General features: G+C 50.8%; 36 protein-coding genes. 32 read left to right on the top strand and 4 right to left on the bottom strand.

Annotated features, from left to right (window positions below; translation table 11 throughout):
• The 10 genes from DWV57_RS06840 to DWV57_RS06800 all read left to right on the top strand — a co-directional run.
• A partial coding sequence (locus tag DWV57_RS06840) for a DUF4368 domain-containing protein (protein ID WP_120020351.1) occupies positions 1–976 on the top strand: 976 nt, incomplete at its 5' end.
• Complete coding sequence (locus DWV57_RS06835) at positions 963–2,753, top strand: type IA DNA topoisomerase (RefSeq protein WP_165853674.1); 1,791 nt, start codon at positions 963–965, stop codon at positions 2,751–2,753. The genes DWV57_RS06840 and DWV57_RS06835, both read left to right, overlap by 14 nt.
• Before the next feature lie 876 nt (positions 2,754–3,629).
• Positions 3,630–3,971 carry a TnpV protein gene (locus DWV57_RS14770; RefSeq protein ID WP_243112316.1) on the top strand — a complete coding sequence of 114 codons (342 nt, stop codon included), beginning with the start codon at positions 3,630–3,632 and terminating at the stop codon, positions 3,969–3,971.
• Entirely contained in the window at positions 3,899–11,863 is a 7,965-nt protein-coding gene (locus DWV57_RS14765; RefSeq protein WP_347562378.1) for a DEAD/DEAH box helicase family protein, read from the top strand. The genes DWV57_RS14770 and DWV57_RS14765 overlap by 73 nt, the downstream gene beginning before the upstream one ends.
• Positions 11,864–11,927: 64 nt before the next feature.
• Positions 11,928–12,389: an XF1762 family protein gene (locus DWV57_RS06825; protein WP_120020344.1), complete on the top strand. Its 462-nt coding sequence runs from the start codon at positions 11,928–11,930 to the stop codon at positions 12,387–12,389.
• Entirely contained in the window at positions 12,379–16,410 is a 4,032-nt protein-coding gene (locus tag DWV57_RS06820) for a DUF3849 domain-containing protein (protein ID WP_120020343.1), read from the top strand. The genes DWV57_RS06825 and DWV57_RS06820 overlap by 11 nt, the downstream gene beginning before the upstream one ends.
• Positions 16,407–16,646: a transposon-transfer assisting family protein gene (locus tag DWV57_RS06815; protein WP_120020342.1), complete on the top strand. Its 240-nt coding sequence runs from the start codon at positions 16,407–16,409 to the stop codon at positions 16,644–16,646. Before DWV57_RS06820 ends, DWV57_RS06815 begins: the two co-directional genes overlap by 4 nt.
• Position 16,647: 1 nt before the next feature.
• The gene (locus tag DWV57_RS06810) at positions 16,648–17,451 is read left to right on the top strand and encodes a YodL domain-containing protein (protein ID WP_165853673.1); all 804 of its coding nucleotides are present in this window, start codon (positions 16,648–16,650) and stop codon (positions 17,449–17,451) included.
• 158 nt (positions 17,452–17,609) lie between these two features.
• A complete protein-coding gene (locus tag DWV57_RS06805; RefSeq protein WP_207666242.1) occupies positions 17,610–18,248 on the top strand; it encodes a DUF6088 family protein in 639 nt (212 codons plus the stop codon).
• Positions 18,229–19,143, top strand: a complete 915-nt coding sequence (locus tag DWV57_RS06800; protein WP_120020339.1) for a nucleotidyl transferase AbiEii/AbiGii toxin family protein — start codon at positions 18,229–18,231, stop codon at positions 19,141–19,143. Before DWV57_RS06805 ends, DWV57_RS06800 begins: the two co-directional genes overlap by 20 nt.
• A gap of 67 nt (positions 19,144–19,210) precedes the next feature.
• On the opposite strand, the gene DWV57_RS06795 is transcribed toward DWV57_RS06800, so the two are convergent.
• Complete coding sequence (locus tag DWV57_RS06795; protein WP_120020338.1) at positions 19,211–20,818, bottom strand: relaxase/mobilization nuclease domain-containing protein; 1,608 nt, start codon at positions 20,816–20,818, stop codon at positions 19,211–19,213.
• Positions 20,790–21,182: a plasmid mobilization relaxosome protein MobC gene (gene mobC, locus DWV57_RS06790; RefSeq protein WP_165853672.1), complete on the bottom strand. Its 393-nt coding sequence runs from the start codon at positions 21,180–21,182 to the stop codon at positions 20,790–20,792. Before mobC ends, DWV57_RS06795 begins: the two co-directional genes overlap by 29 nt.
• Positions 21,183–21,571: 389 nt before the next feature.
• On the opposite strand from mobC, the gene DWV57_RS14505 reads away from it, so the two are divergent.
• From DWV57_RS14505 to DWV57_RS06765, 6 genes are all read left to right on the top strand, one after another.
• Positions 21,572–21,733, top strand: a complete 162-nt coding sequence (locus DWV57_RS14505) for a hypothetical protein (protein ID WP_158565156.1) — start codon at positions 21,572–21,574, stop codon at positions 21,731–21,733.
• Positions 21,734–21,878: 145 nt separating this feature from the next.
• Positions 21,879–23,540, top strand: coding sequence for a recombinase family protein (locus tag DWV57_RS06785; RefSeq protein WP_120020336.1), 1,662 nt, complete (start codon positions 21,879–21,881; stop codon positions 23,538–23,540).
• Positions 23,537–25,069, top strand: coding sequence for a recombinase family protein (locus DWV57_RS06780; RefSeq protein WP_120020335.1), 1,533 nt, complete (start codon positions 23,537–23,539; stop codon positions 25,067–25,069). The genes DWV57_RS06785 and DWV57_RS06780 overlap by 4 nt, the downstream gene beginning before the upstream one ends.
• Entirely contained in the window at positions 25,053–26,738 is a 1,686-nt protein-coding gene (locus DWV57_RS06775) for a recombinase family protein (RefSeq protein WP_120020334.1), read from the top strand. Before DWV57_RS06780 ends, DWV57_RS06775 begins: the two co-directional genes overlap by 17 nt.
• A complete protein-coding gene (locus DWV57_RS06770) occupies positions 26,735–28,339 on the top strand; it encodes a recombinase family protein (protein WP_120020333.1) in 1,605 nt (534 codons plus the stop codon). The genes DWV57_RS06775 and DWV57_RS06770 overlap by 4 nt, the downstream gene beginning before the upstream one ends.
• A gap of 86 nt (positions 28,340–28,425) precedes the next feature.
• Complete coding sequence (locus DWV57_RS06765) at positions 28,426–28,737, top strand: hypothetical protein (protein ID WP_120020332.1); 312 nt, start codon at positions 28,426–28,428, stop codon at positions 28,735–28,737.
• Between the two features lie 194 nt (positions 28,738–28,931).
• On the opposite strand, the gene DWV57_RS06760 is transcribed toward DWV57_RS06765, so the two are convergent.
• Positions 28,932–29,108, bottom strand: a complete 177-nt coding sequence (locus DWV57_RS06760) for a helix-turn-helix domain-containing protein (protein WP_243001282.1) — start codon at positions 29,106–29,108, stop codon at positions 28,932–28,934.
• Between the two features lie 243 nt (positions 29,109–29,351).
• On the opposite strand from DWV57_RS06760, the gene DWV57_RS06755 reads away from it, so the two are divergent.
• The 16 genes from DWV57_RS06755 (at position 29,352) to DWV57_RS06670 (ending at position 47,891) form a co-directional block, all read left to right on the top strand.
• Positions 29,352–31,016, top strand: a complete 1,665-nt coding sequence (locus tag DWV57_RS06755) for a recombinase family protein (protein WP_165853671.1) — start codon at positions 29,352–29,354, stop codon at positions 31,014–31,016.
• Between the two features lie 648 nt (positions 31,017–31,664).
• A complete protein-coding gene (locus DWV57_RS06745; RefSeq protein ID WP_133303637.1) occupies positions 31,665–32,126 on the top strand; it encodes a hypothetical protein in 462 nt (153 codons plus the stop codon).
• Positions 32,127–32,300: 174 nt separating this feature from the next.
• Positions 32,301–33,098, top strand: a complete 798-nt coding sequence (locus tag DWV57_RS06740; RefSeq protein WP_120020329.1) for a hypothetical protein — start codon at positions 32,301–32,303, stop codon at positions 33,096–33,098.
• A gap of 128 nt (positions 33,099–33,226) precedes the next feature.
• Complete coding sequence (locus tag DWV57_RS06735) at positions 33,227–33,652, top strand: helix-turn-helix transcriptional regulator (protein ID WP_120020328.1); 426 nt, start codon at positions 33,227–33,229, stop codon at positions 33,650–33,652.
• A 123-nt stretch (positions 33,653–33,775) separates the two neighbouring features.
• A complete protein-coding gene (locus DWV57_RS06730) occupies positions 33,776–34,474 on the top strand; it encodes a DNA recombinase (protein ID WP_118526179.1) in 699 nt (232 codons plus the stop codon).
• 5 nt (positions 34,475–34,479) lie between these two features.
• Positions 34,480–36,330 (top strand): recombinase family protein, encoded by a 1,851-nt coding sequence (locus DWV57_RS06725; protein WP_118526177.1) that lies wholly within the window; start codon positions 34,480–34,482, stop codon positions 36,328–36,330.
• On the top strand, positions 36,327–37,019 hold the full coding sequence (locus DWV57_RS06720) for an integrase (RefSeq protein WP_118526175.1): 693 nt from the start codon (positions 36,327–36,329) through the stop codon (positions 37,017–37,019). Before DWV57_RS06725 ends, DWV57_RS06720 begins: the two co-directional genes overlap by 4 nt.
• The gene (locus tag DWV57_RS06715) at positions 37,016–37,375 is read left to right on the top strand and encodes a hypothetical protein (RefSeq protein ID WP_118526173.1); all 360 of its coding nucleotides are present in this window, start codon (positions 37,016–37,018) and stop codon (positions 37,373–37,375) included. Before DWV57_RS06720 ends, DWV57_RS06715 begins: the two co-directional genes overlap by 4 nt.
• A 10-nt stretch (positions 37,376–37,385) precedes the next feature.
• Complete coding sequence (locus tag DWV57_RS06710) at positions 37,386–38,333, top strand: hypothetical protein (RefSeq protein WP_120020327.1); 948 nt, start codon at positions 37,386–37,388, stop codon at positions 38,331–38,333.
• Positions 38,330–39,169 (top strand): DUF6551 family protein, encoded by an 840-nt coding sequence (locus tag DWV57_RS06705; RefSeq protein ID WP_120020326.1) that lies wholly within the window; start codon positions 38,330–38,332, stop codon positions 39,167–39,169. The genes DWV57_RS06710 and DWV57_RS06705 overlap by 4 nt, the downstream gene beginning before the upstream one ends.
• Positions 39,170–39,808: 639 nt before the next feature.
• Positions 39,809–40,075, top strand: coding sequence for a Coenzyme F420 hydrogenase/dehydrogenase, beta subunit C-terminal domain (locus tag DWV57_RS06695; protein WP_165853670.1), 267 nt, complete (start codon positions 39,809–39,811; stop codon positions 40,073–40,075).
• Between the two features lie 372 nt (positions 40,076–40,447).
• Entirely contained in the window at positions 40,448–41,656 is a 1,209-nt protein-coding gene (locus DWV57_RS06690; protein ID WP_120020325.1) for a phosphoglycerate kinase, read from the top strand.
• A 107-nt stretch (positions 41,657–41,763) separates the two neighbouring features.
• Positions 41,764–42,534, top strand: coding sequence for a triose-phosphate isomerase (tpiA, locus tag DWV57_RS06685; protein ID WP_005945612.1), 771 nt, complete (start codon positions 41,764–41,766; stop codon positions 42,532–42,534).
• Positions 42,535–42,631: 97 nt separating this feature from the next.
• Positions 42,632–44,158: a 2,3-bisphosphoglycerate-independent phosphoglycerate mutase gene (gene gpmI, locus DWV57_RS06680; RefSeq protein ID WP_120020324.1), complete on the top strand. Its 1,527-nt coding sequence runs from the start codon at positions 42,632–42,634 to the stop codon at positions 44,156–44,158.
• A gap of 231 nt (positions 44,159–44,389) precedes the next feature.
• On the top strand, positions 44,390–46,990 hold the full coding sequence (locus DWV57_RS06675; protein ID WP_120020323.1) for a TetM/TetW/TetO/TetS family tetracycline resistance ribosomal protection protein: 2,601 nt from the start codon (positions 44,390–44,392) through the stop codon (positions 46,988–46,990).
• A gap of 1 nt (position 46,991) precedes the next feature.
• On the top strand, positions 46,992–47,891 hold the full coding sequence (locus DWV57_RS06670; protein WP_120020322.1) for an NAD(P)H-hydrate dehydratase: 900 nt from the start codon (positions 46,992–46,994) through the stop codon (positions 47,889–47,891).
• 54 nt (positions 47,892–47,945) lie between these two features.
• Here DWV57_RS06670 and yiaK read toward each other — a convergent pair whose 3' ends face one another.
• Entirely contained in the window at positions 47,946–48,947 is a 1,002-nt protein-coding gene (gene yiaK, locus DWV57_RS06665) for a 3-dehydro-L-gulonate 2-dehydrogenase (RefSeq protein WP_120020321.1), read from the bottom strand.
• Positions 48,948–48,949 lie beyond the last annotated feature (2 nt).

Below are 48,949 nucleotides of genomic sequence, written 5' to 3'. Positions count from 1 at the left end.
CTACAAGAAAGAGATGTTTGGCCGCTTTATTGATGATGAAAAGATGTTTGATTGGGACAGTGCCTATATCAGTCAGGTTCTGCACAGCCCAGTCTACGCCGGACACATCATCTACGAAGCCAAGCCCACCGTGTCCATGAAATCCAAAAAGCGCCGTTATATTCCGTTTGAAGAACGCGCTATCGTTCCGAATACACATGAAGCAATCATCCCACAAGACCGCTGGGAAAACGTGCAGCGAATCCTTTACAGCCGTTCCGGTTGTTTTATGTGTGATAAGACCGACTACGACAATATCTTCAAGGGCATCGTCCGCTGTGCAGACTGCGGCAGAACGATGTTAGTCAAGGTCGAGCACAGGCGCAAACGTAACAGTGTTCTGGATCAGACCTTTTATTGTTGCAGCACTTATCGGAAATATGGTGCGAAAGCCTGTGACTCTCATAATTTGGAAGCCCGTGTTCTGCATGAAGCTGTCTTTGCGGACATTCAGGCACACGCAAAGGCCGCTGTGAGCAATCGGGAAGCCCTTGTAAAGAAGATTGCAAATCAGATGCATCTCCGGGTGTCCTCTGACCGGGCGCAGCACAAACGGGATTTGAAGCAGTGTAAAGCACGAATCGCAGAAATCGAAGACCTGTATGCAAAACTTTATGAGGACGTATCAAAGGGACTTCTCCCGGAGAAACGTTTTCAAATGCTTGCGGATCGCTACGACAAAGAACAGGCTGAACTGACCGACAAGATTGAGCAGTACGAGCGGGAAGGCCGTGCTGAACACGATCAGCTGGACAAGATTCAGGATTTTATTGATGAAGTCAGCAAGTACGCTGGCATCACCGAACTGAACTATAAGATTCTGCATCAGCTGATTGACAAGATTCTGGTATCCAAAGCGGAAAAGGTCGATGGCGAATACGTCCAGAAAATCCAGATTTTCTATCGCTTTATCGGCCCATTGGATGCCATCGAGTAACAATGTCAGAAAAGTCACCTCCGAGAACTATCCTACAGACGCAGGGCGCGAGGGTGAAGCGATTTTCCGCCGTGTGTATGCTCTTGCCGGAAGCAAACTCCCCATCAAGCGGCTGTGGATCAGCAGCATGGAGGATGCTGCCATCCAGCAGGGCTTTGAAAACCTGAAAGATGGTGCGGCCTACGACAACCTGTTTGCGGCGTCCGAGTGCAGAGCAAAAGCGGACTGGCTGATCGGCATGAACGGAACCCGTGCCTTTACGAAAAAGTACGGCAGAAAACAGACCATTGGCCGTGTGCAGACCCCGACGCTGGCGATGCTGGCCGAACGGCAGACCAAAATCCAGAACTTTGTAAAAGAACCTTATTATAAAGTGGAACTGTCCGGTGGGGACATGGTCGCAGTATCAGAACAGATGGCGCAGGAGCAGGATGCAGATGCTATGCAGGCTGCTTGCGATGGGCAGTGCGCCGTGGTTGGCAGCATCGAGCGAAAGAGGGTGGAAAAGAAGCCACCGAAGCTGTATGACCTGACGACCTTGCAGCGAGAAGCAAACCGCTATTACGGCCTGACCGCCAGCCAGACCTTGCAGGCATTGCAGGAACTGTATGAAGAAAAGCTGGTGACATACCCCAGAACAGACAGCCAGTTTGTGACCGAGGATATGCGCAAGACGGTGGAATCTCTGGTACTGGCCTTAGATGGCGCGGCGGCAGACGTAAGCTGCGTTATCAACAACAGCAAGGTCACAGACCATCATGCGATCCTGCCGACCATGCAGAGCGTAAAATGCAGCAAGGAAAAACTGTCCGAAACCAAACAGAGGATTCTTTCACTCATTATCTGGAAACTGCTGCTGGCCGTGCAGCCGCCGTTCATCTATGAGGATGTGCTGGTGACGGTATGCTGTCAGGGACAGAATTTTACAGCAAAGTATAAGGAAATTTTGCAGCCCGGATATACGGCAAAGCCTGTTCCGTTCGTAGAGCCGGAAAAGGACAAGGATGGGTCACTTCCGAAAAAGATGGAGCAGGGAATGGTTCTTCCTGTGGTACGGGCAGAGAAAAAGCAGGGCTTTACTTCACCGCCGAAAGTCTACACCGAAGATACCCTGCTGTCGGCCATGGAAACAGCAGGCAACAAGGAATTTGAAAAGGACACTGAGAAGAAAGGTCTGGGAACCCCTGCAACGCGCGCTGCGATTTTGGAAAAGCTGGTATCCTCCGGCTATGTGCAGCGTAAAGGCAAGCAGATGATTCCCACGGAGGACGGTGTGGCCGCGATCCGCAATATCCCGGACTACCTGAAATCTGCCAGCATGACAGCCGAATGGGAAAATGACCTGCTGCGGATGGAGCGCGGTGAGATCAAGCCCCATGATTTTATGCAGGGAATCCATGGACTGATCGACAAGATGCTGGCTGACCTCCGGCAGATTCCTACCGTCGCGGCAGCTCCCCATCATAATAAGGTAAGCGTAGGAAGCTGCCCGGTCTGCGGAAACCCTGTACATGAGAGTAAGCTCAGCTTTTGTTGTGCAGACCGCAGCTGCAAATTTGCCCTCTGGAAAGAAAGCAGATACTTGGCCAATATGAGAAAAACGCTGGACAAGAAGATGGCGGTAGACCTTTTGAAGAAAGGCCGCACCCATGTAAAAGACTTTTATTCCGTGAAAAAAGATAAAACGTTCGCTGCCGATCTTGTGATGCGCGTCGAAGATGGCCGCGCACAGTACAGTCTGGAATTTCCCAAAACACCGATGAAAGAGAAAACATAAAGGAGGTTTGACCCTTGCCACAGATTAACGATATTCGAGAATTGGCGCAGCAGAACGCCCGGTATGTCAGTAACTCGCCACAGGACTGGATGAGTTATCTGGATGTGGCGGCGCGGCTGTACCGCTATTCGTTCACCGATACGCTCCTGATCCACGCGCAGCGGCCCGATGCAACCGCCTGCGCAGAACTGGAACTCTGGAATCAGAAAATGAGCCGATGGGTCAACCGTGGTGCAAAAGGCATCGCGCTTCTGGATGATACCGGACCGCGTACCAAACTGCGGCATGTGTTCGATATTGCTGACACCCATCTAGTGCGAGGCGGAAAGACACCGCTCTTATGGAATCTGGACAGCCACGAGCATGAGCAGACGATCTTAGACCATCTGGCAGATACCTATGGCTTATCCCAGACAGACAGCATGAATGCTGCCCTGCTGGAGCTGGCACAGCAGTTGACCGCTGATAATCTGGATGAAGCGATGGACGGTTTGGCCTATGAGGTGGCAGGCACTTTTTTGGAAGAACTGGACGAAGATAACATCCGTGTCCGCTTCCGGGAACTGATGACCAACAGTATTTTCTATACGCTTTCCCGCCGCTGCGGGCAGGAGCCTATGGATGTGCTGGACGATGATGACTTTATCCGTATCGTGGATTTCAACAAGCTGCCGGTGCTGTCGTTCCTTGGTAACGCGGTTTCCGAACAGTGCGAAGCGGTTCTTTTTGATATTGGCCGTGAGATGCGGAAAATTTACAAAAAAGAAATCACGCAGCAGCTTGAAAAATCCGTTGACAGCTTGTATAATACCAATACGGACTTTAACACATTAAAGCACGAAACCAAAGAAAACACGACCAAAGGAGGACAAGAAAATGGAGTTGACGTATTACCGCAAGGGAGATTATCTGTTCCCGAATCTGGCCGTGAAGGACGAGCCGCAGACCATCGGGAAGTACGGGATGCTGCGCAGGACGTACCTGAAAGAGAACCGCAAGAACTGGTATCAGAGTATGCTGATGAGCGGCAGGCTGAACCAGCATCTGGCGCAGATCGAGGAAGCAGCGGAGAGCCGGGTAGAAACCCTGCTGGACAGTCTGAACGAGAAGTTCCCGGCACCGAGCAAGGAGAAGGACCCGCTGGCATGGGCGGCACATCAGAACAACCTGACGGCGATGGCAGAAGAAATCGTCTTGAAGGAATTGGTATACAATTAACCGAACCGACAACAGAACAGGATTTGAGCGAAGCAGAGGAAGAAATTGCCTCTGCTTTTTCTTTTCCTGATTTGCCGACCGTGGAACAGCAGATCCGCGCCATTGAAGCACCGATCCAGGCGCGGTATGCGGATGAAATTGCACTTGATTCCGAAGTGGTCGATGAAATCCTGCGCACGGGCAGCAACCGCAGCAAAGGTCAGCTTCGTCTGATCTACAATTTTATGGTCGAGAAAACCCCGGAAGAATACACGGAGTTCGTGAAAAACGAATATGGTACGGGCGGCAAAGGCTTTGAAATTGGCGGTGCGAAGTATGCAGTCTGGTTCGATGATTTAGGGCTGCGCATTGCGGCAGGTGGCACGGCAAAGGGCGGTACGATTGCCAATGCGTCTTTATCCTGGGAGGATGTAAGTAATCGTATCCATGAACTGCTCCGGCAGGGCGAGTATGCGCCGCAGGCGGTTCTGGATGCTGCAAGGCAGAATGCTTTGCAGGAACACGCGCAGACATTGGCTTATATGGAGCGCGACTTAGCCGATGGCGTTGCCGAAGCAGTGTTTCAGGATACAGAAATCTTCCGGGGCGGTTTCCCGGAACTGACAGACAGGCTGGCAGACTTGCTGGACGATACGGATTTTCTGACCGATCTCAATGAGAGATTGTCCGCGCTTGGGGAGGCCTATGCCGAAGATAAAGACCTGATGCGGATGCACTTTTATAAGCCGGATAAAGTGGCGGCGCTGTTCCAGCAGTTTGCAAAACCTTATCAAAACTACTCGGCGCGGGATGGCTTTCACTGGAATGAGTACAAACGATTCATCACGGAAGATGAAATCAATGGATATTTCACGCGGGGAAGCAATTACTCGGATAGTCGGCTGGCAATCTATTCGTTCTTTTTGAATCATGAGGACAAAAAAGAACGGGCTGACTTCCTGAAAGAGCATTACGGGATCGGCGGCAGCAGCCATGCACTCTGCGGGGCAGACGATTCTCACGAAGATCACGATGGCAGGGGCATTTCTTTGGAGCGTGGCTCATACGGGAACCCGGATGCAAGCGTTCATCTGAACTGGAATCAGGCCGCAGGCCGCATCGACCAGCTTATCCGTGACAGTGAGTATTTGAAGCCGGCAGACTACTCCCGGATGCCTGCTTATGAGCGCGAGCGGATGGCAATGCGGGTGATGGGATTCTATCACCATCTGCCGAACGAAGTGGAACGGCCTTATCCGCAAGACCTTTACCATGAAGATGGTCGAAAGGCTCTCGTCGAAAAGCTGGCAGACCCTGAACAAGCAACGGAACTTCTGGAGCAGATGGACACTGCACTGCTGTCTGTGCCAATGGATTCCGAAGAATATGAGCGCAAGGCAGAATCCCTCTCTATCCTGCACCAGTATGTCGAGGGAACGTACACGATTTTCCCGGAAAAAAAGAGGGCTGTTGAGATTGCGGTTCCTGAACAGGGGCAAATTTCCATGTTTGACTTCATGGAGCAGGAGCCGCAATCGAAAGAGCAGTCAACCGCCGCAGCGGTTGAAAAAACCCGCAAGGAACTGTACAGCAGGGAAAACGGCAGTTTCCTGTATCTTGAAAACGACCATCTGTACCGCGTTGAGCGTTCTAATGCCTACGACGTTTATCTGAAAGACATGGAAAATTCGGCGGTGGCTGGCCGTGTTATTTCGGTGCAGTCTTATGATGAAACACTGGCGAAGAATCCGCTGAACGATTTTCTGAAACTGGATGCCGACCACACCCAGAAAGACAGCCGCAGTATCTATAAAGAATGTCTGTACACGCTACTGGAAAAGGTAGAGCGCAGCGAAATCTATCCGTTGCTGCGTGACCGCGATACCACCGAGGAAGAAGCGGAAAATCTGATCCGTGAGAAAATTGAGGATTTGTTTGCTTCCAGTGAGGTGAAAAATGCCGCTTATTCTGAGGCATTTGACACATGGGCGCACTTCGGAGAGTGGATTCAGGAAGATATTTTCCAGCGCACCTATCAGGACGTTATTACGGACAGACGGGATGCTGTTGCACTGTATCAGGATAGCATGGATGCTCCGCAGTGGGTACGCGGCATTATGGTTCCGTATGCAGCGGAAGAAAAGACCGTTGAGCCGACCTTGCAGCCCCTGCCACTGGATGCCGCCAACGAGTATAACGCGCTGAAAGAGCGTTACCCGGATGCGCTGGTCGGTTATGAGCAGTACGGCAGCTTTGAGTTCTACGGCGAGGATGCAAAGCGCGTTTCGGAACTGCTTGGCAGCAAACTGTTGGAAAAGAAAACTGCACTCGGCAAAGTTGAGGTATCTGGTTTTCCGCGTGAACAGTGGGTTTCACAGGCAATGAAGCTCTGGAAGCAAGGGGAGAACGTCTATCTGTCCGGCCAGCAGGAAGATGGAACCCATGCCCAAACGAAATACTTCCGCAGAGAGGAATATCTGCCTGTTAATACCACCATCGAACTGGACGATAGAGAGTTCCGTGTGGATTCGGTGGACTTTGGAAATGGAACGGTCAGTTTGCAGGACATGACCCTTGCAAAAGAAGCCCGGTATCCGATTTTCCGAACGGAACAGCTGGAGTACATTCGGCATCTGTACGAACAGGCAGATGTACCGATGGAAGAAGCGGTTGAAATCACAGTCTTTACGGCTCTGCACAATGCGGGTGTGGCCTACGAGGATTTCTCCCCGGAGCAGATGGATGTGATCTATTCGGTGGCAGAAGCAGGCGGCGAGTTGGAAGAACTGCTGAATCCTGACTTCCCGCCAGAACAGATGCAGCTGATCGCAGATGTGCAGAACCGCACGGATGCCATCAGCCGTGCAGCAGCAGAGGAAGCCCTTGAACCGCTGACCCAGCAGCCTATGACCCCGGCAGAGGTCAACCATGCACGGCGGCAGCACAATCTTCCGCTGGACAGTGGAGCAGAAACAGAACAGCCTGCACAGCCCAAACAGAAACCTATGAACTTCCGCATTACGGACGATGATCTCGGCGCAGGAGGGCCGAAAACAAAGTATAAAGCCAATGTGGAAGCCATTCGGGTGCTGCAGACACTGGATGTAGAGCAGCGGCAGGCTACCGCAGAAGAGCAGGAGATACTTTCCCGGTATGTGGGCTGGGGCGGCATTCCGCAGGCGTTCGATGAAAGCAATGCGGAGTGGTCGAAAGAGTATGCCGAACTACAGTCCCTGATCACGGCAGATGAGTATAAGGAAGCCCGCGCCAGTACTCTGAATGCGTTTTACACTTCTCCTACGGTCATCAAGGCAATGTATGAAGCCCTGGGCAATATGGGATTGTCCAAAGGCAATGTGCTGGAACCGTCCTGTGGTGTCGGCAATTTCATGGGTCTGGTGCCGGACAGCATGGAGAAGATTCGGATGTACGGCGTGGAGCTGGATAGCATTTCGGGCCGCATTGCACAGCAGTTGTACCAGAAAAACAAGATTGCAGTGCAGGGCTTTGAAACGATGCAGTTCCCGGACAGCTTTTTTGACTGTGTTGTGGGCAACGTACCTTTCGGCAATTACAAAGTACCGGACAAGCGGTATGATCGCCACAATTTCCTCATCCACGATTATTTTATCGCCAAGAGCCTTGACCTTGTGCGTCCGGGAGGCATGGTGGCGGTGGTAACGTCCAGCGGTACGATGGATAAGAAGGATTCCTCTGTCCGTGAGTATCTTGCCAACCGTGCTGATCTGGTCGGTGCGATTCGTCTGCCGAACAATGCGTTCCAGCGCAATGCCAACACGGGCGTGGTTGCTGACATTCTGTTCCTGCAGAAGCGTGACCGTGCAGCGGTGGAGCGGGCTGACTGGGTGGATCTCGGTGAAACGTCGGAGGGATATTCCATCAACCAGTATTTTGCGAAGCGTCCTGAGATGGTGCTGGGGGAGATCACCACCGAAAGCACTCAGTATGGCAAGCAGGAAACCACGGTCAAGCCCATCGAAGGCGCAGACCTTGCCCAGCAGTTGAAAGAAGCAGTCGGAAATATCCATGCCACCATCACGGAGCCGGAAATCTCCGACGATGAACTGGATGTGCAAGAAGAACCCATTCCGGCAGACCCAAGTGTGAAGAATTTCAGCTTCACGAACGTGGACGGGCAGATTTACTACCGCGAAAACTCCTTTATGAATAAGGTGGAACTGCCTGCCGTAACTGCAGAGCGAGTGCTGGGCATGATCGCTCTGCGGGAAACCACCCGGAAGCTGTTGGATTGTCAGCTGCATGATGGTTCGGATGCGGAAGTACAGCTTTTACAGAATGAACTGAAACAGCAATACACCGCATTTAAAGCGCAGTATGGCCTTATCAACAGCACTGCCAATAAGCGGGCGTTCCGACAGGACAGCAGCTATTGTCTGCTGGCATCACTGGAAATTCTGGATGAGGAGAAGAATCTCAAACGGCTTGCCGATATTTTTACCAAACGTACCATCCGTAAGCCGGAGCCTGTTACCTCAGTGGACACGCCAAGCGAAGCTCTGGCACTTTCCATTGGTGAAAAAGCAAAGGTGGATATACCGTTTATGGTGCAGCTCTGCGGTAAACCGGAACAGGAGATCACGGATGAACTGGCAGGTGCGATTTTCCGAAATCCTGTGACACAGCAGTGGGAAACCTCGGATGAATACCTGTCCGGCAATGTTCGTGAAAAACTAGCCACGGCAGAAACCTTTGCGGCGAACCATGCAGAGTACCAGATCAATGTGGATTACCTAAAAAGGGTACAGCCCAAAGACCTGGATGCTTCGGAAATCGAAGTGCGGCTGGGTGCAAACTGGGTAAAACCGGAATACATCACGCAGTTTATGAAAGAAGTGTTCAAGACCCCGAACTACTATGCCGGGATTGACATTAAGGCAACTTATTCCGAAATTTCAGGTGCATGGAACATTTCGGGTAAGTCGCTGGATCGCGGCAATCCACTTGTTACCAATACTTACGGAACGATGCGGGTCAATGCCTATAAGCTGCTGGAAGATGCGCTGAACCTTCGTGATACCAAAATCTACGATACGATTCACGATGCGGATGGCGACCATCGTGTGCTAAACAAACAGGAAACCATGCTTGCGCAGCAGGCACAGGAATCCATTCGGGAAGCGTTTAAGCAGTGGATTTTCAAGGATTTAGACCGCCGTGAGGATTTGTGTGCGACCTACAATCGGATTTTCAATGCGATTCGTCCCCGTGAGTACGATGGCAGTCACATTCGTTTTGAGGGCATGACCCCGGAAATCTCTCTGATGCCGCACCAGAAAAATGCGGTAGCGCACATTCTGTACGGCAACAATACGCTGCTGGCGCATTGCGTGGGCGCAGGCAAGACCTTCCAGATGATTGCTGCCGGCATGGAGAGCCGCAGGCTGGGCCTGTCGCAGAAGAATCTCTATGTGGTACCGAATCACCTCACGGAGCAGTGGGGCGCAGATTTCCTGCGGCTCTATCCCAATGCCAATGTGCTGGTGGCAACGAAAAAGGATTTTGAACCCAGCAATCGAAAGCAGTTCTGCTCCCGCATTGCAACCGGCGATTACGATGCCATCGTGATCGGTCATTCGCAGTTTGAGCGTGTGCCGCTCTCCCCGGAACGGCAGAAAGCCATTGTAGAGCGTCAGATCGACGACATTACGCTGGCTCTGGCCGATGCTCGGAGTGAGGACAGCCGCAGTTTTACGGTCAAGCAGATGGAAAAAACAAAGAAAACGCTGGAAGCAAAGCTGCAAAAGCTGAACGACCAGACGAGAAAGGATGATGTGGTTACATTTGAGGAACTGGGTGTTGACCGTCTATTTGTGGACGAGTCGCATTTCTATAAAAATATGTTCCTCTACACAAAAATGCGAAATATCGCAGGTATCGCCCAGACCGATGCACAGAAGTCCAGCGATATGTTTGCAAAGTGTCAGTATCTGGACGAACTGACAGGCGGCAAGGGCGTGACCTTTGCAACCGGAACCCCGGTCAGCAACTCGATGGTGGAGCTGTACACCATTATGCGGTATCTCCAGTATGACACCCTGCAGAAGATGGGACTGAGTCACTTTGATGATTGGGCGGCATCCTTTGGTGAAACCGTCACGGCAATCGAACTTTCGCCGGAAGGAACCGGCTACCGTGCGAAAACACGTTTTGCCCGGTTCTTCAATCTGCCGGAGCTGATTTCTCTGTTCAAGGAATCGGCAGACGTGCAGACGGCGGATATGCTGAACCTGCCTGTGCCGCAAGCGGAATACATCAACGAAGTGCTGAAACCGAGCGAAACACAGGAAGAAATGGTGAGTTCCTTTGCAGACCGTGCCGAGGCTGTACGCAACGGCAGCGTGAATCCGAAGTTCGATAACATGCTCAAGATCACCAACGATGGCAGAAAACTGGCACTCGACCAGCGGCTTATGAACGAGATGCTACCGGATGAGCCGGAGAGTAAGGTGAATCGCTGTGTGGACAATGCGTTCAAGGTCTGGGAAGAATCTGCGCCGGACAAGGGAACACAGTTGATCTTCTGTGACTTATCGACACCAAAAGCCGATGGCACATTCAATGTTTATGATGATGTGCGGGAGAAGCTGGTGGCGAGAGGTGTTCCCCGTGAAGAAGTGGCATTCATTCACGAGTACAACACGGAAACCAAAAAGGCAGAGCTTTTTGCAAAGGTGCGTGCCGGACAGGTGCGTATCCTGATGGGGTCTACACCAAAACTTGGCGCAGGAACCAATATTCAGGATCGGCTGATTGCCCTGCATCATCTGGATTGCCCGTGGAAGCCGTCTGACCTGGAACAGCAGGAGGGACGTATTCTCCGGCAGGGAAACCGAAATAAGCAGGTGAAAATCTATCGTTACGTCACGGAAAATACGTTTGATTCGTACATGTGGCAGATTCTGGAAAATAAGCAGAAGTTTATTTCCCAGATCATGACTTCCAAATCCCCTGTTCGTGCCTGCGATGATGTAGATGACACTGCACTGTCCTATGCAGAGATCAAGGCACTGGCAACCGGCAATCCCTACATCAAGGAAAAGATGGACTTGGATATTCAAGTCAGTAAGCTGAAACTGCTGAAAGCCAACCACACCAGTCAGATTTATAACTTGGAATCGGATATTGCGCGTCGCTATCCACGAGAAATTACTGCGGCAAAGGGTCAGATCGAAGCACTGAAAACGGATATGGAAGCGGCAAAACCGCTTCTGGCGCAGGATAAAGACCACTTCTCTATGGAAATCAGCGGCAAGGTGTACACCGAACGCAAGGAAGCGGGCGCGGCCATCATCGAGGCTTGTAAGGCTTTGAAGGCGGCTGGTACCGAGGGCAGAATCGGCAGCTACGGTGCGTTTGAACTGCATTCCCGGTTTGACAACTTCGATAAGGTGTTCCGATTGTCCATCAAGGGCGCATGGAACTACTCAATGGAAGTCGGCAAAGACCCGCAGGGCAACATTCTGCGCGTTACCAATGCGCTGACAGGTATCGAAAGGTCTTTGCCACAGGTGGAGCGCAGACTAGAAACCTTGGAACAGCAGTTGACGCAGGCAAAGGAAGAAGCCAAACGTCCTTTCGCGCAGGAAGCAGAATTGGCCGAAAAATCTGCGCGCCTTGCGGAGCTGAACGCTCTGCTCAACATGGATGAAAAGGGCAGTGAGGATGCGCTGGGAGTGGATGAGGATGCAGCCGAAACCGAGGTTGCAGATAAGCCACGTCAGCCTGTGAACTACGCAGGCCGCGTTGCAGAGCGCACTGCGGACAATGTGCGGAAACCCTCTGTGCTGGCACAGCTTCATGCAAAACAGGTAGAACGCAGCGTAGAACCGCAGAAATCCCAGAAGCGGAAAAGTCACGATATGGAACTGTAAATAGGATAACCCCGTTAGATCTCTGCAAGGAATCTAACGGGGCATTTTTGAAAAAGGAGGGCATTTGCTGACATTAACACCGATCAATCTGAAAACGGCAAACGCATTTGTGCAGCAGTATCACCGCCACCATAAGCCGACACGAGGGCATAAGTTCTCCATCGGCGTATCGGACGATGGCGCGTTAGTGGGCGTTGCTATCTGCGGCAGACCTGTGGCACGGCGTCTGGACGATGGCTACACGCTGGAAGTTAATCGCCTGTGTACGGATGGAACGCCGAACGCTTGCAGTATTTTGTATGCGGCGGTATACCGTGCAGCACGGGCCATGGGCTACAACAAAGTTGTTACCTACATTCTGGACACGGAGAATGGCAGCTCCCTGAAAGCTGCCGGCTACACCTGTGAGGGCAGAGCCGGAGGCTTGGAATGGAACGGCGCAAAAGCACCAAAACAGGCTGACCAATATCCGCGCCAGATGAAAACACGATGGGTCAAGAAAAAGGAGGGCTTGCATGGCAGTTGACCGCAAACAGCAGATGAAAGAAATCACGGAACGGTTGGAGCAGGGTGTAAAAGACATTTTTACATCGGAAATGTACACGACATACCTGCGCACGATGGCAAAATTCCATAATTACAGTTTCAACAATACGCTACTGATCGCTATGCAGCGTCCTGATGCCACACTGGTGGCAGGGTTCAACGCATGGAAGAATAAGTTCAACCGTTATGTCAAAAAAGGCGAAAAAGGCATTCAGATCATTGCCCCGGCTCCCATTAAGGAAGTGGAGGAGCGCGAGAAAATCGACAAGGATACGGGTCTGACTGTGCTGAACGAAAACGGTGAACCGGAAATGGAACGTGTGGAGTATGTGGTTCCGCGCTTCCGAGTGACGACGGTTTTTGATGTTTCACAGACCGATGGGGAACCGATTCCGTCGCTGGAAGTGAACGAACTGACGGCCAGCGTCAAAGACTATGCGCTACTTACGGCGGCAATCGAGCAGGTATCGCCTGTGCCGATGCGGTTTGATGAAATCGAAGGGGATGCCAAAGGCTATTACAGTGATGCAGACAAAGAAATCTGCATTCAGGTCGGCATGGGCGAGAGCCAGACCATAAAGACGATGATCCACGAAGTCGCTCATGCGATGCTGCATAACAGCGATTTGATGAAGCAGCGCGGCGAAGAAAAAGACAGGCTTACAAAGGAAACCGAAGCCGAAAGCATCGCATTTACGGTCTGCTCGGCTCTGGGCATTGATACATCTGATTATTCATTTCCATATGTGGCAAGCTGGGCCAGCGGCAAAGAGATGAAGGAACTGAAAGATTCGATGGATACGATTCGATTGACAGCAGCCGATTTTTTGGAAAAGCTGGAAGCGGCAGTCGCAGAAAGGAGCGCAGAGCGCATGACCGCGATGCAGTATGCGGAAAAGTTGATTGCCAATAAGGAGCAGGAAAAAACGATTTTCGATGATGAGCAGCGAAACCTCATCGTGAATTTTGCTTTCAAGCTGGATGACCGGGCAGCAACGGAAGAACTGGTGAACGGTCTGGCGGCTGCACTGGCCGAGGATGACAAAGAAGAAGCCAACCGCCTGATGTACGAGGCACAGGAGAAAATCGAAAATCTCCCGGATAGAATGATTGGTCTTTCGGAGATGCACGACTATGGTTATCGGAAGGATGATATGCTGCCGCTGATGAAAGAAGGCGCACGGGAGTGGCATCGGCTGGGTGAGAGGATTTATCCACTGTTCCGTGATGGCACGGCAGGTGATTATGTAAGCCAAGAGGAAATCGAGCAGCACGATGGCATTTTCGGCATTAAGGCAGACGCATGGGATGCGATTCTGCTGGAGCAGCGGGAAGATTATGCAGAGAACGAGTATGCGCGCCCGGATTTTAAGCTGACAGTAATAAATCGTGAACAGGCTCTGCGGCTGTATGACGAGGGTAAACAGATTTATCTTGTCCGCATCAGCCCGTGGCCGATTCTTGTCACGGCGCGAGAGGAAATCGAGCGCGGAAGTGATACCTTCCAGATTGCAATAGCAGATTTGGAACAGGAGCGGAACATGACAGAACAGGAAAATATGCTGCTGTATGGCAGCGAGAAGCAGTTCGGTATTTATCAGATCACAGAGCGTGACCCGGAACACGACTACCGTTTCATGGGGCTGGACTATGTGGAGAAGAAAGGCATGACAGTTGCCCGTGCAGATTATGACCTGATCTATGCCGCACCGCTTACGGACAAGGATACGCTGGATGGCATTTATGAACGATTCAATATTCAGCGTCCAGCAGACTTTACGGGGCATTCGCTGTCGGTCAGTGATGTGGTGGTGCTCAACGATGGCAGTACAGTCAAAGCCTACTATGTGGACAGTATTGGATTTGCTGAACTGCCGGAATTTTTCAAGGAAAGGAATATGGATTTGCAGAAAGAAAACCTTTTGAACGAGGAATTGCAGGAAATCGAAATCTTTGATAAGCCCGGTCTTTTCAGCAATGGCCGACTGCGGGATGAAGATGTGCCGGAGGGCGTATATCGCTATGATCTGCGCGGTTCGGACTATGACCCAGGCCAGCCCATTACAGTGGAGAAAACTGTGGTGGTGAACCATGCGGCATCTGTTCTGATGGTCGAAGAACTTGACCTTGGCGCAGAGGGGCGGCTGGAACTGGGTGAGGAAGGGCTGAACTTCACAGGCGCAGAGTTGACCGTGCGAGAGTTCATGGAGAAACAGCAGCAGAAAAACAATGCGCTGATCCATGGCGATTCCGATCACATCGCAGTCGAGGGGCATCTCGGTACATGGTATGCCGTTGATGAAACGGAGATCGGTGGGGAAAAGTTCTTCCTGCTGGAACATGAGGAACACGGCGATATGGCGGCTTGTGTTGCAGTCGATGAGCAGGGCAAGCTGGTGGCAGAGGATTTGTGGAACGGCTTCGATGATGAATTTTTGGATGCGGTAAAAGAGTATCTTTCTGAAAAATGGAATATGCCGAATAAGGATGATGTGGTATCGGAGATCATTGAAAAGGCTGCGCCGGTGCCGGACAACAGCGCGCAGGACTATTCGGATGTGCCTGTCTACTATGAGCCGTTCAGCTATGCCAAAGAAAATGACGAGGTGGATTTATACCGTACCTCCTATCGGCTGAACGGCGAGTGTAAGCAGGCAATCCATGAAGCGATTGCGGACAATTATGACGGGATGCACCTTGGCGACGATGCAGTCAATCAGGTGGTGAAGCAGTATGGTATGGAGCGTGTGGGGTACATTCTTGCGAATACCTTGCGCTACAAAAACTATGATGACCGCTTTTCTCACAGTAATAAGGAATGGGCGGAGCAAGTCGGAACCCCGGAGAATAATGCGAGAATCATTAAATTTCGAGCAGATTGGGTAGTTACCAGCCATTCGGCTGTACTGGATGGCTTTGTGACGATGTACCGAGAGAAACTGGAAAAGCAGAAAGAGTTGGAACAGCCATTTGTAAAGCGATTCTATGTGGTCGAGAACCGTCAGGCTGTTCCGCTTGAAATTAAGCGGTTTGGCAATCTCAACGATGCAATGTCGCAGTATCAGGTACTTCCGAACCATTATATGAAAGCCTTGGGTGTGGAGAAAAATCCTGATCCGCTGCCTGGTTCACTGGATATTTTGCAGTGCAGGAACGGCCTTGACACCATCGTAGAGGACTATAAAACGGTTCCGGGCTGGAATAACCCGTATATCCAGAATCACGTTGTCCAGCCGTTACAGGGGGCGTTAGCCGTGCAGGATGTGGAACTGGCCTACGAATTGCCGGATGCCTATTTTCACATCCAGACCTGTGACGATGGCTTCGACTATACCTTATATAATAAGGACTTCACGGAACGGGATGGCGGTATTCTCGAAACAGACGGAGATAAGCCTGTGCAGGAGGCTATGACGGAGCTGCTGGCAGAGTTCGGCTGCGATGCGGCAGAGGGTAAAGTCATGGATGCGGCAGAACTGCGGGAACAGGCCAATATGGTAGCTGAACAGCAGGCAGAGGTTTTGAAAGAAAAACTCGCTGCAGAAAGACCCGCACCGGAAGAAACGCTCAGCTTTTATGTTGCGGAGTGTTTGGAGTTTACGTTTGCGGGAGAGTTCCACGATCATCTGACAATGGAAGAAGCCTTGGAAGCCTACGACAAGATTCCGTCTGAGCGGATGAACGCCGACAAGTGCATTGGATTCTGCATCGAGGAAGATGGAGGCTTTGTTGGAATGTATGAGCTGGTCGTGAACGACAAAGTGCAGCGTGAGAACATCAACTCCATCAACTATTTCAGGGATGATAAGCTGGTGCAGCAGGCTATCTCTGACATGGAAAAGCTGATGGCGGCACGGCAGCAGAGCAAGGAGCAGGAACGCAGCAGTACGAAAAAGTCTGTTCTGGATGCCCTGCACAGTCTGAAAGCCAAAAAGCAGGAGCAGCCTGCACAGGAACAGGATAAGCCGAAGAAAGCAAAAACGAAAGGAATGGAGTTATGAGCAATGTACGCTTTGATGAACTGGAATTGATGCTGATGGCGATGTTTGAGCAGCCGACACTCAAAGATACGATTCAGGTGTTGACAGAGGTTCAGCCGCTTTTGGCGGCGGATGCAGAGATGGCTGCGCTTGTCCAGCAGACGATTCCGAAGATGCAGCAGTTGAATGAACAGCAGTTCAAGGGGCTGGAGTTGGAGTGGCATAGGCCGGAGGAGCCGGAAAAGGAGAAAACGTAAAATGATAAACCAGTATAGAGTTTTCCAAATCAAAGAGGTACATCATCAGCATTGGGCAAAATCCTATGCGCAGCAGGTAGAGGACGGCTTTTTGATTCATCATCAGAATTACCAGAGTGCATATAAAGGAAAGCCTGCCCCCAGCGATACGCCGATGACAGCCCGGAAGCGGTTGGAAGAAAAGCGGCCAAACACATTTATTGGCCGCTCCTTTGGTGTTGGCGATGTGATCGTATGGGATGAAGAAAAGGGACGTAAGTTTTTCTACGTCGATAAAGAGGAACTGGTAGAGTTCGGTGGCTTTATGGATGCTGATGCAGCCGGAAACACTGTCATCTACATGGTTCCCAATTATCAGATTGATGGAAAGACTGGAACGTGGCTTCCGTATGACAGCGAAGTTGTCGAGGGTGTTTGCTTTTTTATGATGCGCAATGAGCAGCGCAAAGATGCTGTTTCTCCAGTCGTGGTAGACAGTAAAGGCGTATTTGTGACGGATGCTCCGAACGGCTTTGAAAATGTTCGCTCCACACTTACAGAGTATGTTCAGCGTGCTGAAAAAAAGCAGCAGGATATGACCGAGCATGAAAAATGCTTGACGAACGGAACGTATGAACGTGCGCGGGAATCCGGCACAGAGCAGAATTACGACATGATAGATGGTTGCGTGAACAACGTGCCGAAAAAGCCACGGCGCATTGGTGGCAGATGGTCGGTGCTGGATCGGTTGCATATCAAGCAGGCACAGCGGAAACAGAAAGACCAGACCCAACAACAGCAGCAGGAGAGAAGCCGTAAAAACTAAAAATCCGTTATGACGCAGAGTGGTGGTTTCCTATAACAAGGAGCCGCCACTCTTTTTTTTGTGTGGAAAACGAAGATGTCTTGATATTTTTGAAAATCACGAGTATAATAATAACAGAACAGAAAATATAAAACACTAAAATGTGAATGGAGGGCAGTATGGAAACATTATATGAGTATCTTTTAGAAAACTACAAACCGAATGAGCCGATTTTCCTTGCTGAGCTTCAAATTGAAGGTATGAGTCGCGCCAACCTTCGACAACAGATAAAAAAACTCACGGATGCTGGAAAGGTAAAGCGGTTTGATAATGGAGTTTACTTCTTGCCGAAAAAAACGATTTTCAAATCAGGGTCACAGCTTCCACCAGAAAAAGTGTTGGAATGTAAATATCTAAGAGATAAGGATAAGCGATGCGGCTATGTGAGTGGTTTGATGTTCTTTAACCAGATGGGGCTGACTACGCAGGTTCCGATGTTATATGAAGTTGTATCAAATAAGGCTACGAATGAATACAGGGAAACATCTCTGGCAAAGTCGCGGGTGATCGTTCGTAAGCCGAAAGTGCCAGTGACAGAATCCAATTATAAGGTGCTGCAATTTCTTGATTTACTGAAAGATGTAGATGTGTATTCCGAAGTTACGGGAAAGCCTTTGCAGGAACGTTTGTACCAATATATGAGCGATGCAAGTTTGAGCCTTTCGGAAATGGAACCGTATTTTTCTTATTACCCGGATAAGCTATACAAAAATCTGGTAGAAACGAGGGTGATTTATAATGGCATACTTGCACAGTGATAGAGAACAATTCCGGGATGCGATTGACTTGGCTTATGAGCAGACTGGTGTTATGGTACAGGCAATCGAAAAAGATTATTATGTTACGATGTTGCTGCGGCTTTTGGCGCAGAGGATGCCGTATATCGTTTTTAAGGGCGGCACATCACTGAGCAAGTGTCATAAAGTGATTCGCCGTTTTTCTGAAGATATTGATATTACGATTGATACGTTGCTATCACAAGGGCAAAAGAAAAAGATAAAGCAGGCAATCGTGGAGTCGGCAGAAGAACTTGGAATGACGATTGAGAATCTGGACGAAACCAGAAGCCGCCGTGATTATAATCGCTATGTGATCGCATACGATTCAGTCATTCCGATGGCTAGTGGTGCGCTGAAAGCTGCGGTTTTGTTGGAAACGTCTTATACGGCAGTATCCTTTCCGACTGTTTTATTGCCTGTCCATAGTTACATTGGTGACATGATGGAGCAGGAAGCCCCAGATGCGATTGAAGAATATAATCTAAATCCGTTTGAAATGAAAGTGCAGGGAATTGATCGAACACTGGCGGACAAGGTTTTTGCAGTTTGCGATTATTACTTGCAGGGAAAAGTTGCAAAGCATTCTCGCCACCTCTATGATATTTATAAGTTACTGCCGCTTGTTCCACAGGATGAGAATTTTAAAGAATTGGTAAAAGAGGTACGAGCAGTTCGCGAACAATCGGTCATTTGCCCATCTGCATTGCCGGAAGCCAATGTTCCAGAATTACTTGAAAAAATCATAAAGGAAAAAGCATATAAGCAGGACTATGATACTCTGACAACGCAGCTATTGGAAGAAAACGTGCCGTATGATACTGTGATAGCTACATTGAAGAAGGTTGCAGAAAGCAGCATCTTTGAAAATAACTAAAAAATGAGAAGCCAGCCACAGGACTTTCAGAGTGAAGTCTTGTGGCTGGCCCTTTTCATGCGGTTTTTTAAAGAGATGGTTCGTGACTGCGCTTGAGCTGTGTACGGTTGTGCTGCTGCGTATGTTCCGTTTCAAGGATCATGTCAACATTTCGACAAGCGGTTTGCAGTTCGTGGTAGTAATCTTTGAAATAGATGTAGCTTTCGTATTGTGCGGTTCGAGCAGAAAGCAACTTTTCCTTTTCTGCTCGTAAATTTTTCATCGTGGGAATTGTGCCATTCGTGGAATTGCGTTTCAAGAATTGAACGGCTTCTTCGTATCTGGCAATTTCATCCTGATGTGCAGAACGGTACATCTTCTTGTTGCCCGCCTGCAAAAATTCTTTGTATGTAGCCTTTGTGGAAAGATACTGCCCCAGATAGTGAATCTTCTCATTCAGCAGCTTTAAGTCGGCATCGGTAGATTTGGCGGTGTTGCGGGCATCTGACATTTTGGCAGATAATTCATCGCGCGCTTTTTTCAAATCATCGTAGCTGTCGTAGCCGTGCTGCTGTACATAGACGATGGTATTTGCCATCTGCTGCAAATTGGAAATTTTGACTTTCTGAGCATAGGCGCGACTTTGCTGGGCTTTTACGCAGTCCTGCAAATTCACTACCAGACGAAGATTGGACTTGATATAGAGAACGGCAATGGGGTCAGCAACACTCCATTGCTTTTTTTCTTTTGCAGCGGTAATCGCATTACTTTCAAAAAGCGTCAGAAGATGTTCACGGTCAAAACTGGTTCCCAGAGTTCTGGCAGAGATGTATTTTTCTCTGTCCGGGAGAAGGTAACTAAATCGACCACGGTGGTCTTTTACCAAAATGTTGGATTCGGTTTGGAGTAGGCGGCTGAATTCTTCAAAAGATTTTGCTTTCTTTGCCGCAGCAGTAATGGAATCGCGCAACTTATCTTTCTCCGTTTGAAATTTGGTTTTCATGGGAGTGAAACCCTCTGCAATAAGCTCAGCGTTCAACTTGTCCAGATTGATCTGCCCGCGCTGTTTAGCATAATACTCCTGCTGCGTAATTTTGTTGACAGACGGGGAAAGCAAATCGACCTGATTGAGATTTTCCCTCAAGCAGATATTCATAAGAGATTGCTGTAAATGCTTTAGGTAATCTTTCGTCAGATGGTGTTTGTAGCCCGCCTTACAGTCGATGGGACGTTCCATAAAGGGCTGTTGCGGAACATCCAGCTTTCGCAGACTGTTGATTACGATATGCACATGGATATTGCCGCTGCCGTTGTGACCGTCCATGTGGGTGCAGACCAACGCCTGATGCCCCGGAAAGTTGGCTTTTACATATTCCATGCCGATGGCCTGCGCCTGTTCACCTGTCAGTCCACACTCGTCTTTGTCGGCAGGATCGAAGCTGATGAGGTAGTGGTGCGTCTTGATTTCGTCGTAATTCTGATTCTTGTGGTACTGCGCATTAAGCATTTCGCACTCCACATCAAAAAGTTCCGGTTCACAGTTTATGCCCTCCAGAAGAATATCTCGACGGAGTACCCAGTTCCCGTTTGCATCCAGCAGGGGTCTCTTCAGAACTTCGTCATGCTCATATTTCAAATAGTCGAGTGCAGCACCATAGTCTGCACTTTTACCCGCGACGTGTTTTAAGATTGCCACGATAATCACCTGCCAGTCCTGCAATTTCTTTCCGCATAGCGCGGAGGTCGGTCATACAACGATTGATTTCTTCCAGCATGGCACGAGATTGGATGCCGCCGCTGTTGAAAAAGGCTGCAATTTGGTTCAGGTTATTTCCGATATGGGAAAGCTGTCTTGCAAAATCTCGCAGTTCTGCAATGTCGGCAACGATGTTGTAATGAACGTGAAGTTTTTCGGTTATGGCCTGTTTCCTTACATAAACGGCAACGGGATAGCCAGCCTGTTCAGCAGAACACGAAACCAGTGCGTACTCCGCATCGGTAAAACGAACCATTACATTCTTAGTCCGTTTGATGCTTTCATCCTTTTTGGGGCGAGCCATAGTGTGATCCTCCTGCATTTTATAGTTGCGAAGCAACTCCCGATAAGCCGTAGGCGTTCGGCTGCGAACACATTCATGTGGAGCCAGATAGCCAAAATCCAAGATTTTGTGCGTACCGTGGGGATGGGGAACGGAATCTCCATCAAGATTGCCGGGAATGAAAAATCACGAAAGTGAGTTTTGAGTTACCATAGGCGAATCTTGCTCTAAGACAGAAAAAGACCTGTCTTTTATCGTATGCCGTGGACCTATCAAAAGAAGTCCTTCTATAAATAGGAATCCGCAGCCCCTATTTGGAATACACTTTTCAAATTTTTTTGAAATTTTTTCAAAAACTGTATTCCAAAATGCCCTTCTGGATTCCTATTAGTAAAGGGGGATTGATTTCTATGAAGCAGAAAGAACGATTTGATGAAAAGCCTAAACAGGAACATACGGAGCCTGTGCATCACAGAAAAGCCATCATCAAGGGCATCACCGTATATGAATCGTTCCGGCCGGAGGGCAGCGAACTGTGGGATTGCCTGCTGCAGAGTATGGGGAAGCACTGAAAAATAAATTTTGAAAAATGTGCGCAGCAGCTTGATTTTTGTGTCACAGCTTGGTAGAATACAGACGGGTTAAGTGAATAGTGCAATCAAAAGCCATTAACTTTCTGGATTTTACCATGCAATATGCGTGGAGACGGGAGGTTTAATGGCTTTGTTTTTTTACAAGGAAAAGAATAAAGACATACGGGCAGCGGCCTATCTGAGATTGTCCATCGAGGATGGCGACAAGGCTGAGAGCAACAGCATCGGCAATCAGAGAGAACTGATTCGAGATTTTGCTGCAGAACGGCCAGGACTGCATTTGGTCGAAGAGTACGCTGATGATGGCTACACGGGAACCAATTTTGAACGTCCGGGCTTCAAGCGAATGATGGAGGATATTAAATCCGGCAAAATCAACTGCATCATCGTCAAGGACTTATCTCGACTTGGTCGTAATTACATTGAGATGGGAAAGTATCTGGAACAGATTTTCCCGATGATGGGGATTCGCTTCATCGCCATCAACGACAACTATGATAATGCGAACACCGAGAGTAGCGATTCGGACAGCATTGTGGTTCCGTTCAAGAATCTGTTGAACGATTCCTACTGCCGGGATATTTCCATCAAGGTGCGCAGCCAGCTGGACATGAAACGGCGCAAAGGTGAGTTCATCGGCGGTTATGCAATCTACGGCTACTGCAAAGACAAACGGAACAAAAACCGTCTGGTGGTAGACGAGTATGCAGCAGATATTGTCCGCTCTATCTACCGCAGAAAACTGGAAGGAATGAGCGCACAGGCGATTGCCGAGCAGCTGAACAGCGAGAACGTGCTGGCTCCCAGCGAGTACAAACGGCTGTGCGGTCTGAATTATCACAGTGGGTTCAAAGCTGGCACTCATGCAAAGTGGCAGGCGATTCAGGTGCTTCGGATTCTAAAAAATGAAGTCTACACAGGGACGATGGTGCAGGGCCGACGGCAGAAAATCAATTACAAAATCAAGAAGATTCGGGATGTGGAAGAATCCGGCTGGATCAGAGTTCCCAATATGCACGAAGCAATCATTCCGCAAAAGCTGTTCGATACTGTGCAGGAAGTCTTGAAGTTGGACACCTGTGCATCGAAAGGCCAGCAGACTGTCAATCTCTTTTCGGGCATCGTTCGCTGCGGTGGTTGTGGGCAGAACATGGTGCGGCGCACGGTGTCGAAAAATGGAAAGAAATATATTTATCTGCACTGCGTCACAAACCACAATGGTTTAGGCTGTTCCTCACATCTTATCAGCGAAAGTAAGCTGGCCGAAGTGGTGCTGGCCGCATTGCAGGGGAAAGTCCAGCAGATCAGTGGACTGGAACATCGGCTCGATGAAATTAATGAGATTCCGAAGAATGAGCGCAGACTGAAATCTGTGGAAGAACATCTGAAGATGCTGGAGCAGGAAGAACAGAAATACCAGACCTTGCGCCGCCAGCTTTATGAAGATATGAGCAGCGGTATTGTCAGCAAGGAAGAGTATAAGGAATTCAGCCATTCCTTTAATGAAAAGGTTGAAACCATCCGCAAGGCCAAAGCAGAAATGAACCGCCAGAGGGATTGCCTGAACAATCTGGATGTGGAACATCTGCCATGGATCGAAGATTTCAAGTCCTACCAAAACCTGACAAGTCTGAACCGCCGCGTTCTGGTGGAACTGGTAGAGAGCATCACCGTCTATGATAAGGAACATATTCATATTCAGTATCGGTTCGATCAGGAAATTCGCAATGTGCTGGAATATTGCAGTAGTGTTCCAGCAGCAGAAACGGAGGAAAGTGCAGTATGAAGTGTGTAAGCTATACCCGGACACTTCCTTGGAAGAACCATCAAGGTGAACTGGCGATTGCCGAGCAGAATCAGCGTATTGCGGTATATCTGGCGGAACATAAAGAACTAGATTTGCTGAAAAAGTATTCTGACCGCAAGAACGATGAAAAGGCGCGTACCGCGTTTGACCAAATGACCGATGATGGCGTAGAGCGAAAATTTGATTGCATTATTGTGGCATCCATGTACTACTGCGGGCCGGATTTCCCGGCGGCACGACAGGCAATCAAGGAAACGCTCTATGCGACGGGCATCGACCTGATCGTGCTGGATGAGGGCTTGGACACCAGAACAGCCAGCCGAAAAGAAGTCGAGGACTATTTTGAAGCAAAACGCTGTGAGATGCACGCAGAAATCATGTTTGCGTGGAGAAGGAAACAAGGCGCAGGATTCCGGTTGACAAGCTCTGTTCCATTTGGCTATATCCGCAGGAATGGCGAAAGCAACATGATAAAGGATGAAGAAGTTGCTCCTTATTTAAACGAGGCTTTTTCCAGATATGCGTCCGGTCAGAAAATGCGTGACATTGCAAAGTGGTTAAATGAGCAGGGTGTTGAACCCCCAATGAGACACAAAAAGAGAATTTTGGGAAAGTCTTATGATGCAGAATCCGACCAGTGGACAACTGATATGCTACGTTGCTTGTTCCGAAATCCGACTTATACAGGTGCGGCGGCAAATGGAAGCCGCCAGATCATTGCAGAAAACTGCCACGAACCATACATAACCAAAGAACAGTTCTATGCTTTCCCTTGCAATATGAGGGAGGGGGAGAACAAAATCTCCATTCGGAAAAGCTACAAAAAACCGAACCCGCTGGCAAAACACATTGTCTGCACTTGCGGCTACGCACTCTGCTGGCATAAGGATAAGAAAACGGAGGAAGAACTTTTCTATTGCCGCCATTGCCGCGCACATAAGGAAAACGGAAAGAATTTGAAAGTTCCGGCAGCTACCATTTATAAAAAGGTGATGGATGCTCTGGAATTGGAACATCTGGAAGAAGAAAAGCTGGCTGCAGCGATTCAGCAGGGAGCAGGCAGGAAAGTGATTGAAGCAGTCCGAGCTGAAAAGTCGGTGCAGATGAAGTCCGTTCTGGCCGAACTGAATATGGAACAGTTTCGCCGTGTGCCGCTGTATGAGAGTTATATAGCCGATGAAATCACCGAAGAACAATATCGTGCCGAACTGCTGGACTACGAAGAAGCACAGCGGAAATTGAATGAACAGCTTACAACAATTATGGAAGATACGCTGGTATGGGAACGAGCGTTGAGCCTGCGCAATCCATGGATTCAGCAGATGGCACAGTATAAGACCCCGGAGGAACTTGACCGCAATTTTGTGAAAAAGTATATCGAGCAGGTCACGGTTACATTACGGGACGATGGACAGGCAGAAATCAGCCTGACCATGAAAACGGATGAATGGAAACAGATGCTTAGTCGGATAGAAGTGGAGGGTACAGACAGTGGCACGAAAGAGTAGAAAAAATCTCCCGCAGCCGGAACAGGCGGCAGCTTCTGTGCTGCTCCCGGAACTGGAAGCAAAAATGCCTGCGGCAATCTATGGGCGGCTTTCTGTTGAGGATGAAGAAACAGAAGAAAGCATGGAAACGCAGATCGCACTGGTGCAGGACTATATCAACCGCAGCAGGGAACTGAGCTATGTGGATACCTACTTCGACAATGGATTTACGGGAACAAATTTCAAGCGGCCTGCATTTACCCGCCTGATGAACGATGTACGGCAGAAGAAAATCAAGTGCATCGTGGTGAAAGACCTCTCACGCTTTGGCCGCAACTATCTGGAAGCAGGATACTATATCGAAACGGTGTTCCCATTTTTGGGAATTCGATTGATTGCTGTTACAGATAATTTTGACAGTACGCGCAAAGAGGATATGGAAAGTCTGGCTCTCCCGATTCGGAATATGGTCAACGCAATGTACGCGAAAGACATATCCAAAAAGATATGGACTTCTTTGCAGCGTAAGAAAGAAGCAGGCTATGCTGTTGGAAACGATGCTCCGTATGGCTATATTCGGAACCCCGTGACAAAGCGTAATGAAATTGACCCGGAAGCTGCTTTTTATGTGCAGTTGATTTTCCAGTGGGAACTGATGGGTGTACCAATTTTTGAAATTGCTCGACGAATGACATTGCTGCAGGTTCCGACTCCACGGGAGTGGCATAGAAAAATGGTTGAGGGGAAAGAAGTGCTTACCTGTAAAAAGTGGGGCGTAACCACGATCCGGCACATTTTGGAAAATCAAACCTATGTGGGCGATACCATCAACAATAAAAGTACACAGAAGTTATTCGCAGGACAGGACAAGCGCGACCTTCCGAAAGAACAGTGGTATGTGGCAAAGAACACACATCCGGCCATTATCGCAAGGGATGATTTTGAAAAGGTGCAAAAAATCTTGAACAAGAATCGAGCAGTATTCCAGACAGTAAGAGCAAAGTCGGAGCAGATTCGGGCAGAATATCAGAATGACCTTGCAGGAATGGTGTTTTGCGCAGACTGCGGCAGACAGATGGAGTTTGAACGACTGCCGCATGGAGCGGAGGAAAGTAAAAAGGTCTGCTATTACATCTGCAAGGCAAGGCAGGCCGACGATAAGTGCATCGGCCACCAGATTCCAGAAAAACTGCTGAAAGCCCTGATAATGGATCAGCTGCATTTGTTCATTGTCCAGCTGAGCGATAAACGGAAGGTTCTGGAAGAATTGCAGAAAATCGAGGATGTGCAGAATCCCGTCTACCGTGCAAAGGGCGAAATTATGAGCCTGACCGATAAAGTCAGCCAGATGGCCAAGAAGCGGGAACAGCTTTATGCGGACTATGTGGCTGGTGTGGTGGATTCCGAAGATTACCAGCTGATTCGGGAAGATTATTCCAGACAGTATGATGGTCTACGGGCTGCGCTGCAGGAAGCAGAAAACAAAAAAGCGGAAGTAGAACGGCAGATCGAAGAATACCTGAATATGACTTCTCATTTGGAAGAACATCTGGACAACTTTGAATTTGACATTCAGCTGGTAAAATCCCTTGTGCAGAAAATCGAAGTGAGTGCGGACAAGCGGATTCGGATTGTTTTCGGATTTCAGGATGTGTTTACAGAACTTGGAAAGGAGAGTGCAGAAACATGATTGCAGCGTATCAGCGCATTTCAAGGGCTGATGGCGATCTGGGCAAAGATGGCAAGGACAAGAGCAACAGCATTGAAAACCAGAAAGAACTGATCCAGCGGTATATTGCCTGCAAAGAAAGTCTGCAAAATGTGCCTGTGATGGATTTTGTAGATGATGGCTACACAGGCAGCAATTTTGACAGACCGGGATTCCAGCAGATGATGGATGGTGTGCGCAATGGCAAGATTGATACCATCATCGTGAAAGACCTTTCCCGTTTTGGCCGTGATTATATCGGTGTGGGCGAATACATGGAGCAGATTTTCCCCCTGCTGGGTGTCCGGCTCATTGCTATCAACGATAACTATGACAGCAATAATTATAAAGGTACAACGCTTGGAATGGATGTGGTCGTCAGTAATCTGGTAAATACCATGTATTGCCGGGATGCAGGAAAGAAACTGCGGACTGCAAATCAGGTCAAGTGGCGAAAAGGCATCACAACTGCATCCGCTGCGCCATTCGGCTATCAGTTTGACCCAGACAAAAAGGGCGCATTTATCATCGACCCGTCAGCGGCAAAAATCGTGCGGCGTATTTTCGATCTTGCGATTCTGGGGTTAGGTACAAGAGAGATAGCAATGATGCTCAATGACGAAAATGTTTCTGTGCCGAGCGTATATAACAAAGAAAATAAGGCGTATGGCAAGGAAACGACCTATACCATCGCCCCAGTGATTCTTTGGGATAGTACTCGCGTTTGGAAAATCCTCACGGCGTATGTGTACACCGGGGCAATGGTTCTGGGCAAAACCAAAACGCTGATTTCCGGCAAAAGCATTGTCAGAACGGTTCCCAAAGAACAGCAGTTTATTACGGAGGGAACCCATGAAGCAATCGTAAGTCGTGAAGAATTTGAAAAAGCGCAGCTTGTCATAAAGAGCAACAGCCATAAAGTGCTGATGGGCAGTGTGGACTTCCCGCTAAAAGGAAAAGTCCGCTGCGGAAATTGCAGGCGAGTGATGGCGCACAATTTCAAACAGGTTGTGCCGACATTCTGGTGCAGAGAAGGACTGGAACTTGTGGGGCAAACTCAGTGTACCTCTGAAGTCTTTCAGGTCAGTGATATTGAAAATGCTGTCTTTCAGGCACTGAAAAAGGAACTTTCTTTGCTGGATTCCCTCTACGGCGATATTCAAAAAGAAGAACAGGATTTGAAAGAAGCCCACAAAAAGGCAAACCGCCGCAAAACTCTGATGGAGCAGGAATTAAAAAATCTAAAGGGAGAGAAGATGCGGATGTATGAAGAATATGCAGCAGGAACACTCCCACTGGATACCTACAAGCAGAAAAAGCAGGAGTGTGACAGACGAATTTCAGAGGTGCAAGAGCAAATTGAACAATCCAAGGCGGAAGAATCCGCTGAGAGCGTTGTGCCGGGAACCGTGCGCGCAGCGGCAGAGCAGGCTGAAAATTTTCTGAACGGAACGAGGCTCACGGCAGGTATGGTGTCGGCCTTTATCGAAAATGTCTTTGTGCATGATGGAGGGCGCATCGTGGTACGGTTCAAATATGAGCGGAGCATACAGGATACTGTAAAAGCACTGCACACAAGCTAAATTTGAGAGAGGACTGGGTTGCCCATGTTGGAACATCAGAGAGTGTGCTATAACATGGGCAACAGACCAGCCAGAAAGAGGACATTATGAAAGCAATTCGATGGCTGTTAAAATTGATGCTGGTGATGATAACCCTCCCGCTGATCCTTGCTGTATGGCTGGCAAAGTGGTTTGTGGCATTTCTGCATCATTGTTCGGCATGGATTTTCTATCTGCTGGGCAGTGTGCTACTGGCAACGGCGGTCCTTTCGTTCTTGATGCAACAGTCGCAAGGAGTGGAAGCACTTCAAATGCTGATCGGTGGATTTGTGATTTTTATGGTCCCGCAGGTGGTCGGCAGTGTAGTTGTACTTCTGGAACTGGCGGCAGTAATGCTTCGGCAGGTATGGTACATATAAGATGTCCGCCCCGGATAGCCTGCCTTTGGAACTGCACGAAAAAACAACGCCCGTCTGGGTGAGGGGATTTGTGAATCTTCTCGACCAGGCGGGTGTTTCATTCTGCAGGAATGTGATAGTTATAGAATGAGCGTTTTTACCTATATATAATGGAATGCCGCCACAGCCACCGACTATACGGTACTATGACGGCATTATTTTTTATCGTCTGGAATGAACTGCACGACATCATTTGGAGTGCAATCGAGCATCTGACAGAGTTTTTCCAATGTGGATAGTGTAATATTCCGATTCTTTTTCAGAGTGTCCAGCGTTTTGTTGTCCAAGCCGTTTTTGAGAAGCTGGTACTGTGTTACCTGCTTGCGGCGCATAGTTTCCCACAGAGGAGTAAAATCAATCAAAGCTGTCACCACTTTTGCTTGTAAAAAATTGTTCTTTACGTTTCATTATACGGGGTGGGTATGCAAATGGATATTGTGGAGATACCCACAATGCGGTATAATAAGTAAGATAGAGAGTCTGCAAATAGTGTTTGCCCATGTTATGACATTAATGATAATGCTATAACATGGGCAACTTTGTAATAGGAAGAAAAAGTGAAAGGAGGGAGAAATGTGGCAAGCGATAGTCATGCTAAAAGGCCAATTGTGGTAGAACGACGTAAGGAAAAGGGAAGAAAAAAGACCCCTCGCCTGACAAAGACCTATGATGTGAAAATAATTCCTGCAACAGTGGGTGTCGTGGCGGAAACAGAAGAACCACCTAAAAAGCGTGTCGCTGCATACTGTCGTGTCAGCACGGATCAGGAGGCGCAGGAAACCAGTCTGGAAGAGCAAATGGCACATTTCAACACTGTTATAGCGGAGCATCCAGACTGGGAGCTGGCAGGCATTTATGCGGATGAGGGAATCTCTGGTACACAAGTTAAGCATCGAGTGCAGTTTCAGCAGATGATAGAGGATGCAAAGGCTAAGAAAATTGATCTGATTCTTACGAAGTCTATCAGTCGTTTTGCTCGTAATGTGGTGGACTGCCTGACTAATATTCGATTGCTGCGGAACCTCCGGCCACCTGTCAGTGTGTATTTTGATAAGGAACGCTTGGATAGTCTGGATGAAAAGGCAGAAGTATTTCTGACGATGCTGGCTTCCTTCGCACAGGAGGAATCCCGAAGCATCTCCACTAATATCAAGTGGGCAACTCGAAGCCGGATGAAAGCCGGAACGCAAAAAATCAGTACGACGAGTCTGCTGGGCTATGATACGGACGATGATGGCGAAATGGTGATTGTGACCAACGAAGCTGAAATTGTTCGTACCATCTATATGAGCTTTGATAAGGGAATGCACCCGGCAGAAATTGCAGAAAAGCTCAATGCGTTGGAAATCAGAACAATCAAAAATAACCCATGGACAGGTGAATCGGTCAAGAATATCCTGCGGAATGAAAAATACTGCGGCGACGTTCTGATGCAGAAAACCTATACGGTAGATTGTTTGACCCACAAGACCAAGAAAAATGAAGGCGAGGTGGAGCAGTATTTTATACCAGACCATCACCCTGCAATCGTAGAGCGAGAGGTCTGGGATAAGGCACAGGTAAGGCTGGAACAGATTGCAGGCAAGCGGAGGCGTATTCGCCCAAAGCAGCAAAGGCTGATTCCTTTACGAAAAGGCGTGCTGTTAGGATTCGTTCCCATTAGACCTACATGGAAGGCTGTTTCCTTCAAGAGGTTGGAAACGGCAACAGAAAAGGTGATGGCACTGGTTGATGCAAAGCCAGAGCAGGAACACATAGAATATGAAAGCGAGGAATGTGAAATGGAAATTTTAAAGGGATTTGAGGTAATCAATCTAAAGCAACCGAAAGGCGAGTCTGTTATGACGGTGACTTCAAACAGCCTGAAATTTAATAAGGCAACGGCTGTAGAGTTGAACTATGCACCGTACATCAGGGTGCTGCTCAACGCAAAGACTAGGCAGATTGCGATTCAGCCTTGTTCAGAAAAAGATCCGAATGCGATTAAGTTCAGTAACGAGGAAAGCAAGCAGACGTATGCGATCAGCATTAAGGTGCCGGCTATCCAGGTAGAGTTTAGGAGAATGCTGCCTTTCGAGGATGAAAACGGTGGTAAACTTAGTTATACCTTGAATGGAACTTTGTACCCGGATGAGCAAGTTGTCATTTATGATATTGGAGATGTGAAACCGGAAGCAGAAAAGAAACGCCGGGGTAGAAGAAAAAAATCTGAAATTGAAGCAGAACAAAAAGAAAACTAAGAATAATATTTGAAGATTTGGTAGTGGCTCCCACTTGTGATTCAAAGGAAACTTTGAGTTGCAGGTGGGAGCTTTTTTATTGTGAAAAAGGTTATCTTCCTGACAAACCAGATAAATCTTTGCCGGGCTTTTAACGAATGTTTATTTTTTGACAAAGAACATGATGGAGAGGGAAAAGTGTATCGCTTGCTCGAAAATTAAAAATCTTAGTCTTTTTTAACAAAAATCTCAGGGCATTTTTGACACCTATCTTTCCGGGCTGTTGATGGCATGTTGGATCGAATTTCTGCTTTTGATGGAAAAACCAGAGATAAGCAGGATTTTTGGAAAAGATTGATATGGAATCCTGTAAAGATATAGCGCAGCACAGAAAAAGATTAAACGAGGATTCTTTTATGATTGAAAAAGGTGAAGAACCTAGATCATCAGCGGTAAAAATGAAGATTAGGGCAAAAAAATAGACCGCCAAAGAGAAAAATGGCGGAATATCAAGGAAAATCAAGGATTTGCGGCGGGATGTGGCAGCACGTCTAAAATAGAAATTTGTGAAAAATGTTGTCCAAGACTTGACATCGGGCGGCATTGACTGGCAGCGCGAGAAATGGCAATCAGGACTTGGTTCTAAGTTTATCCACCAAGGTGAAAAAAATGCTGCGAAGTATAGGTGTGTTCTTTACAGCACAAATCCTTACAACGGATGATTCCGAAACAAATAGTATTGCGACGGGAAAGCAGTTTAAAGTGACCACGGTGAAAGACTTGACGGGTGAAAACTACTTTGCCAATTTCTCGTTGATAGTGCTGACAGGACTTTCTCTTTCTGACACTCCCGATTTTTGGGATTTGATGATTTTTCTTCTGATTGAGGCAGCATTGGGAATTATCTACATAAAAAAGAAAATGTTCTACATGAATCCTGTACTTTCCCTTCTGGACTATAGCATCTATGAATGTACGGGCATCGATGCAATTACAAAAAAAGAGTATCTAGGAACATTCTACTTTTTGATAAAGGGAAAGTCAATATCCAATAAATGCGTAATAAAATATAAAAACATTAACAGTCATGTGATTCGACTTAATCAATATAGTGGAGGAAACTCCAATTGACTGCTAATAGCCATGTGTACACATGGCTGCGCTGCTCAGATGTGCTGCCTCTTCGTGGCGAGCAGCAGGCAACGAGATCCTGTCTCGGCTAAAGCATGATTTTTGAAGCGAAAGGAGATTCAAGCAAGAGCCATACTTGGAAAAGAATGGCATAGCGGAATGATCTAAAACCCAATGAACGACTTCGGCCCGAAGCGCCCGATGTCAGAAGATGCACTGTGTGAATCAACCGACACCGTAAAAGCGAAGCGCGGCCGACCGAAGAAAAAGCCTGATTATGACCGGGAGAAAGAAATCGAAGCACTGCAGCAGAAGGTAATCGATCTCTTCGGTGAACCTTTCGATGATCGAGTGGAACGTTCAGAAGCAGCTCCAAGTATCCGGGAAATCGCAAAGGCATTGGATACGACCCCTCTGACGGTTCGGAAGATGCTGATCACTGCGGGATATTATAGTACGAAACACAGCCGAGAAGTACAGGAACTGTACGAACAAGGGTGTACGATCCAGGAGATCATGGATCAGACTGGGCTGAAAAGAGCTTCTGTACATGGCTATCTGCCATATACAAAAGGAAACTATAATTTGCCCGAGCTGCCACTGAATGCCGAGCGTAGACGAGTCTATCGGAGAAGAATTGCTGTCTGTGAGCGACTTATGCGGGAAATCAATTCGCCGAATGCGGAGGAGTGTCTGTGGGATGCGATCGTGGCGTTTGCCGGATATCCGTTTGTGACGGAGAAAGGCTTGCCCCTGAAGTACACTGTAGAAGGTGGAGAGATATTCTTCAATCGAAAGGAAAAGAGCGTGACGCGGGCAACCGTGATGAGAGCGTTCCATCGGGCAAGAGTGATTCAGGAATCAGAGGGCTGCGTGAGCGGCCCCAAAAAGCTGGGAACTTTTGGCGCGAGTTATCTGTACCCAGTGTTTCTTCGGATTGGCGTGTGCTCAAAAAAATCTGAAATTTTTTGAAAAACGGATTTATGGGCATAAGTTGGATTTTAGCTTACATGATTAGATAGGCATGTAAAATAACCGGTGGTTCTGGGCTGTCTTGAGCAGTCTTGAAATAGATAAAAATCCAGAAGGGAAGAAGAAAAATGAAATCAGATGAAAAATTGGTGGTGCAAGTCGGAAAGAACGAAACATTGGGAGATTTTATTCAGAAATGCCGACAGCAGTATGGATGGTCGCAGGAAGAACTGGGGTGGTGCACCGGAATCACGAGAGAACATGTAGGTCGCATTGAGAGGGGCAAGTGTATCCCTTCGGTTCAAACGCTATATGATTTGGAAAAGGCCTTGAATCTTCCTGAGTGCGCTCTGGTAAAAAGAGTAAATGGGCAAGCGGAGGTGGATGCTTCACAGTGGTCAGAGGAGAAGGAACAGGTGGGACGCGCCTGTCGAGAGCTGGAACACGCCTTGGCTGCAAATCTGACGAAATCGAATCTGCGGAAGGCAAGTGATGCCATCAGTACCATTGCCAAAATGCTGAGTGGTACTGAGGCGTCCTCAAATAAAAAATAGTCTGTGAGATGTCTCAAAAGTGACATGGGTGTCCTTGAGTGTAAAGCTGCACAGAGATAGAATTATAGGTAAAGGAATCAGCAGTAAATCGGTGCATTTTCAGCACATCAGGAGGCAGTACATATGGATCAGGTGACAAAGATGGAAACACGGCTTGCAGAGCCAGCTCCGCAGGAATCTACCCTTGCACAAAGCGGCTCCAATGTGCTGCGCCGTCACATCAAGGAGAATCCCAAGAAAGCGGCCCTTGCCCGTCACCGCCTGTGGCTGGACAGTATCCCGTATGAGTATCCCATGCCATATACGCCGTATAAGATCGGGGTGTACATCCGGTATTTCAATCAGACCCGACATGAGAACTATCTGGAAAAGCATATCCAGCAGTATATGGACGATATTGCCCTGTGCCCGCAGTGGACACTGGTGGATTTCTATGTGGATAGGGGAATGACCGCCCCGCACATGGAGTACTCCAAAGAGGGGTGCCGTCTGCTGGAGGATTGCTTCACCGGTAAGGTGGACCTCATCGTGACGCAAAAGGTCAGCAATGTGTCCAGTGATTGGAAAGAAATGTCCTTTATGGCACGGATGCTGGCGGCGCAGGAGCATCCTGTGGGAATCTACTTTATTTCTGAAGACATTTTTACACTGGCATCGTATTACCAAGCTGACCTGCGGGATACAGGACTGCTGCCGGAGGGCTGGCAGACTCTCCCGGCGGATGAACTGGATGAACCGATGCTATCGACCCTGCCGAAACCTGCCATGCCGGAGCGGGCAGAGCAACTGCGCCTTGAAGAAGAAACGAATGCAATGGAGTGAACTGAGTGGAAAAGACAGAACTGACCAATGCCCAAAATCAGAACCGGGTGCGGCAGCGCATCTCGCAGGCCTCGATTGATCCGGATAAATACGAGTACATCCCGGCGAAGGAGCAGAACGACCATGTGAAAGCCGACCAGTATCAGCAAGTCGCCATCTACGCCCGTGTTTCCACAGACAACCCCATGCAGACCACATCCTTTGAGCTGCAGCAGAAGTATTACGAAGAGCTGGTGGCACAGCATCCTCAGTGGGTGCTGGTGAAGATCTACGCAGACGAAGGAAAATCCGGCACTACCATGCAGCATCGGGATGGGTTTAATGAGATGCTGGCAAATGCGAATGCCGGAAAAATCGACTTGATCATTGTAAAAAATATTTCTCGTTTTGCCCGTAATGTGGTGGACTGCCTGAGCATCATCCGCAAGCTGTCTGAGAAGAAAATCGGCGTGCTGTTTGAGTCGGAAGCAATCTACTCCCTGAACGATGATTCTCACATGGCACTGTCTTTTCAGGCCACCATTGCAGAGCAGGAATCCCGTACCCGCAGCCGGAGCATGGAAACTTCCCTGCGGATGCGGCTGGACCATGGCCTGCCTCTGACCCCGGAACTGCTGGGTTTTGTGAAGAACGAGGACGGCAAGCTCGTTGTCAACCCGGAGACTTACAAGATCCCGAAGCTCATGTTCTATATGTACCTGTACGGATATTCCACCCAGCAGATCGCAGACATCCTCACGAAGCTGAGCAAGCGGACGTATCTGGGGAATCTGAAGTGGACGGCATCCGGTGTGGCAGCCAGTATGCGGAACGAGCGTTACTGCGGAGATGTGCTGACTCGCAAGCGGTTCACCAAGTTTGCGGCAGATGTTCACGACCAGAAGTCCTTCAAGAACCGGGGAGAAAAGCCCCAGAGTCATTACCGGGATGACCATGAAGCCATCATCGACCGGAACGATTTTCTGGCAGTCCAGCGCATCATGAACAATGCCAGGTTCGGCGGTACGTCTCTGCTGCCGGAACTGCAGGTCATCCCGGACGGTCTGCTGAAAGGCTTTGTCATCGTTCACCCCAAGTGGGGCAGCTTCACCAAGGAAGATTACATCGCCGCTTGCCGGAGCGTGGACAGCAACCCAGAAGATGAGAGGCGGCTAGAGGTGCGGGAAGGCTCCTTCGACCTGACCGGATATGAGGTGGCAGACTTTAAACTGTTCAGTGACCAGAGTGTCCCTGCCATCATGCTTCACAAGGATAGCATTGCTTTCAGTGTGGCAGCCATCCGGGAGATGGATCTGAAAGATAATTATGTAGAACTGTTGGTGCATCCGCTGCGGAAAGAAATCGCCGTGCGCCCCACCGCCAAGGAGAACCGCTGTGCCATCCAGTGGGCAAACGGTGTCCGGGGCTATCGCCGTTCCCGTTCGGTAGCCGCCAAGGCCTATATCCAGACCCTGTATCAAATCTTCGGCTGGGATCAGGACAACAACTATAAGCTCTACGGCCGCATCTACCGGGATGGGCAGGATGCCGCCTGCATCTATGCCGGAACCAACGCCAGCGTGTACATCAAAGATAATGAGGTCACCGTGGAGGATGCCACCGGCCAGAACATCTGTCGGCAAGGCAAACGTATCCGTGGCGTAGTGGGGGACTTCGGGCAGGGTGTCGGCAATGGGTATTATGTAGAAAAGAGCATGATCGAGCTTCGGAATCTGACCCGGCAGGAGTGGCAGACCCGGCTTGCCGGACAGATGGTCAGCACCGGAACGGAGCTTCAGGTCACCTCGTATGAAGAATTGCGCAGTTTCATTCAGGAAGAACTGGGGGAACTGTTTGAGGAGGACGTACAGAAATGATGGAAGAGAATGCACAGATGAGCCTGCTGCCGGATGCAGCTGTTGCAGCGCAGATGACCATGACAGGTGAAGAAGAAATCGACCTCAGTGAATATGAGATCGTCCGCCCGGAGTTCTTCGCTCACATCAAAGAACCAGCATTGACGGTGAATGTGGACAAGATCGGTGTGAATACCGCCTGTGTTCGCCTGATGCCGGATGTGGAATATGTGCAGATCCTCATCAACCGAAAAGAGAAGAAGCTCCTGCTCAAACCCTGCGATGAAATTGAGATCACCGGATACCGCTGGGGTCGGACAAAGGACGGCAAGCGGTATCCCTCCCAGCGGACAGGAGAACTTTTTGTTCTGACTCTGTGTGAGATCATGGACTGGAATCCGGATTATCGGTATAAGGTGCTGGGCAAAATGGTGCAGGCCAATGGAAAAGCCCTGATCGCCTTTGACCTCACATCCAGTGAATGCTTCCCCAAGGTGGTCAACCGGGATGGCAAGAAGGTCAGCAGTCGCCAATCCGTTTTTGCGGAACAGTGGAGCGGCAAGTTTGGCCCCACCTATTCCGAGAGCCGCCGTTCTCTGGCAGTCAAGACCTTTGATAATTACACGGTCATCACGGTAAACGGGAAAAAGACCGAGGTGCATCCGCAGGCACAGCCGCAGCAGCAGGGAAGTATGGGTGATTCCTTATGAAACAGGACAACGAGCTTGGCTTGCGCATCAGTGCCAAGTATAACCGCATCTACATCCACCGCACAACGCTGAAGGCCATGGGAGATCCGGCGTTCGTGTCGCTGGGCATCCACCCGCAGAGCAAAAAGCTGGTGGTGCTGGCAGCAAGGGAGGCAACAGCGGATGCGCTGCGTGTCCGGTGCTGGGAGGATAATTCCTTCTGTATCCAGAGCAAGGTACTTTTGGACGGTATCTGCACGGTGGCACCGCAGGTCGGAACACAGGACTCCTGCCTGCTGCACGGAAGGCTGCTGAAGGAACAGAATGCAGCCGCCTTTGATATGAGCGACATCGAAACCATCACGGAAGCGGAATGAGGGAGAACACATGAAACAGGTCTGGCAAATCGACCCGGAGTTCAGACTGCTGAGCGTTCCACTATCTCTGGAGGAGGAAAACAGGCTGGAGAATAGCCTGCTCCGTGAAGGCTGCAGGGAGCCCATTGTGGTGTGGCACGGCTGCATTCTGGATGGACACAAGCGTTATGAAATCTGCAGTTACGAAGAGATGGACTACAAAACAGTAGAAATGAATTTTGTCTCCAGAGAGGATGCCATTATCTGGATATGCAAAAAGCGAGTTAAGGAATCTTCTGCGGACAAAACGATTTATAAGTACCTTGTAGGAAAATGGTATAACGCAGAGAAAACAAGGATTCACGCAAAACGAAAAGAAGAACGAAGAAAAAGTCTGGATTTAGCAATCAAGAAAAAAGGAGAGGAAGGACAGCTGGTAAGCATTCCAGTTGATCGTATATCCAAAGTAATAGCAGTGCAGATTTCAATGTCGTATAATTCAGTAGAGTCGTATGGTATGCTGGCAAAATTTCTGGATGAGATTGCAGAAAAGGATGAAGCCTTTTTTACGGCACTTGTTGAAAACAAAATCGTTGTTTCCTTTGAAAAAATGCGGAAGTTTGCACAAATGGACGAAACAAAGCTAATTGATATCAGGAGAAAACTGCTAAGAGAAGAAGATGTGAAAATGCGTCAGCGAAAGCCAAGGCAGCAATCAACGGACGGCCTATCCGGGAAGACGCAGCAAAAGCAGACCACACCACTGGAGGTGGGCATCAAGGAGATGCCGATGTTTGACCCGGACATGGAATTCCGTGGGCTGGCACTGACGATCCCCACATGGATGAATGCCATCGCACGAACCCGGGCAAAGACAGATATCGATTTGGTGTCCGAACCGACCAAGGCGCAGCTTGCTGTGATCCTGCGCAGACTGGAAGAACAAATTACGCAGACGCTGGAGGTAATTGAAAGATGATTGCAGAAGATATGCTGACCCAAGCGCAGCAGCGCTGCATCCCGGATGTGTCCTTTGAGCTGATCCCCATCCGAAATCTGGTTTCCAATCAGGAGTACCAGCGGCCGCTGTCCGAAAATCATATCCGTAAGGCACTGGAAGAATTTGACGTCTACCAGATCAACCCGGTCAAGGTGAGCCGCCGCGACGGCATCAACTATGTGTTTGACGGCCAGCACACCATCGAGATCATTGCCAGTGAGTCCGGTTCCCGTGATACCCCGGTGTGGTGTATGATCTACGATGACCTGAAATATAAGGAGGAAGCCCATATCTTTGCCGACCAGCAAAAGCATGTCAAGGCGCTGTCCTCTTTCGAGACCTTCAAGGCGCATATTGAAGCAGATGACCCCAAACAGAAGATGATTGAGGCCATTGTGCAGTCCTATGGCCTGGCAATCACCTCGACCAAAGCAAAAAACGGTATCAGTGCAGTTTCTACACTGGAGCGCATCTATGACAAATATGGACAGGCTGTTCTGGACAGAACGCTCCGTCTGGCAGCGGCAACATGGGAGGGAGAAAACAACTCCTTCTCTGGCAACATCCTGATGGGCATTGCTCGCATCGTTGTGGCGTATGGGGATACTGTCCGGGACGATGTGTTCAAAGACCATGTGGGCCGAGTGTCGGTGAAGGCAATCATCCGTGCGGCAAAAGAACGCCGCCCCGGTGCGCTGGGCTATTCTGAAGCCATGATTATCGAATACAAAAAGAAAAGCAAGTTCCGCCTTTCGCTGAAAACGCTCTATGGCGGGAAGGCGATGAGCGGCGAGGATGACTTCGGGGAAGAGTAAAGTAACAGTACGCTTTTTTAGATGGGGGATTCACATTGTACTTGATTGCTGCCTGTGTTACCTCGTGCTTCTCTGCATAGCTTAAAAGGGATTGACGGAACTTCATGGTTTGCGTTACAGTATTCATGGCGAATGCGTTGTCCTTTCTGTGTGGTTTGTGTATCAACTTAACTATAACACAGGACGACCCATTCGTCTTTCTTTTTATCATCTATTGTAATCCTACAAATCCTACAGTTTCAACGAGAAAATCAACTTGCTGATAGCAGGAAAGCGTAGTATAATTAAATTGGTATATTATGAATTGTAGAGAGGTGGAGTGATTGCGCTGACTCCAAATAAAATGTTTTTCGATCAATAACAATCCTGGTACGCTGCCGGAGAGATGGGAAAAAGTCGTGAGGTGTTGGAATGAAGACCAATAAAATTGGAACGATCACTTTCCATAATTCATACAATTACGGTTCGGCGTTGCAGGCATTTGCGCTACAGACATACTTGAAAAAAAGAAGGATATCAGTCGAGGATCATTGATTACGAATATAAGAAAGATTTTAAACACTATAAGCTGTTCAGGACATATTCGTACTTATATTATCCCAAATATAATAGTAAAGAGGAATGCTGCGGATGCGGTGCTTGTTCCAGCGTATGTCCCAAAAGCGCCATTACGATGCAGGAGGATGCCCTTACGCACAAAGACAGCGTGTGGGCGACATTACCATTGGAGATTATTGGGGCGTTCAGAAATATGATCCGCAGCTTCTGGTGGAACAGGGAGGAACGATCAATAGTAAAGAAGGCGTTTCCTGCCTGCTGATAAACACGGAACGCGGACAACACCTTGTCGAGAAATACGGTGCGAAGATAGAAAGCTATCCGGTTGAATTTTCTAACATTGCTTAGGAGAATACGCAGCTGAACCGGCCAACGAAGCATACCAGACTGAGAAATAAAATTTTCAGGAAGTATAAGGCGAGCGGCTATGCTGGTGTGGAAGCAATTTTTGAGCGGGATCAGCGGAACCAGAAGTTCATATGGGGAATGTATGACCGCATTTGCGGAATGTTCTGCCGGAAAACACGGTAAGGCTGCGGCTTTCGGTCAAAATACACACATTTCCGTGCATCAGCGGCAAATGTTTGTTAAACTATTATCTATCTTGCAAGCTTGCAATGTGCACGGTTTTTGTTTATAATAGTAGAGTAACGGGGCAAGACCCCCGAGTGCGAGCGAAACTCTAGTTCAGAAATTAAAACTTGAGAGGAGTTTATTACCATGGGTTTAGGTAAGAAGACGATCGACGATCAGAACTACTGCGGCAAGAAGGTGCTTGTCCGTTGCGATTTCAACGTCCCGATGAAGGACGGCGTGATCACCAACGAGAACCGCATCAATGCAGCTCTGCCCACCATCCAGAAGCTGGTCAACGATGGCGCAAAGGTCATCCTGTGCAGCCATCTGGGCAAGCCCAAGAACGGCCCCGAGGCAAAGTTCAGCCTGGCACCCGTTGCTGTGGCTCTGAGCGCAAAGCTGGGCAAGACCGTTGTGTTTGCAGATGACGACAATGTTGTCGGCGAGAACGCAAAGGCTGCTGTTGCTGCCATGAACAACGGCGATGTCGTTCTGCTGCAGAACACCCGTTTCCGCAAGGAAGAGACCAAGAACATGCCCGAGTTCAGCGAAGAACTGGCTTCTCTGGCTGATGCATATGTTGACGATGCATTCGGCAGCTGCCACCGTGCACACTGCTCCACTGCAGGTGTCACCGACTTCATCAAGGATACCGCTGTCGGCTACCTGATGGAGAAGGAGATCAAGTATCTGGGCAACGCTGTGAACGATCCCGTTCGTCCCTTCACCGCTATTCTGGGCGGCGCAAAGGTCGCAGACAAGCTGAATGTTATCTCCAACCTGCTGGAGAAGGTCGATACCCTGATCATCGGCGGCGGCATGGCTTACACCTTCGTCAAGGCTCAGGGCTACGAGGTCGGCAAGAGCCTGTGCGACGATTCCAAGCTGGATTACTGCAAGGAGATGATGGCCAAGGCTCAGGAGAAGGGCGTGAAGCTGCTGCTGCCCGTTGATGCTGTCTGCATCAAGGACTTCCCCGATCCCATCGACGCTCCTGTTGAGACCACGGTTGTTCCTGTCACCGCGATCCCGGCTGACATGGAAGGCTGCGACATCGGCCCCGAGAGCATGAAGCTGTTTGCCGATGCCGTCAAGGCATCCAAGACCGTTGTCTGGAACGGCCCCATGGGTGTGTTCGAGAACCCCACTCTGGCAGCCGGCACTCTGGCAGTTGCTAAGGCTATGGCTGAGAGCGATGCTACCACCGTGATCGGCGGCGGCGACAGCGCAGCAGCTGTGCAGCAGATGGGTCTGGGCGACAAGATGACCCACATCTCCACCGGCGGCGGCGCTTCTCTGGAGTATCTGGAGGGCAAGGAGCTGCCCGGCATCGCAGTTATTCAGAACGCATAATCTGATCCCGGCATCATAATGGGTGCGGCGGCTTTAGCGCCGCCGCATCTTTTTGTTTGTGCAGAGTTTTCTGCACGATAGAAGGTAAATAAAGGAGATAGAGTATCATGGATAAGGCAAAGCGTAAGGCTATCATTGCAGGCAACTGGAAGATGAACAAGACTGCCTCCGAGGCTGCTGTTCTGGTGGACGAGCTGGTCCCCGCCGTGCAGGACGCAGGCTGCGAGGTAGTCATCTGCACCCCGTATACCGATCTGGTCACCGCTGTGGAAAAGACCAAGGGCACCAACATCCATGTGGGTGCTGAGAATGTTCACTTCGAGAAGTCCGGCGCTTTTACCGGCGAGATCAGCGCTGACATGCTGGTGGATCTGGGCGTGGAGTACGTCATTGTGGGCCACTCTGAGCGCCGCCAGTACTTCGCCGAGACCGACCAGACCGTGAACAAGCGCGCTCTGGCTGCTCTGAACGCCGGTCTGAAGGTCATCATCTGCGTGGGCGAGAGCCTGCAGCAGCGCGAAGAGGGCGTGACCGAAGAGCTGGTGCGTATGCAGACCAAGATCGCTCTGCGTGATGTGACCGCTGAGCAGATGGCAAATGTCGTGATCGCTTACGAGCCCATCTGGGCCATCGGCACCGGCAAGACCGCTACCGCCGATCAGGCTGAGGAAGTCTGCGGCCAGATCCGCAAGGTGATCGGCGAGGTGTACGGCGAGGCAGTTGCCGAGGCTACCACTGTCCAGTACGGCGGCAGTATGAACGCCAAGAACTGCGAGGAACTGCTGAGCAAAAAGGATGTGGACGGCGGCCTGATCGGCGGCGCATCCCTGAAGGCTCCCGACTTTGCAGTGATCGTCAATGCAGCCACCAAGGGCTGATCGACGGTTTAAATCAGCTGTTTCAGCGCCCGGCTGCGCCGCATTTCCAGCGCTGTGCCGGGCGCTGATTTGTTAAATTCAAAGGAGATTCAATTTTATGGCAAAGAAACCTGTTCTTCTGTGCATCATGGATGGCTTCGGCTGGGTGCCGGAGGAGACCTTCGGCAACGCCGTGGTCGCCGCAAAGAAACCCCACCTCGATGCTCTGATGGCAAAATATCCCATGACCACCATCAACGCTTCCGGCATGGCCGTCGGTCTGCCCGAGGGCCAGATGGGCAACTCTGAGGTTGGCCACACCAACATGGGCGCTGGCCGCATCGTGTACCAGCAGCTCACCCTCATTACCAAGTCCATCAAGGACGGCGAGATGCTCCAGAACCCGGTTCTGGTCAAGAACATGAAGGCTGCCATCGATGCCGGCAAGGCCATCCATCTGATGGGTCTGGTGGGCACCGGCGGTGTGCACAGCCACGCAGACCACTGGTTCGGCGTGCTGGAAATGGCAAAACATCTGGGTGCAAAGAACGTTTACCTGCACTGCATCACCGATGGCCGTGATACTGACCCGCACTCCGGCAAGGGCTTCCTGGCCGACCTGCAGGCTAAGCTGGACGAGCTGGGCATCGGCAAGATCGCCAGCGTCTCCGGCCGTTACTACGCCATGGACCGCGATAACAACTGGGATCGTGAAGAGAAGGCATATGCTGCCTTTGTCTACGGCGAGGGCAATCATGCCGCCAACGCTGCCGAGGCCATCGAGGCTTCCTATGCAGCAGACAAGACCGATGAGTTCGTTCTGCCCTGCGTCACCTGTGAGGGCGGCCGCGTGCAGGACGGCGACACCGTTATCTTCATGAACTTCCGTCCCGACCGTGCCCGCCAGATGACCCGTATCTTCTGCGACGATGCGTTCACCGGCTTTGAGCGCCGCGGCGGCCGCAAGCAGGTGAACTATGTCTGCATGGCTGAATACGATGCCACCATGCCCAACTGCGAGGTCGCCTATCCGCCTGTGGAGCTGAAGAACGTTCTGGGCCAGTACCTGTCCGAGAATGGCAAGACTCAGCTGCGCATTGCCGAGACCGAGAAGTACGCTCATGTCACCTTCTTCTTCAACGGCGGCGTGGAGGCTCCCTACGAGGGCGAGGACCGCTGCGTGATCCCCAGCCCGAAGGTCGCCACCTACGATCTGCAGCCTGAGATGAGCGCCCCCGAGGTTGCTGCCGAGTGCGTCAAGCGCATCGAGAGCGGCAAGTACGATGTGGTGATCCTGAACTTCGCAAACTGCGATATGGTGGGCCACACCGGCGTGTTCGATGCTGCGGTCAAGGCCGTGGAAGCCGTTGACACTGCTGTGGATCAGGTGGTCACTGCTGTGCTGAAGGCCGGCGGCTGCGCCTTCATCACCGCCGACCACGGCAACGCTGAGAAGATGATGAACCCGGACGGCACCCCCTTCACCGCACACACCACCAACGTGGTGCCCTTTGTGGCAGTTGGCTGCGGTGATGTGAAGCTGCGTGAGGGCGGCTGCCTTGCTGATATCGCTCCCACCATGCTGCCGTATATCGGTCTGCCCGTGCCTGCTGAAATGACCGGCAAGAGCATCATCGTGGAGTAACTGACCATTAAAATAGCCGACGCGTTCGCTTTGGCTATGAATAGCGGAATTGTTATTCTTATATTTACAGCTCTGGAAAATCTGCGGATTTTCCAGAGCTGTTTTTTCACGTGAAAAGCCGATAAGATAAACTGCGTTTTTGGGCTTCGACCCCCATTCTAAATCAAAAACTTTTCTTTTTTCCCCATCCGTGCTACAATAAAAATGAATTTTTGATTGTAGGAGAAGCGGATGGAAACAACGCATAAACAAATCGTTCTGGGCATCCTTGCCCATGTGGACTCCGGCAAGACCACCCTTTCGGAAGCCATGCTCTACCGCTCCGGCGCGATCCGCAAGCTGGGCCGCGTGGATCACAAGGATGCCTTTCTGGATACCGACACGCTTGAAAAAGCGCGCGGCATCACCATCTTTTCCAAGCAGGCCCTGTTGACGGCGGGCAATACGGATATCACATTGTTGGACACCCCCGGACATGTGGATTTTTCTACCGAGACAGAGCGCACCCTGCAGGTACTGGACTATGCTGTGCTGGTGGTAAGCGGCACCGACGGCGTGCAGAGCCACACCGAGACGCTCTGGCGGCTGCTGCGGCGCTACCATGTGCCCACCTTTGTGTTCGTGAACAAGATGGACCTGCCCGGCAAGAGCAGGAAAGAACTGCTCGCCCAGCTGAACCACCGTCTGGGCGAGGGCTTTGTGGCCTTTGATGTGCCGCAGGCCGACCGGGACGAAGCACTGGCCCTGTGTGACGAAAAACTGATGGATCGGATGCTGGATGCCGGGCAGTTGACCGATGCGGACATCATCCCGGCCGTTGCACGCCGGCATGTGTTCCCGTGCTGGTTCGGTTCGGCGCTGCGGCGTACCGAAAACGATGCACTGGAAAGCGTGGATGCTCTGCTGGACGGGATTGACCGCTATATCCGTCCGGCTCCCACGCTGGATGCCTTTGGTGCCAAGGTGTTTAAGGTGTCGCAGGATGAGCAGGGCACGCGCCTGACATGGCTGCGCGTGACTGGCGGCGAACTGAAGGTAAAGGCCCAGCTCTCCGGCGAAGCAGATGGTGAGCCGTGGGAGGAAAAGGCAAACCAGCTGCGGCTGTACTCCGGCGTAAAGTATACGCTGGCGGAAGCCATCGGCCCGGGGCAGGTGTGCGCCGTCACCGGCCTGACCAAGGCGCGCCCGGGCGAGGGCCTTGGCGCGGAACGCGACAGCGATGTGCCGGTTCTGGAACCGGTGCTGAGCTATCAGGTGCTGCTGCCGGAGGGGGCTGATGTGCACGCGGCACTGGGCAAGCTGCACCGGCTGGAAGAAGAGGAGCCGCAGCTCCATGTGGTATGGAACGAGACTTTGGGCGAGATCCATGTGCAGCTCATGGGCGAGGTGCAGCTGGAAGTGCTGCGCAGTTTGCTGGCAGAGCGTTTTGGCCTGAACGTGGAGTTCGGCCCCGGCGGCATTCTGTACAAGGAGACCATCACGGAGCCTATGGAGGGCGTGGGCCACTACGAGCCGCTGCGCCACTATGCGGAGGTGCATGTCAAGCTGGAGCCCCTGCCCCGCGGCAGCGGGATGCAGTTTGCCGCCGACTGCCGGGAAGAAGTGCTGGACAAGAACTGGCAGCGCCTTGTGCTGACCCATCTGGAAGAAAAGCAGCACCTTGGCGTGCTGACCGGTGCACCGCTGACGGACGTGAAGATCACCCTCATTGCGGGCCGCGCCCATCTTAAACACACGGAGGGCGGAGATTTCCGGCAGGCCACCTATCGCGCGGTGCGGCAGGGCCTGATGCTGGCCAAAAGCCAGCTGCTGGAGCCATGGTATGCCTTTCGGCTGGAAGTGCCGGTGGAAAACCTTGGCCGTGCCATGACCGATATCCAGCGCATGGAGGGCAGCTTTGACCCGCCAGAGAGCGGGGAAGAGGCTGCTGTGCTCACCGGTTTTGCACCGGTGGCCACCATGCGCAGCTACCCCATGGAGGTGGTGGGCTATACCCGGGGCCGGGGACACCTGACCCTGACGCTGGACGGCTACCGGCCCTGCCACAATGCGGCGGAGATCATTGAAGCTGTGGGCTACGAGCCGGAGCACGACCTTGACAACCCGGCAGATTCGGTGTTCTGCGCCCATGGCGCGGGCTTTGTGGTGCCTTGGGATCAGGTGCGCAGCCACATGCATGTGGACAGCGGCTGGGGCAAAAGCAAAAGCCCGGAGCAGGAGACGCAGGCCGTGCCCCAGCGCCGGACAGCGGCTTACCGCGCGACACTGGAAGAGGATGCCGAGCTGCTCAAAATCTTCGAGCGCACCTATGGCCCCATCAAACGGGACCCGCTGGCGGCATTCCGCCCGGTGCAAAAGCGGGAACGCCCGGATTTTGATGCCCAGCAGTGGGAAATCCTGCCCGAATATCTGCTGGTGGACGGCTACAATATCATCTTTGCGTGGGATGAGCTGAACGCCCTTGCAAAGGACAGTCTGGAAGCGGCCCGCCACAAGCTGATGGATATTCTGTGCAACTATCAGGGCTACCAGAAGTGCAATCTTATTCTTGTATTCGATGCCTATCGTGTGCCGGGTAGCCCCGGCAGCATTGAGCAGTACCATAATATCCATGTGGTCTACACCAAGGAAGCCGAAACCGCCGATATGTTCATCGAGCACGTTACTCATGAGATCGGCAAGGGGCGGCGGGTGCGTGTGGCTACTTCCGACGGCATGGAACAGATCATCATTCTGGGCCACGGCGCGCTGCGCGTCTCCGCCCGCATGTTCCATGAGGAAGTGCAGAACGTGGAAAAGCAGATCCGCAAACTGGTGCAGGGGGAAGCATAAAATGTCAACCGAGATCACATCCGAATTTGTCTGGCACAGCATCCCGCCGCGCCCGCGCGACAGCCACAAGGGCAGCTTTGGCACCGTGTTGGCTGTGGCAGGCAGCGCATATTACCGAGGTGCGGCCCTGCTGGCTGCCGAGGGTGCGCTGCGCACCGGTGCGGGCATTGTGACGCTGGCCAGCGTGGAGCCGGTATTGGCAGCTGCGGTGGCCCGCCTGCCGGAATGCTGCCTGTGTCCCTGCGTGGCGGGGGCCGAAGGCGGCATCTCACCGGAGAGCATTCCACGGCTCCAGCGCCAGAAGGCGACGGTGCTGCTGCTGGGCCCGGGCCTTGGCGGTACGGCCCAGAGTGCAGCCCGCGCGGCAGAGACACGCACGCTGGTGCAGAAGCTGCTGCCCGGCTTTGCAGGCAGCGCGGTGCTGGATGCGGACGGCCTGAACGCCGCCGCGCAGCTGCTGGCCGAGGGCAAAACGCTGCCACACCCGGCGGGAGAGCTGATCGTGACCCCGCATCCCGGTGAAATGGCCCGGCTCGCCGGCCTTTCCGTGACAGAGATCAGCGCCGACCGTGAGAAAATTGCCCGGCAGTATGCAGAAAAATGGAACGTCGTGGTGGTACTCAAGGGCTGCCGTACCGTGGTGGCTGCACCAGATGGCCGCGTGTGCACAAACCCTACCGGAAACCCCGGCCTTGCCCGGGGCGGCAGCGGAGATGTGCTGGCCGGTATGACGGCGGCCCTGCTGGCCTGCGGCCTGCCTGCATACGAAGCTGCGGCCTGCGCGGTGTATCTGCACGGTGCCGCTGCCGACCGTGCCGCTGCTGCGCTTGGCGAGTACGGAATGCTGCCGCATGATATCCTGTCCCAGCTGGGCCGGATATTTGCGGAAAACCACAGATAAAAAGAAAAGGGGCGTCTCTCTGTCTGCCGGAGAGACACCCCTTTTAACATTACATCACATCGCCAGCACTTCGGCCCACTTCTCCTCGGCGACCGGGATGCCAAGCTCCATGTTCTCCTTGCGGCTGCGGTGCTCGCCCATGCCGGGGCAGCGCACCTCACGGCCCGGCTCTGCAGGCTCACTGGATGCCACATCGGCGGCAATGGCATCAATGACGGCATCGGTGAGGTCGGCGGACTGGAACTTTGCCGGATCAATGGCAATCATGATCTGGGTCAGGCCCACTTCATCGCCAAAGGTGCCGATCTTTGCCACCGAGTTTGCGCCCGTCAGGATAGTACCGATCATATCCAGCAGGATGGAAAGGCCGCTGCCCTTCCAGTAGCCAATGGGGATCATGCGGCGGGTCTCTTCAATGGCAGCGGGGTCGGTGGTCAGGCTGCCGTCTGCATCGTAGCCGCCCGCCACAGGCAGCTGCTTGCCGGCCAGACGCATCGTTTCCAGCTTGCCGTAGCTGAACTGGCTCAGGGCGCAATCCACCATGATGTGTTCCCCGTTCGAGCGCGGCACGGCCAGAATGAGCGGGTTGTTGCCGATGTGGTTGTCCTTTGCGCCCCATGCAGGCATGTTGGGGCAGGTGTTGGACCAGCAGATGCCGATGCAGCCCGCGTCTGCGGCCTGCCAGCCGTAGGTGCCGCCGCGCATCCAGTGGTTGTTGTTGCCCAGCGCCACCATGCCAATGCCGAACTGATGAGCCAGCTCTATGGCACGGTCCATGGCGTGCTTGGCGTTCAGCGGGCCAAAGCCGCGCTTGCCGTCCCAGCGCTCCATGGCACCAAAGCTGGCAATGCACTCGGCCTCAGAGACGGGGTCGATCTCGCCCTTGCGCAGGTATTCCACCACGCGGGGGAAGCGGTTCAGCCCGTGGCTGAACACGCCGGCCAGACTGTTCTGGGCAAAGATCTCGGCCGCTTCGTGGGCACGCTCTGGACTGAAACCGTATTTGGTCAGGACCCGCTCAAATTCGGCCAGCATAGTCTCGTAAGCAATGCGCATGG

The organism is Faecalibacterium sp. AF10-46, assembly GCF_003604105.1.
GTDB lineage: Bacteria > Bacillota > Clostridia > Oscillospirales > Ruminococcaceae > Faecalibacterium > Faecalibacterium taiwanense.
Note: the sequence above shows the minus strand (reverse complement) of the source record. Positions and strands in the feature narration are given on the sequence as shown.

Bases quoted from the DNA above. Each gene is read 5' to 3' on its own strand.
- DWV57_RS06835 (WP_165853674.1), top strand. From the start codon at position 963: ATGCCATCGAGTAACAATGTCAGAAAAGTCACCTCCGAGAACTATCCT.
- yiaK (WP_120020321.1), bottom strand. From the start codon at position 48,947: ATGCGCATTGCTTACGAGACTATGCTGGCCGAATTTGAGCGGGTCCTG.
- DWV57_RS06675 (WP_120020323.1), top strand. From the start codon at position 44,390: ATGGAAACAACGCATAAACAAATCGTTCTGGGCATCCTTGCCCATGTG.
- DWV57_RS06760 (WP_243001282.1), bottom strand. From the start codon at position 29,108: ATGCGCCGCAAGCAGGTAACACAGTACCAGCTTCTCAAAAACGGCTTG.
- gpmI (WP_120020324.1), top strand. From the start codon at position 42,632: ATGGCAAAGAAACCTGTTCTTCTGTGCATCATGGATGGCTTCGGCTGG.
- DWV57_RS06810 (WP_165853673.1), top strand. From the start codon at position 16,648: ATGATAAACCAGTATAGAGTTTTCCAAATCAAAGAGGTACATCATCAG.
- tpiA (WP_005945612.1), top strand. From the start codon at position 41,764: ATGGATAAGGCAAAGCGTAAGGCTATCATTGCAGGCAACTGGAAGATG.
- DWV57_RS06745 (WP_133303637.1), top strand. From the start codon at position 31,665: ATGCTGCGAAGTATAGGTGTGTTCTTTACAGCACAAATCCTTACAACG.
- DWV57_RS06705 (WP_120020326.1), top strand. From the start codon at position 38,330: ATGATTGCAGAAGATATGCTGACCCAAGCGCAGCAGCGCTGCATCCCG.
- DWV57_RS06710 (WP_120020327.1), top strand. From the start codon at position 37,386: ATGAAACAGGTCTGGCAAATCGACCCGGAGTTCAGACTGCTGAGCGTT.
- DWV57_RS06730 (WP_118526179.1), top strand. From the start codon at position 33,776: ATGGATCAGGTGACAAAGATGGAAACACGGCTTGCAGAGCCAGCTCCG.
- DWV57_RS06720 (WP_118526175.1), top strand. From the start codon at position 36,327: ATGATGGAAGAGAATGCACAGATGAGCCTGCTGCCGGATGCAGCTGTT.
- DWV57_RS06740 (WP_120020329.1), top strand. From the start codon at position 32,301: ATGAACGACTTCGGCCCGAAGCGCCCGATGTCAGAAGATGCACTGTGT.
- DWV57_RS06765 (WP_120020332.1), top strand. From the start codon at position 28,426: ATGAAAGCAATTCGATGGCTGTTAAAATTGATGCTGGTGATGATAACC.
- DWV57_RS06780 (WP_120020335.1), top strand. From the start codon at position 23,537: ATGAAGTGTGTAAGCTATACCCGGACACTTCCTTGGAAGAACCATCAA.
- DWV57_RS06800 (WP_120020339.1), top strand. From the start codon at position 18,229: ATGGCATACTTGCACAGTGATAGAGAACAATTCCGGGATGCGATTGAC.
- mobC (WP_165853672.1), bottom strand. From the start codon at position 21,182: ATGGCTCGCCCCAAAAAGGATGAAAGCATCAAACGGACTAAGAATGTA.
- DWV57_RS14505 (WP_158565156.1), top strand. From the start codon at position 21,572: ATGAAGCAGAAAGAACGATTTGATGAAAAGCCTAAACAGGAACATACG.
- DWV57_RS06670 (WP_120020322.1), top strand. From the start codon at position 46,992: ATGTCAACCGAGATCACATCCGAATTTGTCTGGCACAGCATCCCGCCG.
- DWV57_RS06815 (WP_120020342.1), top strand. From the start codon at position 16,407: ATGAGCAATGTACGCTTTGATGAACTGGAATTGATGCTGATGGCGATG.
- DWV57_RS06785 (WP_120020336.1), top strand. From the start codon at position 21,879: ATGGCTTTGTTTTTTTACAAGGAAAAGAATAAAGACATACGGGCAGCG.
- DWV57_RS06820 (WP_120020343.1), top strand. From the start codon at position 12,379: ATGGCAGTTGACCGCAAACAGCAGATGAAAGAAATCACGGAACGGTTG.
- DWV57_RS14770 (WP_243112316.1), top strand. From the start codon at position 3,630: ATGGAGTTGACGTATTACCGCAAGGGAGATTATCTGTTCCCGAATCTG.
- DWV57_RS06735 (WP_120020328.1), top strand. From the start codon at position 33,227: ATGAAATCAGATGAAAAATTGGTGGTGCAAGTCGGAAAGAACGAAACA.
- DWV57_RS06770 (WP_120020333.1), top strand. From the start codon at position 26,735: ATGATTGCAGCGTATCAGCGCATTTCAAGGGCTGATGGCGATCTGGGC.
- DWV57_RS06715 (WP_118526173.1), top strand. From the start codon at position 37,016: ATGAAACAGGACAACGAGCTTGGCTTGCGCATCAGTGCCAAGTATAAC.
- DWV57_RS06805 (WP_207666242.1), top strand. From the start codon at position 17,610: ATGGAAACATTATATGAGTATCTTTTAGAAAACTACAAACCGAATGAG.
- DWV57_RS06690 (WP_120020325.1), top strand. From the start codon at position 40,448: ATGGGTTTAGGTAAGAAGACGATCGACGATCAGAACTACTGCGGCAAG.
- DWV57_RS14765 (WP_347562378.1), top strand. From the start codon at position 3,899: ATGGGCGGCACATCAGAACAACCTGACGGCGATGGCAGAAGAAATCGT.